This window comes from Flavobacterium sp. B167r (genome assembly GCF_056824315.1).
The window spans coordinates 2,964,005-3,020,677 of record NZ_CP124859.1; the positions used below are offsets into that span (position 1 = coordinate 2,964,005).

At 32.8% G+C, this 56,673-nt stretch carries 61 protein-coding genes (2 of these 61 only partly in view); 16 read left to right on the plus strand and 45 right to left on the minus strand.

Translation table 11 applies throughout. From position 1 onward, the window contains the following. On the minus strand, positions 1-1,286 hold the 5' portion of the coding sequence (gene ftsH, locus QLQ96_RS13225; protein WP_482491096.1) for an ATP-dependent zinc metalloprotease FtsH. The gene continues 640 nt to the left of window position 1, outside the view; the window shows 1,286 of its 1,926 coding nt (coding positions 1-1,286); its start codon is at positions 1,284-1,286; its stop codon lies beyond the left edge, outside the window. Positions 1,287-1,300: 14 nt separating this feature from the next. Further along, complete coding sequence (gene rsfS / locus QLQ96_RS13230; protein WP_482491097.1) at positions 1,301-1,672, minus strand: ribosome silencing factor; 372 nt, start codon at positions 1,670-1,672, stop codon at positions 1,301-1,303. A gap of 92 nt (positions 1,673-1,764) precedes the next feature. Between rsfS and QLQ96_RS13235 the strand changes: the two genes are divergently transcribed. Continuing rightward, entirely contained in the window at positions 1,765-2,493 is a 729-nt protein-coding gene (locus QLQ96_RS13235) for a biotin--[acetyl-CoA-carboxylase] ligase (protein WP_482491098.1), read from the plus strand. A 219-nt stretch (positions 2,494-2,712) separates the two neighbouring features. Here QLQ96_RS13235 and QLQ96_RS13240 read toward each other — a convergent pair whose 3' ends face one another. Both QLQ96_RS13240 and pyrE read right to left on the minus strand, forming a co-directional pair. Beyond that, positions 2,713-3,105 carry an SRPBCC family protein gene (locus tag QLQ96_RS13240; RefSeq protein ID WP_482491099.1) on the minus strand — a complete coding sequence of 131 codons (393 nt, stop codon included), beginning with the start codon at positions 3,103-3,105 and terminating at the stop codon, positions 2,713-2,715. A gap of 160 nt (positions 3,106-3,265) precedes the next feature. Beyond that, on the minus strand, positions 3,266-3,910 hold the full coding sequence (gene pyrE / locus QLQ96_RS13245) for an orotate phosphoribosyltransferase (RefSeq protein ID WP_071637185.1): 645 nt from the start codon (positions 3,908-3,910) through the stop codon (positions 3,266-3,268). 7 nt (positions 3,911-3,917) lie between these two features. On the opposite strand from pyrE, the gene QLQ96_RS13250 reads away from it, so the two are divergent. Next, positions 3,918-4,556 (plus strand): NUDIX hydrolase, encoded by a 639-nt coding sequence (locus QLQ96_RS13250; RefSeq protein ID WP_482491100.1) that lies wholly within the window; start codon positions 3,918-3,920, stop codon positions 4,554-4,556. Between the two features lie 252 nt (positions 4,557-4,808). Next, positions 4,809-5,225, plus strand: a complete 417-nt coding sequence (locus tag QLQ96_RS13255; protein WP_482491101.1) for a helix-turn-helix domain-containing protein — start codon at positions 4,809-4,811, stop codon at positions 5,223-5,225. A 204-nt stretch (positions 5,226-5,429) separates the two neighbouring features. Here the strand turns inward: QLQ96_RS13255 and QLQ96_RS13260 are convergent, their stop codons facing one another. The 3 genes from QLQ96_RS13260 to QLQ96_RS13270 form a co-directional block, all read right to left on the minus strand. Beyond that, positions 5,430-6,227, minus strand: a complete 798-nt coding sequence (locus QLQ96_RS13260) for a hypothetical protein (protein WP_482491102.1) — start codon at positions 6,225-6,227, stop codon at positions 5,430-5,432. Between the two features lie 105 nt (positions 6,228-6,332). Beyond that, on the minus strand, positions 6,333-7,136 hold the full coding sequence (locus QLQ96_RS13265; protein WP_482491103.1) for a DUF6602 domain-containing protein: 804 nt from the start codon (positions 7,134-7,136) through the stop codon (positions 6,333-6,335). 109 nt (positions 7,137-7,245) lie between these two features. Further along, the gene (locus tag QLQ96_RS13270; protein WP_482491104.1) at positions 7,246-8,973 is read right to left on the minus strand and encodes a M14 family metallopeptidase; all 1,728 of its coding nucleotides are present in this window, start codon (positions 8,971-8,973) and stop codon (positions 7,246-7,248) included. Between the two features lie 349 nt (positions 8,974-9,322). Here QLQ96_RS13270 and QLQ96_RS13275 point away from each other — a divergent pair, with 349 nt between their 5' ends. Both QLQ96_RS13275 and QLQ96_RS13280 read left to right on the plus strand, forming a co-directional pair. Further along, positions 9,323-10,684, plus strand: a complete 1,362-nt coding sequence (locus QLQ96_RS13275; protein WP_482491105.1) for a DEAD/DEAH box helicase — start codon at positions 9,323-9,325, stop codon at positions 10,682-10,684. Between the two features lie 172 nt (positions 10,685-10,856). Beyond that, on the plus strand, positions 10,857-11,300 hold the full coding sequence (locus tag QLQ96_RS13280) for a hypothetical protein (RefSeq protein ID WP_482491106.1): 444 nt from the start codon (positions 10,857-10,859) through the stop codon (positions 11,298-11,300). Between the two features lie 205 nt (positions 11,301-11,505). On the opposite strand, the gene QLQ96_RS13285 is transcribed toward QLQ96_RS13280, so the two are convergent. The 5 genes from QLQ96_RS13285 to QLQ96_RS13305 form a co-directional block, all read right to left on the minus strand. After that, positions 11,506-12,084 (minus strand): PhnA domain-containing protein, encoded by a 579-nt coding sequence (locus QLQ96_RS13285; protein ID WP_482491107.1) that lies wholly within the window; start codon positions 12,082-12,084, stop codon positions 11,506-11,508. A gap of 67 nt (positions 12,085-12,151) precedes the next feature. Beyond that, complete coding sequence (locus QLQ96_RS13290; protein WP_482491108.1) at positions 12,152-12,754, minus strand: zinc ribbon domain-containing protein; 603 nt, start codon at positions 12,752-12,754, stop codon at positions 12,152-12,154. 66 nt (positions 12,755-12,820) lie between these two features. Further along, positions 12,821-13,279 (minus strand): pantetheine-phosphate adenylyltransferase, encoded by a 459-nt coding sequence (gene coaD, locus QLQ96_RS13295; protein ID WP_482491109.1) that lies wholly within the window; start codon positions 13,277-13,279, stop codon positions 12,821-12,823. A gap of 85 nt (positions 13,280-13,364) precedes the next feature. After that, complete coding sequence (locus tag QLQ96_RS13300) at positions 13,365-14,057, minus strand: DUF421 domain-containing protein (protein ID WP_482491110.1); 693 nt, start codon at positions 14,055-14,057, stop codon at positions 13,365-13,367. 151 nt (positions 14,058-14,208) lie between these two features. Next, on the minus strand, positions 14,209-15,180 hold the full coding sequence (locus tag QLQ96_RS13305) for a D-alanine--D-alanine ligase (protein WP_482491111.1): 972 nt from the start codon (positions 15,178-15,180) through the stop codon (positions 14,209-14,211). A 387-nt stretch (positions 15,181-15,567) separates the two neighbouring features. Here QLQ96_RS13305 and QLQ96_RS13310 point away from each other — a divergent pair, with 387 nt between their 5' ends. Both QLQ96_RS13310 and QLQ96_RS13315 read left to right on the plus strand, forming a co-directional pair. Then, positions 15,568-16,188 carry a PASTA domain-containing protein gene (locus QLQ96_RS13310; RefSeq protein WP_482491112.1) on the plus strand — a complete coding sequence of 207 codons (621 nt, stop codon included), beginning with the start codon at positions 15,568-15,570 and terminating at the stop codon, positions 16,186-16,188. Continuing rightward, positions 16,178-17,221: an RluA family pseudouridine synthase gene (locus QLQ96_RS13315; protein WP_482496965.1), complete on the plus strand. Its 1,044-nt coding sequence runs from the start codon at positions 16,178-16,180 to the stop codon at positions 17,219-17,221. Before QLQ96_RS13310 ends, QLQ96_RS13315 begins: the two co-directional genes overlap by 11 nt. Before the next feature lie 99 nt (positions 17,222-17,320). Here the strand turns inward: QLQ96_RS13315 and QLQ96_RS13320 are convergent, their stop codons facing one another. The 5 genes from QLQ96_RS13320 to QLQ96_RS13340 all read right to left on the minus strand — a co-directional run bounded on the left by QLQ96_RS13320 (position 17,321) and on the right by QLQ96_RS13340 (position 21,670). After that, positions 17,321-17,929 carry a 3-keto-alpha-glucoside-1,2-lyase-like domain-containing protein gene (locus QLQ96_RS13320; RefSeq protein WP_482491113.1) on the minus strand — a complete coding sequence of 203 codons (609 nt, stop codon included), beginning with the start codon at positions 17,927-17,929 and terminating at the stop codon, positions 17,321-17,323. A gap of 143 nt (positions 17,930-18,072) precedes the next feature. After that, positions 18,073-19,314 (minus strand): ABC transporter ATP-binding protein, encoded by a 1,242-nt coding sequence (locus QLQ96_RS13325; protein WP_482491114.1) that lies wholly within the window; start codon positions 19,312-19,314, stop codon positions 18,073-18,075. A 17-nt stretch (positions 19,315-19,331) separates the two neighbouring features. Beyond that, positions 19,332-20,180 carry a sulfurtransferase gene (locus QLQ96_RS13330; RefSeq protein ID WP_482491115.1) on the minus strand — a complete coding sequence of 283 codons (849 nt, stop codon included), beginning with the start codon at positions 20,178-20,180 and terminating at the stop codon, positions 19,332-19,334. Between the two features lie 4 nt (positions 20,181-20,184). Then, positions 20,185-20,574, minus strand: coding sequence for a DUF1398 domain-containing protein (locus tag QLQ96_RS13335; RefSeq protein WP_482491116.1), 390 nt, complete (start codon positions 20,572-20,574; stop codon positions 20,185-20,187). Between the two features lie 106 nt (positions 20,575-20,680). Continuing rightward, positions 20,681-21,670, minus strand: a complete 990-nt coding sequence (locus tag QLQ96_RS13340; RefSeq protein WP_482491117.1) for an alpha/beta fold hydrolase — start codon at positions 21,668-21,670, stop codon at positions 20,681-20,683. 279 nt (positions 21,671-21,949) lie between these two features. Here QLQ96_RS13340 and QLQ96_RS13345 point away from each other — a divergent pair, with 279 nt between their 5' ends. After that, positions 21,950-22,642: a hypothetical protein gene (locus QLQ96_RS13345; protein WP_482491118.1), complete on the plus strand. Its 693-nt coding sequence runs from the start codon at positions 21,950-21,952 to the stop codon at positions 22,640-22,642. An 88-nt stretch (positions 22,643-22,730) separates the two neighbouring features. Here the strand turns inward: QLQ96_RS13345 and QLQ96_RS13350 are convergent, their stop codons facing one another. The 24 genes from QLQ96_RS13350 to QLQ96_RS13465 all read right to left on the minus strand — a co-directional run bounded on the left by QLQ96_RS13350 (position 22,731) and on the right by QLQ96_RS13465 (position 41,617). Next, the gene (locus tag QLQ96_RS13350; RefSeq protein ID WP_482491119.1) at positions 22,731-23,168 is read right to left on the minus strand and encodes an acyl-CoA thioesterase; all 438 of its coding nucleotides are present in this window, start codon (positions 23,166-23,168) and stop codon (positions 22,731-22,733) included. A gap of 114 nt (positions 23,169-23,282) precedes the next feature. Next, on the minus strand, positions 23,283-23,756 hold the full coding sequence (locus QLQ96_RS13355; protein ID WP_482491120.1) for a DUF1203 domain-containing protein: 474 nt from the start codon (positions 23,754-23,756) through the stop codon (positions 23,283-23,285). A 62-nt stretch (positions 23,757-23,818) separates the two neighbouring features. Then, positions 23,819-24,280 (minus strand): SRPBCC family protein, encoded by a 462-nt coding sequence (locus QLQ96_RS13360; RefSeq protein ID WP_482491121.1) that lies wholly within the window; start codon positions 24,278-24,280, stop codon positions 23,819-23,821. Between the two features lie 82 nt (positions 24,281-24,362). Next, positions 24,363-24,866 carry a hypothetical protein gene (locus tag QLQ96_RS13365; protein ID WP_482491122.1) on the minus strand — a complete coding sequence of 168 codons (504 nt, stop codon included), beginning with the start codon at positions 24,864-24,866 and terminating at the stop codon, positions 24,363-24,365. Between the two features lie 58 nt (positions 24,867-24,924). Then, positions 24,925-25,791 carry a WG repeat-containing protein gene (locus QLQ96_RS13370; RefSeq protein WP_482491123.1) on the minus strand — a complete coding sequence of 289 codons (867 nt, stop codon included), beginning with the start codon at positions 25,789-25,791 and terminating at the stop codon, positions 24,925-24,927. Between the two features lie 213 nt (positions 25,792-26,004). After that, on the minus strand, positions 26,005-26,736 hold the full coding sequence (locus QLQ96_RS13375) for a peptidase associated/transthyretin-like domain-containing protein (RefSeq protein ID WP_482491124.1): 732 nt from the start codon (positions 26,734-26,736) through the stop codon (positions 26,005-26,007). Positions 26,737-26,870: 134 nt separating this feature from the next. Continuing rightward, a complete protein-coding gene (locus QLQ96_RS13380; RefSeq protein WP_482491125.1) occupies positions 26,871-27,806 on the minus strand; it encodes a hypothetical protein in 936 nt (311 codons plus the stop codon). A gap of 151 nt (positions 27,807-27,957) precedes the next feature. Further along, positions 27,958-28,419 carry a DUF6896 domain-containing protein gene (locus QLQ96_RS13385; protein WP_482491126.1) on the minus strand — a complete coding sequence of 154 codons (462 nt, stop codon included), beginning with the start codon at positions 28,417-28,419 and terminating at the stop codon, positions 27,958-27,960. A gap of 143 nt (positions 28,420-28,562) precedes the next feature. After that, a complete protein-coding gene (locus QLQ96_RS13390; RefSeq protein WP_482491127.1) occupies positions 28,563-29,153 on the minus strand; it encodes a hypothetical protein in 591 nt (196 codons plus the stop codon). A gap of 159 nt (positions 29,154-29,312) precedes the next feature. Then, complete coding sequence (locus tag QLQ96_RS13395; protein ID WP_482491128.1) at positions 29,313-30,194, minus strand: leucine-rich repeat domain-containing protein; 882 nt, start codon at positions 30,192-30,194, stop codon at positions 29,313-29,315. Positions 30,195-30,351: 157 nt separating this feature from the next. Further along, positions 30,352-30,558, minus strand: coding sequence for a hypothetical protein (locus QLQ96_RS13400; protein WP_482491129.1), 207 nt, complete (start codon positions 30,556-30,558; stop codon positions 30,352-30,354). Positions 30,559-30,952: 394 nt separating this feature from the next. Beyond that, complete coding sequence (locus QLQ96_RS13405) at positions 30,953-31,558, minus strand: hypothetical protein (protein WP_482491130.1); 606 nt, start codon at positions 31,556-31,558, stop codon at positions 30,953-30,955. Positions 31,559-31,734: 176 nt separating this feature from the next. Further along, positions 31,735-32,502 carry a hypothetical protein gene (locus tag QLQ96_RS13410; protein WP_482491131.1) on the minus strand — a complete coding sequence of 256 codons (768 nt, stop codon included), beginning with the start codon at positions 32,500-32,502 and terminating at the stop codon, positions 31,735-31,737. 209 nt (positions 32,503-32,711) lie between these two features. Beyond that, a complete protein-coding gene (locus QLQ96_RS13415) occupies positions 32,712-33,179 on the minus strand; it encodes a hypothetical protein (RefSeq protein WP_482491132.1) in 468 nt (155 codons plus the stop codon). 185 nt (positions 33,180-33,364) lie between these two features. After that, entirely contained in the window at positions 33,365-33,916 is a 552-nt protein-coding gene (locus QLQ96_RS13420; protein WP_482491133.1) for a hypothetical protein, read from the minus strand. A 329-nt stretch (positions 33,917-34,245) separates the two neighbouring features. Next, complete coding sequence (locus QLQ96_RS13425; RefSeq protein ID WP_482491134.1) at positions 34,246-34,596, minus strand: hypothetical protein; 351 nt, start codon at positions 34,594-34,596, stop codon at positions 34,246-34,248. A 221-nt stretch (positions 34,597-34,817) separates the two neighbouring features. Beyond that, a complete protein-coding gene (locus QLQ96_RS13430; RefSeq protein ID WP_482491135.1) occupies positions 34,818-35,369 on the minus strand; it encodes a hypothetical protein in 552 nt (183 codons plus the stop codon). A 213-nt stretch (positions 35,370-35,582) separates the two neighbouring features. Then, positions 35,583-36,110 (minus strand): hypothetical protein, encoded by a 528-nt coding sequence (locus QLQ96_RS13435; RefSeq protein WP_482491136.1) that lies wholly within the window; start codon positions 36,108-36,110, stop codon positions 35,583-35,585. 178 nt (positions 36,111-36,288) lie between these two features. Continuing rightward, the gene (locus QLQ96_RS13440) at positions 36,289-36,681 is read right to left on the minus strand and encodes a hypothetical protein (RefSeq protein ID WP_482491137.1); all 393 of its coding nucleotides are present in this window, start codon (positions 36,679-36,681) and stop codon (positions 36,289-36,291) included. 181 nt (positions 36,682-36,862) lie between these two features. Then, positions 36,863-37,504 carry a DUF6000 family protein gene (locus QLQ96_RS13445; RefSeq protein WP_482491138.1) on the minus strand — a complete coding sequence of 214 codons (642 nt, stop codon included), beginning with the start codon at positions 37,502-37,504 and terminating at the stop codon, positions 36,863-36,865. A 333-nt stretch (positions 37,505-37,837) separates the two neighbouring features. Beyond that, positions 37,838-38,392, minus strand: a complete 555-nt coding sequence (locus QLQ96_RS13450) for a hypothetical protein (protein ID WP_482491139.1) — start codon at positions 38,390-38,392, stop codon at positions 37,838-37,840. Positions 38,393-38,615: 223 nt separating this feature from the next. Then, on the minus strand, positions 38,616-39,263 hold the full coding sequence (locus QLQ96_RS13455) for a hypothetical protein (protein ID WP_482491140.1): 648 nt from the start codon (positions 39,261-39,263) through the stop codon (positions 38,616-38,618). 613 nt (positions 39,264-39,876) lie between these two features. Further along, complete coding sequence (locus QLQ96_RS13460; RefSeq protein ID WP_482491141.1) at positions 39,877-40,365, minus strand: hypothetical protein; 489 nt, start codon at positions 40,363-40,365, stop codon at positions 39,877-39,879. Positions 40,366-40,564: 199 nt separating this feature from the next. Continuing rightward, complete coding sequence (locus QLQ96_RS13465) at positions 40,565-41,617, minus strand: tyrosine-type recombinase/integrase (RefSeq protein ID WP_482491142.1); 1,053 nt, start codon at positions 41,615-41,617, stop codon at positions 40,565-40,567. Positions 41,618-41,963: 346 nt separating this feature from the next. Here QLQ96_RS13465 and dnaK point away from each other — a divergent pair, with 346 nt between their 5' ends. The 5 genes from dnaK to QLQ96_RS13490 all read left to right on the plus strand — a co-directional run bounded on the left by dnaK (position 41,964) and on the right by QLQ96_RS13490 (position 47,054). Continuing rightward, positions 41,964-43,844 (plus strand): molecular chaperone DnaK, encoded by a 1,881-nt coding sequence (gene dnaK, locus QLQ96_RS13470; protein ID WP_482491143.1) that lies wholly within the window; start codon positions 41,964-41,966, stop codon positions 43,842-43,844. Positions 43,845-44,048: 204 nt separating this feature from the next. After that, positions 44,049-44,603, plus strand: coding sequence for a helix-turn-helix domain-containing protein (locus tag QLQ96_RS13475; protein ID WP_482491144.1), 555 nt, complete (start codon positions 44,049-44,051; stop codon positions 44,601-44,603). Then, on the plus strand, positions 44,600-45,856 hold the full coding sequence (locus tag QLQ96_RS13480) for a tyrosine-type recombinase/integrase (protein WP_482491145.1): 1,257 nt from the start codon (positions 44,600-44,602) through the stop codon (positions 45,854-45,856). The genes QLQ96_RS13475 and QLQ96_RS13480 overlap by 4 nt, the downstream gene beginning before the upstream one ends. Beyond that, entirely contained in the window at positions 45,856-46,605 is a 750-nt protein-coding gene (locus tag QLQ96_RS13485) for a hypothetical protein (RefSeq protein ID WP_320492491.1), read from the plus strand. Before QLQ96_RS13480 ends, QLQ96_RS13485 begins: the two co-directional genes overlap by 1 nt. A 107-nt stretch (positions 46,606-46,712) precedes the next feature. Next, a complete protein-coding gene (locus tag QLQ96_RS13490) occupies positions 46,713-47,054 on the plus strand; it encodes a helix-turn-helix domain-containing protein (protein ID WP_320492492.1) in 342 nt (113 codons plus the stop codon). 491 nt (positions 47,055-47,545) lie between these two features. Here the strand turns inward: QLQ96_RS13490 and QLQ96_RS13495 are convergent, their stop codons facing one another. Both QLQ96_RS13495 and QLQ96_RS13500 read right to left on the minus strand, forming a co-directional pair. Beyond that, on the minus strand, positions 47,546-50,854 hold the full coding sequence (locus QLQ96_RS13495) for an ABC transporter permease/M1 family aminopeptidase (protein WP_482491146.1): 3,309 nt from the start codon (positions 50,852-50,854) through the stop codon (positions 47,546-47,548). Positions 50,855-50,918: 64 nt separating this feature from the next. Beyond that, complete coding sequence (locus QLQ96_RS13500; RefSeq protein ID WP_482491147.1) at positions 50,919-51,806, minus strand: ABC transporter ATP-binding protein; 888 nt, start codon at positions 51,804-51,806, stop codon at positions 50,919-50,921. A 204-nt stretch (positions 51,807-52,010) separates the two neighbouring features. Here QLQ96_RS13500 and QLQ96_RS13505 point away from each other — a divergent pair, with 204 nt between their 5' ends. After that, positions 52,011-52,841 carry a sensor histidine kinase gene (locus QLQ96_RS13505; RefSeq protein WP_482491148.1) on the plus strand — a complete coding sequence of 277 codons (831 nt, stop codon included), beginning with the start codon at positions 52,011-52,013 and terminating at the stop codon, positions 52,839-52,841. Then, positions 52,841-53,545: a LytR/AlgR family response regulator transcription factor gene (locus tag QLQ96_RS13510; protein ID WP_482491149.1), complete on the plus strand. Its 705-nt coding sequence runs from the start codon at positions 52,841-52,843 to the stop codon at positions 53,543-53,545. Before QLQ96_RS13505 ends, QLQ96_RS13510 begins: the two co-directional genes overlap by 1 nt. On the opposite strand, the gene QLQ96_RS13515 is transcribed toward QLQ96_RS13510, so the two are convergent. Next, a complete protein-coding gene (locus QLQ96_RS13515) occupies positions 53,540-54,244 on the minus strand; it encodes a LytR/AlgR family response regulator transcription factor (protein WP_482491150.1) in 705 nt (234 codons plus the stop codon). The two genes, QLQ96_RS13510 and QLQ96_RS13515, sit on opposite strands and share 6 nt — an antisense overlap. Next, positions 54,241-55,359 carry a sensor histidine kinase gene (locus tag QLQ96_RS13520; RefSeq protein WP_482491151.1) on the minus strand — a complete coding sequence of 373 codons (1,119 nt, stop codon included), beginning with the start codon at positions 55,357-55,359 and terminating at the stop codon, positions 54,241-54,243. Before QLQ96_RS13520 ends, QLQ96_RS13515 begins: the two co-directional genes overlap by 4 nt. A gap of 216 nt (positions 55,360-55,575) precedes the next feature. Here QLQ96_RS13520 and QLQ96_RS13525 point away from each other — a divergent pair, with 216 nt between their 5' ends. Beyond that, positions 55,576-56,673 carry the 5' portion of a S41 family peptidase gene (locus QLQ96_RS13525; protein WP_482491152.1) on the plus strand. Its footprint extends 156 nt past the window's final position, so the window shows 1,098 of its 1,254 coding nt (coding positions 1-1,098); it begins with the start codon at positions 55,576-55,578; its stop codon lies off the right edge, out of view.

The window sequence follows — 56,673 nt, forward strand, 5'->3', positions numbered from 1 at the left end:
GCATCAAGGAAATCTTGTCTGTCAACTGCCGCTTTGTTGTTACGAGCAGCAATTAATGCAGCTTCATTACAAACGTTAGCAATATCAGCACCAGAGAATCCTGGAGTTTGTTTAGCTAAGAAGTCTAAATCAAGACCTTCAACTTTTTTAATTGGAGCTAAGTGTACTTTGAAGATTTCAGCTCTTTCGCGAATATCTGGTAAGTCAACAAAAATTTGTCTGTCAAAACGTCCTGCACGCATTAAAGCTTTGTCCAATACATCGGCTCTGTTTGTCGCAGCCAAAACAATCACGTTAGAGTTTGTACCAAAACCGTCCATTTCTGTTAGCAATTGGTTCAAAGTGTTTTCTCTCTCGTCGTTTCCGCCAGACATATTACTTTTTCCCCTTGCTCTACCAACAGCATCAATCTCATCGATGAAAATGATAGCAGGAGATTTTTCTTTTGCTTGTTTAAATAAGTCACGTACACGTGAAGCACCAACTCCCACAAACATTTCTACGAAATCAGAACCTGATAAAGAGAAGAAAGGTACTTGAGCTTCACCAGCAACAGCTTTTGCTAATAAAGTTTTACCGGTTCCCGGAGGCCCTACAAGTAAAGCTCCTTTCGGGATTTTACCTCCAAGATTCGTGTATTTTTCTGGGTTTTTAAGGAATTCAACAATTTCTTGAATTTCTTCTTTAGCACCTTCTAAACCAGCAACATCTTTAAACGTAGTTTTGATATCTGTCTTTTCGTCAAAAAGTTTAGCTTTAGATTTTCCGATATTGAAAATCTGTCCGCCACCTCCAGCACCTCCGCCAGACATTTTACGCATGATGAAAATCCAAACACCAACGATAATGATGATAGGAAGTAAGCTGATTAAAATATCGCTCCAGTTATTTTTTTGAAGAAAGTTGAAATCTTTCAATTTTCCTTCGCTAACTGCTTTTTCTAATTTAGTCTGAAAGATTTGATCATTACCAATTTCCAAAGTGTAATGTGGACCTTTGTTTGGTTGCTTGAAAATATCTTCGGCAACTTTTTTGTTTGCTGCATCTTTAAGAGCGGCAGATGTTAGATATACTTCTGCTTCTGCTTTGTTAAAAACAATAACTTTTTCAATCTGGCCTTTTTCTAAAAGCGTATTGAATTTAGAAGATGTTAATTGAGCAGGTTCGTTTAAGCTTGATCCTCCTGTAGCAAAACTTATGAATAAAAAAACTAAAAGTATTGCGGTGTATATTAACCAAGGACTTATTTTAAATTTATTCGGATTTGGATTATTATCTTTAGCCATTTATGAAAGTTTCTTTAGTATTTGTTCTCGATTGTAGTTATTTTGGCATCTCCCCAAAGGCTTTCGATGTTATAATATTCGCGAATATGTTTCTGGAAAACGTGTACCACAATGTGTACGTAATCCATTAAAACCCATTCTGCGTTATCAGTTCCTTCTACGTGCCAAGGTTTATCTTTTAAGTCTTTTGATACTGTTTTTTGAATTGAGTTTACGATGGCGTTAACTTGAGTGTTTGAAGTACCATTGCAGATGACAAAATAGTCACATACAGCCGTATCTATTTCTCTTAAGTCAAGAATGTCGATATCATTTCCTTTTACTTCCTCAATCCCTTTGATTATGTTCGCCAATAGAACATCATTATTAATAGTCTTTTTCGCCATGAATTATTTTATATGAATTTGTAAAGTTACCAAATTTTGTGATTATTTTTGAACCTTAACAAAATATTAAACTAAGATATTTAAATTATTTAATGAAACTAATCAAACTCGATGCCATAGATTCTACAAATGACTTCTTAAAAGCATTGTCAAGTCAGGATGAACTGGAGAATTTTACTGTGGTAACGGCTGAAAATCAGACAAAAGGGAAGGGGCAAGTAGGAGGCGTATGGAAGTCTGAAGCTGGTAAGAACTTAACAATGAGTGTCTTGGTTAAGGATTTTCTTTTTAATAGTGAAGAGGTTTTTAACCTCAGCCTCTTAGTCTCTTTATCAGTTGCAGAGGTTCTAAAATCGTTAAATATTCCTGATATCTGTATTAAATGGCCAAACGACATTCTGTCATACAATAAGAAATTAGTTGGCATATTAATCGAAAATACCTTAAAAAGTGATGGCAGAATCGTGTCAGTTGCCGGAATCGGAATTAATGTCAATCAAACCGATTTTAGCGAATTGCTCACTGCTTCGTCAATGGCAGTAATTTCAGGAAAATCTTTTGACAAAGAAGAACTGGCAGTTTTAATCGTTCAAAAATTAAAAGAAAAGATTCATTTATGGAAAACCGAATCGCAAAATTTTTGGAACGATTATTTTAATTTTTTATTTAAAAAAGGTATTCCTACAGCATTTAGAGACAATGACAACAAAGATTTCATGGGAATCATTCAAGGTGTTTCTCCTTTTGGAAAATTGCAGGTTTTGCTGGAAGATGATTCTGTTGCGGAATTTGAGATTAAGGAAGTTAAAATGCTTTATTGAGAGGGACAAAGGGACATAGTAACAAAGGCTCAAAGGTTTTCTTTCGTTGTGAATAAAATCGTTCAGTTTGTGATTTCTCGTTCCTTGAAATGACAAAAAAATGCGATTAAAACTTTGCGAACTTTGCGTAATTCCTAGCGTTCTTTGCGGTTAAAGCAAAAAAAATGCCCGACAATAATCGGGCATTTTAATTTATCATTTACAACTTACAATTCACAATTATAATTTGTGCATATTGTTTGCTAAAGTTTCAATAAACTTACCAATTGGGCCTTTAACCATCATCGCCATCATAGCGTTGAATTCGCCTTCAAAGAACAATTGAACAGCACTTTCTGAATCAGAAATTGTATCAATGTTTGAAGTTAGCGTAAACGGAAGTTTATCACTTGCAGCGCCCAAAACGATTTTGTTTGGAGCTACTTTTTCTTTCATTTTTAATTTGATTTCAGGCATCCCTTTCAATCCAAAAATAAAAGCGTCTTCGCCAATCACTTCGAATTTAGCGATATTGTCTGGCATTAATTTTTCGAAATTCTTTACGTCAGTCAGTTGGTCAAATAAATCCTGAGCTGATTTCTGAACTGTAACTTTTGGACTTTCTAAGTTCATATTTGTTTGTTTTTTATTTTTTTTCTTAACCGCAAAGTGCGCAAAGTTTTTTTTAAATATACGAGATTTAAAAAAAAAAAACGCAAAAGGTCGCAAAGCTGGAACTTTAAATAAATTCAAAAAATCTATTCATAAAGAATAGAAATCTAAAATCTGCAATTTATTCCTGTCCCCAAGTCGATGGACTCTCGTTCCATTCCAACAAAGTCGATTGCTGATCTTCTGTGATATATTGTTTTTGAACAGCCAAATCAAGAAGATTTTCGTAGTTGCTTAAAGTGAATAAATCAATATTAGCTTCTTTGAAATTCTCTTCGGCCACACCAAAACCGTATGTGAAGATCGCTGCCATGCCTTTAATATTAGCACCTTCGCTTCTTAAAGCTTCCACAGCCATCAAACTGCTTTTTCCAGTACTAATTAAATCTTCGACAACCACAACATTTTGTCCTTTTTGTAAAAAACCTTCCACTTGGTTTTGTCTACCGTGTTTTTTTGGCTCCGGACGCACATATACGAAAGGAAGACCTAAACTTTCGGCAACCAAAATTCCAACTCCAATGGCTCCAGTGGCAACACCAGCAATCACATCAGGCTTTCCAAATTGTTTTTCGATGTTCTTAGCAAATTCATCACGAACATAGTTTCTGATGCTCGGAAATGAAAGAATTAACCTATTATCGCAATAAATAGGAGATTTCCAACCAGAAGCCCATGTAAAAGGATTTTCGGGATTCAATTTAATTGCATTTATTTGCAAAAGCAATTCGGCTGTTTTTTCGGCAGTATCTTTATTAAAAATCATAGTACAAATGTATAAAGTTTTTGTAAACGACAAACCACTTTTTTTGACAAATGAAATCTCGAAGGAAACAGATTTCCAATTGTTCTTGTTAGAAAGTATTGATATCGAACAGCTTATTATAAAAATTTTTCAAAATAAAATTCAAAAAGCGATTCTATATCATCCCGACGAAAGTGAAATGATGAAAACCCTAAAAGCCAAAATTCCGGTTAATAAAGCGGGCGGAGGCTTTGTCTACAATAAAAAAGGCGAAGTCTTGTTTATCTTTAGAAACGGAAAATGGGATCTGCCAAAAGGCGGAATCGAGAAAGGGGAAGACATCGAAATGACGGCAATGCGTGAGGTAGAGGAGGAGACAGGAGTAAATCAGCTTCGTATTACGAATAAACTTCAAAAAACCTATCATATCTTTAAACGCAATGGAAAATACAAACTCAAAATCACGCATTGGTTCGAAATGCAATCTGATTTTGAAGGAACTCCACACGGACAAATTGAAGAAGGAATTGAAAAAGTAGCCTGGTTAAACCCAGAACAAATCAAAGAAGCACTAACAAATTCTTACGAAAACATTAAATTATTATTCGAAGAAGACAATCAAGCTTCGGTAGATTTAAAAGTAAAAAAGGAAAACTTAGAATCTTAGCGTCTCAGTATCTTAGAATCTCATAATTTGGGCGTGCCACCAATAAAAAAAACACCCAATGAACTTTTGCGTTCATTGGGTGTTTTTTTTATTGCTGTCGGGCTTTCGCCGCTACTTCGGTAGCATGGCTCTATTCCTCACGCGGAACGGCTTCGTTTGTAAGATTTTGTTTATTTTTAAGTAAATTTATATTTTTAATTAATTCATATTTCAAAAATCGTACTTTTGTTAAATAAGTAACACTTTTGATTTATGAGCACACTAACAAAACCAAACCACATAGGAAGAAAAATAAGCCGAATTCGTGAACTTAGAGACATGAAGCAAGAAGCTTTGGCTCAAGCTTTAGGAACAAACCAACAGGCAATTTCTATTTTGGAAAATAGTGAAACCATCGATGATGAAAAGCTTAAAGATATTGCAAAAGCTTTAGGAGTAAGTGTTGAAGCAATTCAAAATTTTTCAGAAGAAAGTGTGATTAATTATTTTAATAATTTCTACGATAATAGTGGTAGTAATGGAGCATTTGCGCATGGACCAGTATTTACTTTCAATCCATTAGATAAATTAATTGAAGCTTACGAAGAAAACAAAAAGCTTTACGAACGTTTAGTTCAAGCCGAAAAAGAAAAAGTAGAGTTTTTAGAAAAAATATTGAAGGATAAATAAGTTTTTTGTTCTTTCTATGATAAAAGAAAAGCCTAATAAAATTCGATGTTTTATTAGGCTTTTTAATTTCAATTTATGTCGCTGGCGCGAGCGTCCCGCTCGTGCCTTTTTTATGTATTTATTTGCATTGATTCCCCGTTCGCACTAGTGGGGGAAGCGGAATAGATAATGATAATTATTTATTTCTGTCTGTAAATTTAATTATTATATTGGACGTACTAGTATTGTCATTAAATCCATGCCTTTATCCGTTACATGCCACTCATTTTTTGAATTCATTCTAAAAATTCCGCCATCAATAAGTGTTTTCTTTAGAGTTTCAGAAAAGTTTTCAAATTTAAAGTTTTTGGAATTGAGACTAGTAATGATTTCTTCTTTATGTCTTTTTTGTAAATCATTAAAAAAGTTAGCTAAACTTCTATTACTACCATCCAGGTAAACCTCTCCATCAATAATTTTATAGCTTCCACGTGTATTTAGCACTTTTTGTACTAGTTCATTGGATTCTTTTAAAGAATTATTCAAGTTTTCTATTGTAAGTTTGTCTGCTGTAATTCTTTGCTCGTAGGATTCTTTCATTGTATCTCTTTCCTTTGTAAGATCGTCAATTTGCTTGTTACCTGATTCAGCATTTTTAAGTTTTGTAATTTCTTCGGCGAGTTTCACTTTTTCTCTGGTAGTAAATATTCTTGATTCGTAAATATTTTCAATCCTTTTTTCTTTTGTTCTTTTAAGCCTAGTATCAATCCAGACCATTAAAATTGGTACCCCAAAAGTATATATTGCAACTATTATTAAAGGTCCTATTACCGACCAAATAGAACAATACCAAGTATTAATTACAATAATGTTGTACTCGATAGATTCTTTAGAAAATAATAATAAAAATATCGGTCTCCAATTGTAAATCAAAAATGAACAAATAAAAGATCCAACAATTGGGGATTTCATTCGTTCTTTCGATGAGTCGATTATACTTTTTATTAAATCTGTTATACTCATAAATGATTAATTGGTTTTTTTATAAAGCAAGTTGTTTTGCTTGTGATTTTTTGCTGTTGATTTAGATTACGATGAAGAGCAGGATGCTCGCGCAATCATGATAAGTCATATTTTTGTCCAACCTTTCGAAAGTTTACCTGCATAATCAAGATATGGTACAGTTTGTCTCCTGTTGTTTTCTCTTTGAACAAAATTTAATATATTCATATAAAAATACAATAGACTTTCAGTGTTATCTTCACTTTCTTTATAAATTGAGTCAGCTAAATTAATGAGACCTTTATTTAAAATGAATACACGATCAATTAATGTTGAGTCTACATTTTCTTCAGTTGCAACTAATTTTATTCTAGCTATTTCTTTTTTTGCCCAATTAGTTTTTGATAAATCTGTATCATATGCAAAAACGGAATGAAAATATCTGCAAGTTACTTTTTCATCTGCTGGTCTTTGTTTTTTTGATATATCTAAGTTTTGTCCAAATGGTTTTAAATTTTTTAATGTATTAACACTTTTGAGAATTTTTAAAGTTTCATCTTTAGTTAATTTTGATTTGATTTCAATACTTGCCAGTAAAGCTTCGGCAGGTAATATATAATGACCACCACTATAGAATGGTATGTTTCTGGAATTGTCATATATCATTAAATCCATTTGTTGACTACTATTGTTTTTTGTATCAACGACTTCCCCTTTTACAACAGAATAAGTATTGGGTAAATTTTCTCTAAAAAAGTCTAATAATGGATCTTCTCTTTCTTCTCCTTTAGTTAATGAATGCTCTATAACTTTGGTTTTAATGAATTTCCCTAAAATGTCATAAATAGCACCTTCAAATTTTGTGTTGAACTTCTCATTAGGTTCGTACCCTCTTTTTTTAAATGAACTTTTGGCAGGAGTCTTACTCATTATTTAATTTTTTTAGTATGATTTTTGTAATATATATAAGATAGTTATTATTTATAAAATACTTTTTTTTGAACATTGGAAAAAGGTATATAATTTTCAACATTTAAAACTACAAAACCCTATAAACAGGATAGTGCATATGCGCCTTTTCATAATAAACAGAATGTTTGTAAATCCAATCTAATTGGGCTTCGGCGCTTTTTGCGAATTCGCGGTCGTTTTGTTTTTTGGTTTCTAATTCTGCTTTTAGAGTTGGATTATCTTTTAAAAGTTGGGCTGCAGTATCTTCAAAAATATATTCTGAGTAATGTTCTTTTTGCTGTAAAATCGCATCGAAAAAATTCCAGTTAAAAAACGAATCAACGCCTTCTGGTTCAAAAGCTTCTAGAAGATATTTCACGCCTTTTTGGTTCGTTGGAACGTAATAATCTCCTTTAGCGAAATTCATTTTTACTTTTTTAGAAGTTACAGTTGTGTTTCGGTGCAGGTAATGTCCTTCGTAAGCAGACGGAACCGTTTTAAAATCGGCAATTCTATAGCTTTCGACCTCAACAACCGTATCGTTTTTAAATTGTCTGAAAGAGATATTATTGTTTTTCAGTAGCTCAATAATATTCCAATAACCTCTTGGAACAACATAAGCCGTCGGAATCACAATTTCTTTAGCCGATTTGAATTCTTTAATATACGGAACGTCTTTTTTGTACGGTTTGCTTCGGGCATAATACAAACGATCTCCTGTTGTCGCTTCGCTTTTTTTGTAACCTGCTTCGTAACCTAAAAAGGTGAATTGGGTTGTTTTTGTGCTGTCCATTTCCCATTTCAAAGTATAGGATTTTTTAGGCTGATATTGTTCTAAATTTTTCACACGAAACTCTTTGATTTTCTGATAATTGGCATCGGTAAAATCCATAGTCGTTTTCATGTATTCGTAAGTCATTTTTACGCGTTCTGCATATTTTTTCAGCATGTGCGTTTCGACCACAAAACCAATCGTATTAAACAAAGAAGTGTAACCCGTAGTATATCGCGGACTGTCAACAAATTGCCCGAAACCTTTATCTGGCGTATCTTTAAAAGAATCGACATAAGGCGTCGTTTCGATTTTCTTTTTCTGAAGATCTTTTACCAAAGCAGGCATCATTTCGTCATTCATAAAATCGCCCAAAACCGTTCCGAGTTTGTTGTGCTGCGTCATAATATACGTCAGTTTGTATTGATAATCAGAACCGTTGCTTACGTGATTGTCGATAAAAACATCAGCGTTTATTTTCTGGAAAATCTCTACAAAACTTTTTGTATTTCGAGTATCCGATTTCATTAAATCACGATTCAAATCATAGTTTCTGGCGTTTCCTCTAAAACCGTAAATCTCTGGTCCGTCTTGATTCGCGCGAGTTGTCGAATTTCGGTTTAAAGCGCCACCAATATTATAGACAGGAATCGTAACCAAAACGGTATTTTTTGGCGCTTTCATTTTTCCAGTTGCTAAATCTCTGTAGAATTGCATTGTTGCATCGATTCCGTCAGGTTCTCCTGCGTGGATTCCGTTATTGACGAACAGAACCGCTTTAGTTTTCTGGATTTTATCAAAATCAAATTCCTTGTCAGGATTAAAAGTAATCATGTGCAAAGGTTCACCAGAATCTGTAAGTCCCATTTCTTTCATTTGAATCGAAGGAAAATCGGCTGCAAGCATTTTAAAATAAGCAATAGTTTCTTGATAATCTGCCGATTGATTTCCGTTTCCTTTCTCAAAAAAAGTATCGTATTTTTTGTTGTTTTGAGCGAAAAGAGAAAGCGTGAAAAGTGAAATGAAAATGGTAAAAAGTTTCATGGTTTTGGTTTTAACTAAGAATCAAATATAGTTTTTTTTGTTTCAAGTTTCAGGTTTCAAGTTTAATATGCTTTGCCTATATTTTTTTGTTTCACGCAGATTTTGCAGATTAGAGCAGATTAATTTTGATTTTTTTGAATCTGCTAAAATCCATTTTAAATCTGCGTGAAATATAATCTTTGCGGTTATTTTTCTCTCGCAGATTTTTCAGATTTCGCGAATTTTTTTATTTAATATTTAAATTTAATCTGCTTGATCTGCAAAATCTGCGAGAGATAAAACCTATGCGGTTAGACAACTTGAAACAAAGAAAACCTGAAACTTGAAACCTTTTAACTACTTTTGCAGCATGAAAAAACACCATTCCAACGATATACTTTCGAATTTAGGGATTAAGAGCCTGAACGAAATGCAGGAAATGGCACATGATGCTATTTTAAACGAAAACAATACTTTATTACTTTCTCCAACAGGATCAGGAAAAACATTAGCTTTCTTGCTTCCGATATTGGAATTGTTACAGCCAGAATTATTGTCTGTTCAGTGTTTGATTTTGGTTCCGTCTCGCGAACTTGGTCTTCAAATTGAACAGGTTTGGAAAAAAATGGGAACGCAATACAAAGTCAATATTTGTTATGGAGGGCATTCAATCGATACTGAAATCAAGAATTTAAGCAATCCACCAGCAGTTTTAATTGGAACGCCAGGAAGAATTGCCGATCATATTGAAAGAGAAACTTTTAGAACAGATAAAATTCAGACTTTGGTTTTAGACGAGTTTGACAAATCGCTGCAATTGGGTTTTCACGAACAAATGTCTTTTATAATTGGAAGATTATCGAAAGTAAACAAACGTGTTTTGGTTTCGGCAACTTCAGATATTGAAATTCCAAAATATACACGAGTTGTAGATCCAGTTGTTTTGGATTTTATTCCAGAGGAAGAAGAAAAGGCTAATCTTTCGATGAGAATGGTGCTTTCGCCATCAAAAGATAAATTACAGAGTTTATTCAATTTGATTTGTTCTTTAAAGTCAGAATCGGCGATTATTTTTTGTAATCATCGCGATGCTGCAGAACGCATTAGCGATACTTTAAACGAAAAAGGAATTTATTCGGTGTATTATCACGGCGGAATGGATCAAGAGGAGCGTGAGCGTGCTTTAATTCAGTTTAGAAACGGAAGTGTCACGTATCTAGTTACAACCGATTTGGCTGCGAGAGGTTTGGATATTCCAGAAATGAAACATGTTATTCATTATCATTTGCCTTTAAAAGAAGATGAATTCACACATAGAAATGGGCGTACAGCGCGTATGCAGGCAACTGGAACGGCGTATGTGATCATTCACGAAAGTGAAAAAGAATTAGATTACATTGATTATGAAATGGAAGTTTTAAATGTTGAAGGAAGCGTTTCGCTGCCACAACCGCCACAATTTCAAACCATATACATTAGTGGAGGAAAGAAAACAAAACTGAATAAATTTGATATTGTTGGATTCTTTTCTCAAAAAGGAAAATTAGAAAAAGACGATTTAGGATTAATTGAAGTAAAAGATTTTGTTTCGTTTGCAGCAGTAAAATATAATAAAGTAAAAGAACTGCTGAAAAACATTAGAGATGAAAAAATGAAAGGCAAGAAGTTTAAAATCGAAGTTGCCCGTAATGTGATCAAGAAAGTAGAAGAGGAGAAGAAAGGTAAGTACTAATTTTGGAATTTGATTTTTAATTTTTTGTAACTTAATAAGTTGTATTTCAGTTGTTTATAATTGAGTGGCTAAGTTTTACAATTTTATGTTAAAAAAATAATGAATTGATAGGTGTTTTTTCAATATTTCTATGTTTTTTTGTGATCGTAAAATTGTAAACCCCAAATACTATATGAAAAAGATTATTACTCTTGCCGCATTGTTTTTTAGTTTTATTTCGTTTGCACAGGTTAAGGTTCTAGAAACGGTTCCTGTAGAAAAATTAGGAAAAGTAAATAACAACTACATTCAGAAAATTGGTGACGAATACACTGTGTATTACACGATCATTCAAAGTGATGATGATTCTACTTTGAGAAAGTTTTCATTCAAAAACATCGATAATGCTTATAACTCTTTATACAACATTATTGTGGGCGGATTTACAGCTTCTCCGTTGTACGATATCAAATTAGAGTTACCTAACAACTACATTTGGTTGCACTACACAGGAAATGTGGTTCCAGATAAAGCTACAGTACAATTTATGGTTTCTGGAAAAGAAAGAGACGCAGCAACAAACAACGTTTCTGAGCCATTCGTAAAAGATCAAATCAGTAAATTATTCCAAAAATAATTCTTTTTGAGATTCAAAGTCTCAAAGGGACAGAGGGACAAAGTTTTTAAACTTTTCTCTTATATCATAAACAAAAAAAGCTGTTCTATTGAACAGCTTTTTTTGTTTTAGGCTACAGATTCAAAGAAACAAAGGTTCAAAGATTTGATTCCAATTAGAAACCTTTGTTACTTTGAACCTTTGTTACTTTGTCCCTAAAAAGAAACTATATTTTCTTCACGTATTGCGTAATAATAACAATTTGCTGGCCATCGACTTTTCCTTCAATGTATTCAGCGTTTTCATGGTCCAAACGGATGTTTCTAACAGCAGTTCCTTGTTTGGCAACCATACTTGATCCTTTTACTTTAAGATCTTTAATTAAAACTACAGAATCTCCGTGTTGTAGGACTACACCGTTACTGTCGCGGTGAACTAATTTGTTTTCGTCATCTTCGCCTTCGCCTGTTGCTTTTGCCCATTCCAAAATATCTTCATCAAGATACATCATATCCAGTAATTCTTGTGGCCATCCTGCAGCGTGTAAACGGCTTAACATTCTCCAAGCCACAACTTGTACTGAAATATTTTCGTTCCACATGCTGTCGTTAAGGCATCTCCAGTGATTCAAATCTACGTTGTCTGGATTTTCAATTTGGTCAATACAAGTGTTACAGGCTAATACAGCTTCATCAATTCCGCCTTTTCTAGTTGGAAGAACTTGATAAACTTTTAAATTTTCTTCATTTCCGCAAAGTTCACATTTAGATCCGCTACGTTTGCTTAATTCTCTCTCGATGCTCATGGTATTATAATTTTTTGGCGAAAATACTGTTAATTAAAGCCTTTTGCAAATTATATTTTTGAAAAACCTAGTGTCTTAAAACTTCGTAGATTTTATTTTCATTAAAAAGACGCTGAATATTACTTTTTGAGATTCTTTCTTTAGTCTTATAATTCTCTTCTTTATCAATTTTCTCAATTTGAGTTTTTTTGTCAATTTCCATTTCATTCATAAACACCTCAACGCTGTCTTTAGAAACTTCATTAACTTTCATTGTAGTATAGAATCCATTTGATTCGTCTACATAGTAAATATCGCCTGCTTTTGGTGCTTGAACGTACGTTTTACTATCAGAAGCTCTTTGTATAGAAGAGTAATAGGCGCTTAAAACTAAAATACCAACAATAAAAAGTCCAGAAAACATCCAGATAGGAGAAGAGACCTTTCCTTTTGCTAAATTGATTTTCTGCTGAATTGCTGATGTAAGTTCGCCAAATTCGAATGTTTTTTTGCACGAATTGCATTCGGCAAAAGTTAATTTCTTGACAGGAAAAAACGGTATCCAATAAATGTGAACATATTTTTCGAAAATGCTGTAATTCATTGATACATTACTGTTGCAATTTGGGCATTCTACATTTATAATGCGGTCGTTCTTAATGTTTTTTGCTCTGGTTCCGTAAAAGATCATTTTTATATAATTAAAATTAGGCGGCTAAATTAAAGATTTAACTTACAAAATAACAAAATATTTTTGTTATTTCTTAACCCTAACCGCATCTGGAACCAGCATTTCATATTCGCCTCCATGACGCAATACATCGCGTACAATGCTCGAACTGATAAATGAAGTACTTGCTGCTGTTAGTAAGAAAACCGTTTCTATTTTAGAGAGTTTTCTGTTTGTGTGTGCAATGGCTTTTTCGAATTCGAAATCGGCTGGGTTGCGTAAACCTCTTAGAATGAAATTGGCATTCAGTTTTTTTGCTAGATCAATAGTTAATCCTTCATACGTAATGACTGAAACTTTTGGCTCATCTTTGAAGGTTTCTTCAATAAAGCGTTTTCTTTCTTCTAATGAAAACATGTATTTTTTTTCGGCATTGACACCAATGGCAATTACGATTTCGTCAAATAAAGGAATTCCTCTTTTGATAATGTCTTCGTGTCCAAGTGTAATTGGATCAAATGACCCTGGGAATATGGCTTTTCGCATTTTTTTCTTTTTAAGGTTCAAAGTTGCAAAGGCACAAAGGCGCAAAGTATTTTAAATTGGCTAAGGCTATGCTTTTGGAATTTATTTATGTTATTCTTTTTGTATTTATAGACACAACCCATTCGTCTTTTTTACAAACTTTACAATTTGCTTTTCCTACTTTTTGTTCTTCGGTGTTTCCGCAGAAACTACAGGAATAAATGCCGTCTGCCGGAATGAATTTATTTTTGGCATAGAATAAAGAGGGCAGAATTGGTAATCCGTAACCAACATCTTTGTCTTCATAATAAAAAACACTTATTTCGCCGCTTGTCTCTATAAAAGCGTGTTTGACTTGTCCTAAATGTTCAATAGATTTGATTCTTAATTCTGCAAAAAATTCGTCTTGCGCCAGAGTTTCTTTTTTGAAAGTAGAAACAGAAAATTTACCATCATTAATTAAACATTCAGTTTTACCTTCTATGAATTCTTCGAACTTTTTGCTTTTTCCTGTCAGCCAAGTTACAGATCGATATAAAATAATTATCGTAGTAAAAACAATCGCTGCAGGAATAATTCCGACATCTTCATAAAACATTGGATCGCCGGCAGCAGAACCTAATGCAATGATAATTACCGTTTCGAAAATAGATAACTGTTTTACGCCTCTTTTTCCTGCTAGTTTAAGAGTCAGTAAAAGAATAATAAACATTACGGTTGAACGAAATATTACTTCAAAAATAAAGCTCTCAGGCAGATTGTTAAAAAGAAGTCTTTCCCACTCGAAAATTTGTTTCATTATTTAAAGGTGCTAAGGTTCTGAGATTCTAAGTTGCTAAGGTACAGAGATACAAAGGTTCAAAAGATTGACATTGGCTTCGGCTCAGTTTAATAATCTAAAAAAATGAGGTGCTAAAACTTAGAGTCTTAGCACCTCAGTATCTTAGCATCTATTTTAAAGCTAACTCAATTGCATTTGTGAATAAATCTTCTAGAGAAATTCCAGCTGCTTTTGCTTGTTGCGGAATCAAACTTTCTGTTGTTAAACCAGGAATTGTATTCATTTCCAACATGTGCGGTTCGTCGTTTACGATGATGAATTCGCTTCTTGAGAAACCTTTCATTTTTAAAACTTCGTAAGCGCGTTTTGCTGTTTCACCCACTTTTCTAGTCATTTCGTCAGAGATTCTCGCAGGCGTAATTTCTTGTGATTTTCCTTCGTATTTTGCTTCGTAATCGAAGAAATCATTTTCTGATACAATTTCTGTGATTGGTAAAACTTTAATTTCCCCTTGGTAATTGATTACTCCAACAGAAACTTCTGTTCCGTCAAGGAAACTTTCGATGATGATTTCGTTATCTTCTTTGTAAGCTACTTCAATTGCGATAGGAAGTTCAGCTTCTGTTTTTACTTTTGAGATTCCGAAACTAGAACCTGCTTTGTTTGGTTTTACGAAACAAGGAAGCCCCACTTTTTTAACGATTTCTGCTGTATTGATTTCGTCTCCTTTATTCAAATAATAAGAAACAGCTGTTTTGATTCCGTATGGTTTTAAAACAGATAATAAATCTCTTTTATTGAATGTTAAAGCCGATTGGTAATAATCGCAAGAAGATTGTGGCAGACCGATTAATTCGAAATAAGCCTGCATTAATCCGTCTTCTCCTGGAGTTCCGTGAATGGCGTTGAAAACACAGTCAAATGTGATTTTTTCTCCATTTACAGTAACTGAAAAATCATTTCTATCAATTGGAAATTCGGCGTCGTTTTGGTCTACATAAACCCATTTTTCTTTGAAAATGTGAATACGAAATCCGTTGTATTTTGTTTTGTCAAGATATTGATAAACGACATTCCCGCTGATTAAAGAAATCTTGTATTCGCTAGAATAGCCGCCCATGATGATGGCAATGTTTTTCATTGTATGTTTTTATTTTTTAATTGTTTACTTCGTCTGTTCGTCTTTCAGCCTCGGGTCAAGTTTAATGTTTCAGGTTTTGCCTAACGTAAATCCTTCACTTCGCTCAGGAGGACAAACTATTATGATGTCTAAAATTCTCTTAAGAATATAAATTGTACTTTTTTCAGATAAAGAACGTTGTTATGAAACTGAGTGCCCTAGCCCCGATAGAGCCGGTATCCTTTTTGACTGCTTTTTCTGCAGGCAAAAAGATATAGGCGAAAGCGGGAATAGCTCCTTCCTTCGACTTCGCTCAGGATGACAAATAGAGGCATTCTTGTTTTAAACAAAATTATCATTTTTTTTGAAACGAAATACTTTATCTTTGTCGCTATTAAAAATAAATTTATGAGTTTACGTCAGTATCTAACAAGCCGAGTTTTTTTCTTGCAATTGCTTGCTTCCGCTGCTATTATTGCGGTTATTGGTTATTTATTTATGCATTGGTTAACTTTTACAACAGATCACGGACACGAAATTGCGGTGCCGAATTTGTCTAAATTGACTGAAGAGCAAGTGGAACAAAAATTGGATGAACTGGATTTAGATTATGTTCTTTTGGACAGTGTTGATTACAGAAGTGAATTCCCAAAATACAGTGTTGTTGAGCAAGATCCGTTGCCAGGAACGATGGTAAAAGTGGGTAGAAAGATTTATATTAAGATTAATGCTTCTGGTTTTTCTTCTGTGAAAATTCCAGATTTAATCGAAAAAACATATCGTGAGGCTGTGCCAACGTTAAAAGCGTTAGGACTTGAGGTTGGAACGATTACGTACATTCCGAACCTTGGAAAAGATATGGTTTTGGAAATGCGTTTGAAAGGAAGAAACATAAAAGTAGGAGATCGTGTGCTTAAAGCTTCTAAAATTGATTTAGTTTTAGGAGATGGAAAAGCAAGTTATGTAGATGATAGTCAGGCAACAGATAGTACTTCAGTGCCTGCAGAAACCCCAAATGATGAACAATAATATTGAAGAAAATTTAGATCTGGAAGACGAATTATTTGAGCACCACAGATTTGAAGTCCCAAAAGGTCAAGCGTTTTTGCGTATTGACAAATATTTAATGTATTTGATTCCGAATGCCACGCGAAATAAAATTCAGAACGCGGCAACGAATGGAAATATTTTTGTGAATGATATTCCAGTAAAATCAAATTACAAAGTAAAACCTTTTGATGTGATAACGGTAATGTTGTCGCATCCTCCGTTTGAAAATCATATTCTTCCTGAAGATATTCCGTTGAATATTGTTTATGAAGACGATGCTCTTTTGTTAATCAATAAAGAGCCTGGAATGGTTGTACACCCTGGTCACGGAAATTATACTGGAACTTTGGTGAATGCTTTGGCGCATCATTTTGATAATTTGCCAATGAATAGCAGCGAACGCCCAGGTTTGGTTCACCGAATTGATAAAGATACTTCTGGACTTTTGGTTGTGGCTAAAACAGAAGCAGCAATGACTCATTTAGCAAAACAGTTTGAAGCAAAAACAACTGAACGTGAGTATATTGCTTTAGTTTGGGGAAATGTTGTGGCAGACAGCGGTACAATTGAAGGAAATCTTGCAAGACATTTGAAAGATCGTATGCAAATGGCAGTTTTTGCTGATCCAGAAATTGGTAAACCTGCTATTACACATTATAAAGTTTTGGAACGTTTTGGTTATGTGACTCTTATTTCTTGTAAATTGGAAACAGGAAGAACTCACCAGATTCGTGCGCACATGAAACATATCGGACATCCTTTATTTAATGATGAGCGCTATGGCGGACATTTGATTTTGAAGGGAACAACTTTTACAAAATACAAACAGTTTATTGAAAATTGTTTTAAAGCTTTACCGCGTCAGGCGCTGCATGCTAAAACCTTGGGATTTGTGCATCCGAATACGGGCGAATTGATGCGTTTTGATACAGAACTTCCTCAAGATTTTAAGGATTGTATCGAGAAATGGCAGAATTATGTGAAATTGCATAACACGGAAGACGAGAATTAATTAGAAAATTTGACAATTAGAAAATTAGGGAATTTGTCAATTAGATAATTTCTTTTCTTTAGATAAAATAGAAAAAGCTCCTTTTGGGAGCTTTTTGTTTTATAGAGATTTGATTTTTAAATCAGTTATTTTGACTTCTCCATTGGTTATGAAACCTAGTTTTCCTTTTTGATTTAGATTGCTTTTTTCTAGAGAGCATTCTACAGTTTTGTCATCTACAGAAAAGAATAATTGACTATTAACGACTTTAATTTTTACCGAATACCATTTATTGTTTTCTAATTCCATTGGTTTTTTAAACAACGTTTTTCCGCCTCTTTTTCCATACGAATCGTCTTTTTTATTATAAATTCCATCGCCAATTACTATGTTTTGATCGATTTGATATAAGTAAGTTCTAATGTACTTTCCTTTATCAAAATTGAGCATGATTTCAAATAAAGATGCGTTGGTCATGTTGACTTTAAAATCAATTTCATAATTCTTTGGAAGCTGCTTTTTTGAAACTAAAACTCCCCAAGGCGAAAGAGAACCATTTCCTGTAATGGTATCATTTTTTAGAATCCATTCTTTAGAATTAATTGTCCAATCTGATTTTAGTTCTTTTGAATTGTTTAAAGTGTATTCTTTTTTTACTGTTGAAATGGTGCTCGAACAAGAAACCAATATTAATTGTAAAATAAGAAATACTGCAAATTTTGTTTTCATTTAATTTAATTCTGAATGATATTTTATTTTTCGATTGATCCCTTTTGTGGATATTCGTTGCGGAGACGCACTGCAGTGCGCCTCTACAGACATGCTTTGTCTTAATAATTGATAATTATCTAATTGCCAAATTATCTAATTAACTAATTCAATTCGGAATGATATTTTATTTTTCCGATTGAACCTGTTTCTGAAGGCAAAAGTTCGAAAACAGAAGTAGGAGCAAGGCCTTGTTCAATTCGGTGTGAAACATAAATAATGCTCACATTTGTTTCTTGTTTTATAGTATTAATCAATTGAATGATTAAATCTACATTTTCGTCATCTAAACCTTCAACAGGTTCATCTAAAATTAATAATGGCGGATGTTTTAAAACGGCGCGAACAATTAACGCAACACGCTGTTGTCCGATAGAAAGATCAATAAAACGCTTTTTTCTTAAATGCGTCATTTCGATTACTTCAAGCCATTGATTTACAATTTGTTTTTGATGTGTTGTTGGTTCTGTGTACAATCCGATTGAATCAAAGAATCCAGATAAAATCATTTGTTCTAAAGTGTGGCCTTTTTGAAATAAATCGGTCATAGAAGTTGTGAAGATTCCGATTTGTTTTTTGATTTCCCAAACACTTTCGCCAGTTCCTTTTTTTCTTCCAAACAAAAATAAATTCTGTCCAAAACCTTTCGGATTATCTCCTGTAATTAAGGATAAAATAGTACTTTTTCCAGAACCATTCGGGCCAATTAACTGCCAAAATTCGCCTTGTTTGATTGTCCAGGAAATATTATTCAGGATTTTCCTTTCTTCGTAGCTTACCGAAACATCGTCTAATTTGATTAATATATTATCTTGAAAAGAGTACGATTCTGTCGCTTTCGGAATTGAAGCTGTATTTAAAGTTTTAAAATGATTCTCTATTTTTACAAAAGGATGCAATTCAAGCGTATTGTCTTTAATTAAAGCTTTATTAGGAACAAAATCCAAAATATCGACAGTACGATTCAATAATTGTATAATTGCAATAGAATCAGTTAATTTCTGAAGAGATTCGGCCAAAACTACTCGAGAAGCCTGATCTAAATGATCAAACGGATTATCAAAAATAATGAAATCAGGTTTTTGATCAATACAGTAACGCAAAAACTCTTTTTTGCGCTCTCCAGAAGAAAAAGTTCGCAATTGTCTATTTGAAGTTGTTGAAGCTTCAACGCTGTCGTATTGAAACTCTTTTTCGATGAATTTCTCGATCGCAATATCAGAGAAAAGAATTCCTTTTTGGTTATTAAAAACGGCTAAATCTCCTTTTGCTTCGCCTGCAAGTAAAGCGTCTATGAAAGCTTTTTTATTTACTTGATTGAACAAAAGTATATCCCAGTGTTGCATTGTATTGTTTTAAATAATTATTTATTCTCTTTTAACGCCATTTCGCGGTCATTTCTTGACCATTCGCTCCAAGATCCGACATATAATTTCGGAATTGGAAGTCCAGCGTAATCCATTGCTAATAATGTGTGGCAAGCTGTAACGCCCGAACCGCAATGAATAATTGTGTTTTCTGATGTTTTATCTCGAATTACTGCTTTGTATTTTTCTGCCAATTCATCAGCCGATTTAAACAATCCGTTTTCATCTAAATTTTCAGTTAACGGAATATTTACAGCTCCAGGAATATGCCCTGCAATTAAATCCAGCGGTTCTGTTAAACCATCATAACGATTCTTGTCACGAACATCGATTACGATATTTTGATCGTTTTTACGGGCTTTTTCGACTTCTTCAATATTCGCTAAAGCCAATTTCCATTCCTGCGAAGGATATGCTGTTTTTTCAAAAGTCTCAATTCCAGAATTTGTTGGAAAATCAGCTTGAATCGCGGTTTGATAGCCGCCATTTAAAACTTGAATTTTCTCATGTCCAATTGAGCGCATCATCCACCAGAATCTTGCGCCGAAATTAGATCCATTTTTATCATCGTAAACCACAACATGATCTGAAGGGGAGATTCCTAAAGCAGAAAGTGTTTTTGCAAATTCTTCAGGAGAAGGCAAAGGATGTCTTCCGCCATTTGCAGGATTTTCTGGAATAGCAGCCAAATCATGATTTAAATCAACAAAACGAGCGCCTTTTAAATGTTCTTTTTGATACTTTTCAAAAGTATTTGCGCCAGCTCGAGCATCAATTAAAATGATTTTTGAAGAATCCAATTCAATTAATTCTTGAGCTGTGATTAGTGGAGAAATTGAAGCCATCTTTTTAGCTAGAAATTTTTTCAATTAAAATTTCATGTTCCGATTTGTCAAAATAGGTGCAAGTCATTTCAATTATATCAACACGCCATTTTGCAATTCCAGCTTGTGCACATTGATTGCAGAAAGTCATATAATCGGTTTCTCCATGCTGATGTTTTACCAAATTTTCTATAAAAAGTTCTTTGTTTGGAAAATCAGACACTTTAATTTCAGCATATTTTTCTTCAGCGGTTGCAGTAAAATTATTTAATCCGTAGTAAACAGTGCTTCCGTCGTGTACATAAGTGTCATATCCTTTTACGCCTAAAATGATTAAATCCTGAATATAATTTGGAAAATCTTCACCACTTTTCACTTTTGCATGCGCTTCTTTTATTTGTTCTATTGTAAACATGTTTTTTAGTTTTAGATTGTTAAAAGTTTTTTCGCTACGAATTCTCGAATTATTTTTTAATTACTTTAAGAATAAAAATTCGTGAATTCGTGGCGAAAAAAAAAAATTATTTCAAAAATACGATTAATGATTTTATAAATGAATCAAAAGATTCGATATGTGGCAAATGTCCAGTATTAGGAATTTCTACGAGTTTTGCATTTGGAATTGCTTTCTGCGTTTTTTTGCCCAGTTCAGCATAATTTCCCATTGTTTTTCTTACTTCCTCAGAAACCAATGGCTTTCCTAAAGCGGTTTTATCTCTAGTTCCGATAATCAATAGGGTCGGGCATTTAATGTTTTTAAATTCGTACAAAACAGGTTGTGTAAAAATCATATCGTATAAAAGAGCCGAATTCCAAGCAACACGATCATAATCTGGAGCAGTTGTCCAGCCAGCACCAAGTTCAGCCCATTTTTGATAATCTGCATTCCATTTTCCGTCATAATAATTAGCCATTTGGTATTTCTTGATGCCCTCGTAATTCTGTTTTAATTCCGATTCATACCACCAGTCAACAGGTTTGTATGGAACAATCAATTTCCAGTCTTCCAAACCAATCGGATTTTCTAAGACTAGTTTTTCTGTAGTTTCAGGATACATCAATGCGAAGCGAGTTGCCAACATTCCGCCCATAGAATGTCCTAAAATGGTCGTTTTTTGAACTCCTAAATGATCTAAAAGTTTTTTGGTGTTTTCGGCTAATTGCTGAAAAGTGTATTGGAAATTGTCTGGTTTTGTAGATTTTCCGAAACCAATCTGATCGGGAACAATCACGCGAAAACCTTCTTTTGTTAAGGCTTTAATGGTAGTTTCCCAATAAGCGCCATTGAAATTTTTTCCATGAAGTAAAACTATGTTTTTCTGATTGTAGTTTTCTGGAATAATATCCATATAACTCATTTTTAAATATTGGCGCTGATTGCTCAATTCGATAAAATGAACAGGGAAAGGATATTCGTAATTACTTAAATTAATATCTAGCGCTTTTATATTTCCCTGTTGTCCAAAACTTAAGAATGGAATTAGTACAAAAAATAGTTTTAGGATTTTCATTTTGGAAGTATTTGTTTTTATGATTTATAAAGTTAAACCGAACCATTTTTAAAACAAAGCTTAAAATCTTAAAGTTATCAGAAAAAAACTTTCAAAATAGTTTCAATGTCATTAGTGCTAATAATCGATGATTTGTTGAATTTTTATCGATTAAAAGAATCTGATTACGCAAATAATGTATTTTGACGAGTAATGCAGCACTTCAAAGATTTTCTTTTATTAGTAGGAAAAATATATGTAATTTAGTACTATAATGTTGTAAGCCAAAAAAATAGTATTATGAAAAAAACAATACTTTTACTCCTGCTCACAGTCCCCACATTTGCCCAAGAACTCAATACATTTGATTTCGCTGTTATAAATTCGACCTTAATTTCTCCAAATATTGATCTCGATAAAGGCCGGAGCGTTGTTGCGGCAAACCAAGACCAATATTCAGCTTATTTTCAGTATGCTCTTACGTTATGTGAAGACGACATAATTTTTGGAGCTGGAATTGATAAGTCTGAAATTGACCGTACCTATGTGGGTTACATCGGAAAAATTTGCGATAAATTTAGAGCTACAATTGGTGTAGGTTATGTAGATTCGAGAAGCGGTTATGAGGGAACTTTCACAGGTTTCAGTATCTCATGGCATTTTTCTGAAAATACTTATATTGGCGGAAACCTAGAAAATTTGCATTCGTCAATTATTGATTATGAAACTGATGAAAGTTTTGATTATTACAAAAAACTGGTTCCCAAAGTTTTTGGAAGTTATGAAGTTTTCCCAAATCTGATTGCATTTGGACAGTTGAGTTCCAGAGTAAATGATATTGCTTTAAAATATCAAGTTCACCGATTTTCGGCTGGAGGATTTTATTCTGGACATTCGGTAGGAGGTATCTTTGGAACTTTAAATGTTGGAAGATTCGGAGTTTCCTGCAGTACAACTTTTGAAAGAGTAAATTTTGGATTAAAGTTTGAATAATGAAATAAGTTTTAGTTGAAAAAAATCCCAGAAACAAGATTTAAATTGTTTTTGGGATTTTTTATAAGTTAAGATAAATATTGTCCGATTATAATCCGACAAAATCATCGCTTTTTGGAAAAATGCTCAACGCTTCAATTGCTATTTCTGGCGTTGGAGAAGCAAGTTTTCTAAGTTTCGTGTCCATCCAAGCACCATCAACCGTGATTGTTGCGCAAAGTGTATCGTCTTCTTTTTTAAACTCATGAATGATTGACCAGCGAGAAGCATCAGCTTTCATTTTTGATGTTTTGGTATGAATGAATATTTTATCTGAAAGTTTTAATTCTTTTCTGAAAACGCATTCTTCTCTAAATAAAACAGGGCCAAAACCTTGCGTTTGCATTACTTTTAAAGTTAAGCCCAATTCTTCTAGAATTTCAATACGATGCTGTGCACCAAAATCGTAATAAGCGCTATGACGAACGTGAAAATTAGGGTCAAGATCTGACCAGCGAAAAGATATTTCTTTTGTAAATGAAGCCATTTTGTAATATTGTATTTTATTAAAAAATCGAAATTACGAATAAAAAATAAGCGAACACCATAAAATTACTATGCATGCATAATTTTTTTGTTTTTCAAGAAAATATTAATTTCATTAAGTTCTTTCAACTAAACAATTAAAACAACCCGGTTTTGCATTGTGAATGTGGATGTAAGCTACTTTTTCGTTTTCAAAAGTTTTAATAATCTGTTCTTTAAGAATGTTTCCTTCTATCACAGATGCTACTTTCATTATACCATTTTCGTCATAACCGCGAAGCGAAAGTAATCTATGATGGAGCATTTTTGGGATCTCGTTATTTTTCAATGTTGGAGTAGCCGTTCTTTTTCGTACAAAAATTGGTCCGCTTGCTTGATAAGGCGAATCCGTTTTGTGATGTTTATAAGGTAACAGAATGATATCTTCGCCTATTTCTGCATCTTCTAAACTTATTCTGCAAGGAAAACCAGGAAACTTATCAACCTTCATTTTGATTGCTCCGATTTTTTCAAGTTCGAAGTCAGTTAATTCGAAAAGACCTAAAAATTCAACATGATTTAGAGGCAAGATTTTAAAATTTGCTTTCATAATTTTTTAAGCAAAAATCATATTTGTTTGAGCATAAAAAAATCCAAATCTTGCTATGTTTTTTACAATTTCATTTTAGATAATTCAACTTCCAGTTTATCAAAGTTTTCTTCATTTTTATTTTCAACATATGGTTTTAATTTCTGGCATTCTGCTTCAGTTTCAAAAAGCATTTTAAAAACTACTTTAGTCTGGTTTTCAGCAATAGTTTCAAAAGTGGTTAAGATTTGAAAAAGCGGTTTCGAATGGCGTTTCCAAGCAATAAGATTCGGTTTGTCTATTTTGATGAATTCGCATTCATTGGCATAATTTCCAACTTCTGGTCCATGCATGATAAAACTCCATTTGCCGCCTTCACAAAAATCAAATTCTTGAAAAGTATTCGTAAAACCTTTTGGTCCCCACCAATTTTTTAAATGCTCGGGCGTGCTCCACGCTTTAAAAACAAGTTCTTGTGGAAAATTCAAAACTCGTTTAGTTACGATTTCTGAATCTGGAGTAGTATTTAGGATATCTGAAGTCATTTTGAGTCTTTTTGTTGAAAATCAATTTACTACAGTAAAGTTAGCGGGTTTAATTTTTAATTTTAGAATTATTTCGACAATTTTATTCTTTGTATTTATAAATTTTCAGCGAACTAATTCTGGTTTTTGGATTTGCTTTTATACTTTTCAATGTAGAATTAGATATAAGTTTATCTTCTACATTTACAGATCCCTTTTCATTTTTTGAGCTTAATTTATTTTGATTATTTGCTGTAAGTTTTAAATCCTTCCAAAAAGATTTTAATTGATTGGGATTCAAATTATCTGTTCCAATATAAAAAGTATGTTCGCCTTCTTTTCCTAAACCATTTTCTATAAATATTTCGAATGGTTTTAGTTTCAAATTTTTTTCAGTCTTTTTTACAAAATCCATTACAGGTTTTTCAGATGGAGTCCCGCAACATATGCTTGAATAACCAATAGCAATGTAATTTTTGTTCGTTTGCGAAAATGTTAAGCAAGGGATAAATGCTAAAGCTAGAAATGTAAATGCGAGTTGTAGTTTGTGTTTTATTGTTGTTTTTTTTTCAAATTTATCGAAATAGCTTTTTAATTTTTTTTCCATGTCTTTCATTTAATAGTAGATTTACGAATTCAGATAAAATGGCATTTTGGTTTTCTTGTTATGGAACATCTTTCAGGTTTTGGAAGTTATTAATGCTTTTGCGTTCAATTAATTTACCAGTGAGGGTATAATAATATTCAAAGTTATTTTTAATGGCTTTTACTTTATTGTCATAAACTTTTAGCGTTTCAAATTCAAAAGGCAAAATCTGATTTAATTTATAATCAAGCAATCCAAATTTTTTATTTTTCTTGGCTTTAATGCATGATTTTTCTAACGTATGTAAATTGACATCTGTGAAAGGAACAATAAATTCATTATTTTGATTGATAACGCCTGTTTTTCCTTTCTTTTCAGCAATAGTAACAAAGTCAGAATTCTTTTCATTAATTATTGGCGTATCAATAAAATCATATTCAAAAGAAATCACAGTTTTGCCTAAATGATTAAGGACTCCGTATTTATTATTTTTTTTTGCCACAATTACATTTTTGTTCTCAATATGTAATACGTCATATTCTATTGGAATTATAATTTTATTTTGATCGTTTAAAGTTCCGTATAAATTGTTCTTTATGATATAAATAATACCTTCTTTGATATAAATTCCATCATAGTCATTTTTAAAGTCAACTATAAATTCTCCCTTACTGTTAAGCAAGCCAAATTTTTCTGTATTTGGTATGTGTCTTTCTTTTCTTCTTCCGTCTTCATAATATTCATGTTTAGCTGTTGATACAATGTAGTAGCCATCAATATTATATGTAGCTGTGCAAAATTGTGGTTTAACTATATTAGTCATGTTTTTAAGATAGTAGCCAAAATAACCAACTTTTCTATCGTTTACCGGAAATAATTCAGGATCATTTTGTGCATTAGTTAATAAATGCACTAACAAGCCAATTAAGCTAAAAGATATTTTCATTTTTTTATATAATTTTTTTCAACCAACGGTAATTTAGCTTCGTACATTTTTAAACTAGGTAATTCGCCTATGATGTATTCTTCATTTTTCTCGACAAAGTTAAAAGTCAAATATGCTCCCATACTTAAAGTTTTATATTTTACTATTTATTTTCAGGCAATGTTTTATCTAAAATTACGCATAATGTTATAGTAGCTGTTTGCGGTAGCTTTTTTATCTGCGTTTCCAAAACTGCCACCATTTTTTTGGTTTATAATAGACGACTTCTCCAAGTAAAACATACGGCTTTACAATTATTAAATTAGTAAGAGGAAGTTCATTTTTATATACAGTTTTTTTCGTTTTACCCTCAAACCCGTGTTCAGCAATGAGCATTAAGGTTATTTCATTATTGGCAAAATTTTCAGGGATTATAAAACTAAAATGACCTAATGAATCCGTTTTTGTTTTTATTTCTGTCCCTTTTATTTCTATCGTAATATTTTGGATTGGTTTTATAGAATCTTCTTCAATTACAATTCCTGATATTTTATTTTTAATGCTATCATTCGGAAACGTGCCATATTTTAATGTTTTTTCAATCTTTTCTTCAGATTTATTTTGTGATTGATATTGATTAGTTAATTCAATGTTTTTTTTTGTTGCATAAACATTAGAAGAGGAAATTAAAACTAAAAAACTTGCAACGATTTGATGCCAATGCTTTATGCCTGATTTTTGATTTAATGATAGAATTCTGTTTAGTTGGGAATAATTTAACTTGGCACAAATGGATTCATTAGAAGTATTCAAAAAAAATATAATTTCTTCGTCCGTCCACGTTGCAAAATCATAAACGTTTTTTGTACAAATAGAACAGTATTTTCCTTTATCAGCATTTTTCATAAGATTCCAATCGCTCTTATGACAAGGCTTTTCAATTGTTAATTTATATGTTGTTTTCATAAAGTTACAGATAACGTTCTGGCACTACAGCTGGTTTGGGATTAAATTAAGCCCATTCTTCGGATTTGCCAAATCATTCAAATACAAAAGCATTTTTCAATTAAGTCGATTGTCCAAATTCGTTGTAGTAGCTGTTAGTGGTTGCCTTTGTTAATCGTATTATTTGTTAACCATTCTTTTTCACTTTCCCATAAAAAATCTTTTTTAGCTTCCAAAAGTTGATAAACTTGATTGATAGATTTGTATTCTGGGAATTTGATTAGAAAATTCATTGCGATTATAAGTTCGGTATAACCATATAAACCTACAATTTCAATATTTCTTTTTTTTGAAATTAATTCTTTAATCCTGTTGATAACATTTGGGATTACTTCATCATTTCCGAAATTAACAACTCCTTCAAGTGCTATGAATTTATTTTTGCCTTTTTTTAGTTGTTCTACGTATAGAGGCAGTTCCTTTTCTTTTGCTATGTTGTGGATTGCTCCCAATGCACTAGCTGATATGTCTTGTTTTGAATGATTAACAAATTTTTTAATTTTTGATAAACTTTTTTGAGAGCCTGATGAAGAAAGTGTTAGAAGCGAATATAATAAATCATAGTGATTAGTGGAATTTTCCAAAATCTCAATTAATTTATTTTCACATTCATTACTATCACAGTTTTTTAATGCACGAATAGCACGATATCGAAGAGTTTTAGATTTATTATTTAGGAACTTAAAAATATTTTCTAGATCAGTTTTTTTTGGTTTATGGAATGATGAAATGATATTAAGTAAATCTTCAATAATGACTTTATTTCTTTCTATTTTAAGTTTCTGTATAAGAAAGTTTAGCGACTCAAAATCATTATTTGGCAGTGCAATTTTGCTAATTATATAATAAGCTTTATCTCTTTTATTTTCATCTAATTCATTGTTTACAATTTCGAAAAGTTTAGGTAATAAATTTTCATCTGTAACTTTGTCAACTTCGCGATAAGCATTATATGCTATAGTTTCAGAATTTGATTTATCAATATTTCTGTCACACATTCGATTAATTAATTCTTCTAAATCAGTTCTCATTTGGTCAATTTTCTGGTAAGGTTACCACTAACGTCCCCGTGCTACGAGCAGTTTGGGACTAAATTAAGCCCATTCTTCGGATTTGCCAAATCATTCAGATACAAAACCATCTTTCCATTAAGCCAATTGCCCAAATCCGTTGTAGTAGCTGTTATGCACCGTATTTTTTATTTAGGATTATAGTTTTCAAAGGCCATTCATCAATATTTATAACAATTTTCTTTTTCTCTAAGTTGGCCAATATTTCATAAATAACATTTTCAGATTTTAGAATTTCAGAAGCATATTTCAAAGAATCAGTCGTTTGCATAAACTTAAAAAGATAAAAATTATCAATTGCTCCGTAATTCGATTCACGATTAATTTTTACGTGCAAGTATTGCTTGGTTTGTAAGTTTTCAAAATCACACGCATCACCGTGAAACCAATAAGTCCAATTTGTGTTCAGGCTACCTTTCCAAAGATTATTTTGCCTTGACATAAGTTTAGCAAAAGGAAAACGTTCACTTAAATCTAACTGATATTCGACTGCTAATAATTTTATCATTTCGTTTGCTGTTTTCTCAAACGATTCAATAGTTTCAATTAGTAATTTTTCTTCAGTCGATTTCATTAATTCTGATTGGTAATATGGTGCATAACGTTCCGGCGCTTGGCGAGGTTGGGGAAATCGGAGAAGAGTATTTTCTGCGAAATGAATATATCATTAATAACGATAATTCCACCAAAGCCCCAATCTCGCTAAATGCCTGTTAGCTACAGTACCAATTTGTTCCAAACATTGTTTTTGATAAGCTCTTTTTTTTCAAGTTTGCTATGATTGAACTTAAAAATATCCATCGCAAGACCCTTACAAAGATTGTCCGACCAATATATTACATCATTCATAATTGACAACACTTCCTCTTGTTCATCTAGTATAAGGTATCGGTTGCCAAAATATGGAAAAATATTTGGTATGGTCTCATTTAAAATTTCTGTTTTGAAATTTTTCTTAACATTTTCAATGTCTTTTTTAATAAAGCCGATACTTTCGGGATATTTATACAATGATATACCATATTCCGCAGGCTGCGAGTAACTATTTATATCAATTTCCAGCTTGTTAAGACCATTCATTGTTTTGTAATAATTCTTCAGGGAAGGAGTAAACACAATACCTATCTTCTTTTGAAAATCTTCAAGCTCATTTTCTGACAAGCCTTTATTCCACTTACTTCCAGATTGTATTTGTAAACCATCGCAAGTTAGCAGTTTTACATTTGCCCAATATCTTTCACTTTCAGCTTTCAAAAACTGAAAACTTTCTATCGAAGCAGTTAATTTGTTGATTTGATGTGTCGTCATTTTTTAGGGTATTGTGGCTAACGTCTTGGCACTACACCAGGTTTGGCACTAAATTAAGCCCATTGTTCGGATTTGCCAAATCGTTCAAAGACAAAAACATCTTTCCATAAAGCCCAATGCCCAAATCCGTTGTAGTGGCTGTTGGCAGTAGTTTTTTTTTTAGTATATGAATGTTGTCTTTGGCATTTTAGTTTCAAAGTCCAAAATTATTTTTTTATCAATTTTGTCACCATCAATTGTAATTGATTTTAATCGTTTCATTTTAAGTAAAATATTGGGAAGATTAGTCAATTCGTTTTCGTATAAGTTTAAATCTTCTAAATTCTCAAGTAATAAAATTTCACTTGGCAGTTCTTTGATATGATTCCCGCCTAAATAGATTGTCTTAAGCCTTTTGCATTTTGAAAGCTCCAAAAGAATATTTTTAATGTCGATTTTCTCTTGGTTGATGTAGCCGAATGTTTCTAAATTATTTAGCTTGTCAAATTTTAGGTTTAAAATCTTAATTTGATTATTACCTAGACGTAGTTGTTTGAGATTTTTAAACCTGTGAATTTTTGGCAGGTTGGTTGGAAAATCAAACTCAAACATACTCGTTAAGTCTAGTTCTTCGATGTTTACATTATTTTCATAAAATACATCTGGAAAAGTTTTAATGTCATTCCACCAAATATCTAACGTTTTAAGTTTTTTAAGTTTAGTGATTTCAATTGGGAACGTTTTAAAATTATTCATTCCAATATTTAAAATTTGGAGGTTTTGTAGTTCTTCTAAATGGTTAAGTTCTGTTAATTTATTTAGAGAAACGTTTAGTTCTTGAAGATTATGAAGTTTGAATATTATTGTTGGAATTGTATTCAGATTGTTTTCTGATAAATCAACACGATAAACCAATTCTAGATTTTTTGGTAAACTATCTAAATTTTTAAATACTTTTTCATTTTGTAATTCACTCAACGAGATTATCTTTTCTTCTTGCTTTTTGTTACAAGAAGTAAGTATAATTAGAAATAAAAATATTGTCGTTATATGTTTTTTCATAAAATTACTGCCAACGTCCCCGCGCTACAGGCGGTTTGGGACTAAATTAAGCCCATTCTTCGGATTTGCCAAATCATTCCAAATACAAGACCATTTTTCCATTAAGCCAAATGCCCAAATCCGTTGTAGTGGCTGTTACCAGCAGTTAATTTAGCAATTATTTGTTTTTTTTCCACATTTTTACAGCCTCAACAGAAAAAGATTGTTTTTCTTTTCCATCTACACAAACTTTGAATGTTTCATTATTAGATTTTGTTACAAGAATGTACGGGCAATAAGTTAATCCAACTTTATAAAAAGGTTCAAGTTTTATAATGTCTTTGTAGTATGTAAATTCTACTTTATTTTTTAAAGTATCTCTCATCAAGCCAATAAGATGCAATTCGTTTATTAGTATAAAAATTACCGGCTATCTTATTTTTAAATTCAGAGTAAAATTGAATGATTTTTTCATCGTTTTCTAATAATTTAATATTCTTTGTAAATCTTCGTTACTTAAAGTTGTATTCGTCTCAATTTTATTTTGACAAGAGGATAGAAGTAAAAGGATTAGAATTGAATTAAAAAATCTTATCATGTGGGTAATCCGTTAGTTTTTTGGTTAATTGCTGGTAACGTTCTGGTACTACAGCGGGTTTGGAACTAAATTAAGCTCATTCTTCGGATTTGCCAAATCATTCAGATACAAAACCATCATTCCATTAAGCCAATTGCCCAAATCCGTTGTAGTAGCTGTTACCAGTAGTTTTTATTACGCATTAATTTTCATTTCTACAATTTCCTAGATAGAACATTGGGCGTGGATATTTTTTTCTGTCAAATGATTTTCCAATTGGATTTAAATAACCGTTTGAAATTAGAATTTTATCGCCAAGTTGTTTAACTTCTTTTCCGTCATATTTGAGTGTCAAAACATTGCCGTTTTTATTCCATTTACCAGTCCACCACTCGTTGTAACCAAAAACACCTGTCCAATTCAATTCGAATGTTTTGTCTTTTCGGAAAAGAATATAAGCTTGGTTTTGAGTTCCTTCGTAACAAGCTCTAAATTCAGCTTCGCTTTCCAGTTTTTCAGAATCAATTCTGTAAGGACAAAATAAAGTATAAAGAAGTGTTATTGTACAAACTATTGTCGGTAAGCAAAAATTAAAATTTCGTCTATTGCGAATAATTTCGATAATTCCTTTAATCTCAAAGACAATTATGGTTACAAATGTTATTGGAATTAGAACTGTCAGAAATATATAAAGAATTCCTGAAAGATTTTTATCGATATGATGATAAAATATTGTCAGCAAAAGATAAATGCAACAGATGATTGTTGTTAAAATCAATGAGCGTTTTGTTTTTGCACTTTCTTTCATAAAATTACTGGTAACGTTCTGGCACTACAGCGGGTTTGGGACTAAATTAAGCCCATTCTTCGGATTTGCCAAATCTTCCAAATACAAAACTATTTTTCCATTAAGCCAAATGCCCAAATCCGTTGTAGTGGCTGTTATGAGCAGTAATTATTTCATCGTTATTGTTTTCCACTCCATTACCAATTCTCCGTTTGCTCGCATATAGATATTTCTAAAAACTTAAATTTGTTTTTAGAAATTTTCTTGTAGAGTTTATGAAAGTCTTTAAAAGCCTCATATTTTCCATTATTATAAAAGAAAGTAAATTTGTCAACAAGCTTCCATTTGTTTTCTTTTAAAGTCCAAATATCAATGTGTTTAAAATTACTTGCACAACTTGAATAATATTCTGCTATTTCATTCCCGCCATCTTCATCAATATCTCCAATGCTAAATACACTTTCAGTATGACAACAATTTGAGTCAGTTAATATTCTTGGAATTTTATTGTCAGTAAAATAATAAGATTGGCCTTCTTCACACCAACCTAAACTAGGTAGAATAAAAACAGAATCGCTATTTCCGTCACCATTCAAGTCTCCCAAATTTTTCAACTCTTTAGTTGAGCTTCTATCTGCTTCGATTGAATATTCATAAAACTCTTCCTTCTCTATTATGGTTGGAAAACATCCTTTTTTTGAATTTTCTAACTCGTACCTTGAAATATCTAATTTAAATTTCCCTTTAACAATAGAATCATTTATGAATTGAATATCGTTAGAAAGTATTGAATTTTTAGGTTTGCTGTTTTTTAGTTTTTCGATTTCTTCCTCGTAAGAAAGCTTTTCACGTGAATTGGGTTTGGAAACTACTTTTTTATCAGCTGTTTTTTTTTCAGTTTTCTCAACTTCATTTTTACAAGCCAATACGCTAAAAAACACAATTAAAAAGATAATATTTTTCACTTAGGTTGTTTTATTATTGCTCATAACGTTCTGGCACTACAGCGGGTTTGGGACTAAATTAAGCCTATTCATCGGATTTGCCTAATCATCCCAAATACAAAACCATCTTTCAATTAAGCCAATTGCCCAAATCCGTTCTAGTGGCTGTTATGTGACGGCTATTTACGTGTTTATTTCCGTTATATTTTCCGCTTCCAATTTTCAACTTTTTAAATTTCAATTCCAATTATTTTACTCAATTTGCTCACTCCAATTTTCGAAATAATTCGAAATCCCAACTCAATAAATACAAATCTCAAGATTAAAATAAAAAATATTGTCGGCAATAAAAGTTCAACAGAGTTTTTAAAACCGTTTTTGAATAATGACGCTAAAAAGCCAAAAATTGGGAATAGAAAAATTGCGAATAAAATGATTTTAAATGTTTTATTTATTCCAATTTCTAAAGTGCCATTTTTCTCATCTAATTGTCCGTTAAAGTCGCAAAAATTACCGTAAAGTCTTTTTGATAAATTTAGTTCAAAATTTGTTTCATTTATTTTTCCGAGGAAAGTTTGTCTGTTCCAATCAGAAACGAATTGTTCGTCAGATAAAGTTTCCTTTTGTAATTCAGATATTGCTTTTGAGCGTCCATTAATTAAAGTAATCGAATAGATTTTAATCGGATAGATTTTCATTTTTTGAATAAGTTGTTAATTTCTCCCATTTTTTTGTAGCTGTCACATAACGTTCCGGCGCTTGGCGAGGTTGCGAGTTTCGGAACCTATTATTTTCTCTTAAAGATAAAATTTCTTGCTAAATGTAAACATGTATTTACTACAAAATTCGCAATCTTGCCAAACGCCTGTTAGTGGCTGGCAATTTATTCATTTTCTATTCTATGCCCAATTTTTATGAAAAAATCTTTCAATTCACCATAAGTTTTTGTATCGGCATCGATGGGTGATTTATTTTCAGTTTCCATGTACTCACAGCTTAAACAAACATTCAAAATTTTCACGATTTCATTTCTAAAGTTATAAAATACAATTGCATCGCGATAAACTGGTGCACACATCCAATCATTTTTATTTACAACTTTTTTACTAAGTATTTTTTTTAATTCTTGTATTCTAATATCTGTTTTTTGTATTGAGCTAATTTTTTCGGCTGAAAAATGAAAATCACCATTTGAATTTGTTAAATATTGAATGTAACCAACATATTGTTCAACTTCTTTATAACGTTTTTCTCCATTAGTATCTAATTTATTCCTTTTTTTTCTCGCAGATAACGTACCAAATTCTTTTCTTAAGGTATTGTATTCAATTTTATATTTTTCACCTCTTAATAATGAATAAGTTTCAATATATTCAAAATCTATGTTGGTTATAAAATCTATTGATTCAATATTTTTAAATTCGGAATTCACCATAAATATTGAGTTTTATTTTTTCTTTGTTTCCTTTTTACGATTCTCGGTTTGCTTGCCACTAACGTCTTGGTACTACAGCGGGTTTGGGACTAAATTAAGCCCCATTTTCGGATTTGCCAAATCATCCCAAATACAAAACCATTTTTCCATTAAGCCTATTGCCCAAATCCGTTGTAGTGGCTGTTATGCGTTCGGTTTTATATTAGTTGCAATTAATTCCAATTCTGCTAGTTTTATTTTTTCAATGATGTTTGAATAATCCAATACTGTTTTATTATCTATAACAGTATTGATGAAATAATAAGAATTGATTTTATCATTTTGTTAGATTAAATTCCAAAAAAATAATTAAAATAACTTTTACTCGGTTCTTTAATTATTTGTTTTCCAACTTCAACATATTTCCCATTTGAGTCTTTTCTCATTACTATAATTTCGCCAATACTTTTTCGAACTACATCACCAACTTGTATTTCTAATCCTTCACAGTTACTATCATAAAAATATTTATCATTTTCATAATATATTTTGTTCCCTCTTCCTTCTGTTATTTTTAGAATTTCTCCACTAAAAGTACTTTTGCTAAATTCTATGCTTTTTTCGTAATATTCCGTTTTTGAGTTATAAACCATAAAGCAGAAAATTGAAATTACTATTATTGTAGGAATTATTTTTCTCATTACATTTTCCTTTTTTCTTTTAGGTTTCTATTGGTCTAAACTGACGCATAATGTTCTGGCACTACAGCGGGTTTGGGACTAAATTAAGCCTATTCTTCGGATTTGCCTAATCATCCCAAATACAAAACCATCTTTCCATTAAGCCAAATGCCCAAATCCGTTGTAGTGGCTGTTATGGGCTGGTTATTTCATTACTGCAAATAGTGTTTTTTTTCATTCCATTAATTAATTATTTCTTCTAAAAGTGTAAAATCGGAATGTAAGGTTTTCTCAATTACTATGTTTTTAGCTCTTAAAAATTCAGGTTTTTCATTTTTTTTAAATAAGTGTTTATACAGTTTTTCACCTTTTTTTTCTAAGTGTAATGATGAGTCAAAACCATCCAAGCTATCTGCTAATTTTTCACTAAAATGTTCAATTTTAACAACAGTATATTCTTTTCGTATCTTCAATTTAGCTATTGAATCTTTTTTTTGATGATAAACATTTGCATAATAATAGAAAAAAATAATTAACGCAACTACAATAGAAATAGTTATAGATACAGGAAGGTTTTGGTACATTTGTTCAGAATAATTTTGTGCCCCTTGATTATATCTTTTTTTTACAAAACTTTTCACAAAGTTCCAAAACTCTCCCGGAACAAACAAAATAAAAACCCAAATTGATAAAACAATAATTGCAGATTTTCGGAATTTCTTTTTTCCTTTACTATAAAGGTTTTCAATTATAATGGTTTCGTTCAAAGTTAAGGGTAAAGTAGTTTTGTTCATTTTATGGATATATCAGTTAAATTCATTTTTTGTTTAGTTATAAGGTTTCTGCTATCGTCATTTTTAACTAGCCCATAACGTTCTGGCACTACGGCGGGTTTGGGACTAAATTAAGCCTATTCTTCGGATTTGCCAATTCATCCAAATACAAGACCATTTTTCCATTAAGCCAAATGCCCAAATCCGTTGTAGTGGCTGTTAGTGGCTGGCTTTTTATTCAATAGTTATTTTTCCTTTACTCAAATCGTCTAAAAATTTTTCAGGATTTTCTATAAATTTAAAGGAGTTTGAGTTTTTTATATAATTTTCAATTTCATTGTATTCAGGTGAGAAGATTTTTCCTTTTCTGTCCATAAGCAACATTTCCTTTTTTTTGGCCAAATCTAACATTCCATTTAAAAATTTCAATTGGGGTTCTCTTAAATCTGCTCTAAACGAAAGATGTTCAATCTTTTTAGTTTCTGTATTTATAGACATTGATGTATCATTATCCAATACATTTGTTTCTGTCTTCCAAATGAAACATTCTTCATCGTTTCCCCAATCCGCTTTCTCTATTAACTTGTCAATTTCAAGTTTAACGTTTTCGAAATTTATTTCAGCCAATTCCCAATATTGTTCAGTATTGGCATCAAAATATCCATCTTCTGTATTTACATTTACTTCTGTTGGAATTACTCCGTGTTTTTTTAGCAAACCGACTTTCGGAATAAATGCTAAATAATATTGATAAATTGCCATTCAGTTTTAGTTGATTTTATTGAAGTTTTTCTCGATTCTGCGGTAAGCTTGCCACTAACGTTCTGGCACTACAGCGGGTTTGGGATTAAATTAAGCCTATTCTTCGGATTTGCCCAATGATTCAAACACAAAACTATCTTTCCATTAAGCCAAATACCCAAATCCGTTGTAGTGGCTGTTATATGACGGCTTTTTTTGATATAGTTCTATTTTTTGAACCATTCCAATTTTGCGTTAAAGTATAGTTTTCAATTTCATCTTTTGGATAATCTGAACCATTCTTATTAAAAATTTCAAGTTGGTAAATTATTCCGTCTTTTACGTGTAGAATCGCGTCAGCTAAAACATTAAGTTCCTCATTTTTTATTTCAACTCCGTCAAAAATCAGGTTCTTATCGACTTTCAGATACTCTTTTTTGAGTTCGTTTTCGAAATTTATAAATAATCCGATTCCTGTATGTTCAATTTCCGTTACAGTTAGAAAACCAATTTGATCACGTAAAAGTTTAGCTTCTTTTTCGTCATCAAGTATTAAGTCTAAAATGTCAATTATAAATTTAGAACTAATCATTTTTTAGGTTTTATTTTCTGCTTTTTTTTCAAAGCTGCCATATAACGTTCTCGCGCTACAAGCAGTTTGGGACTAAATTAAGCCCATTCTTCGGATTTGCCAAATCATTCAGATACAAAACCATCTTTCCATTAAGCAAAATGCCCAAATCCGTTGTAGTGGCTGTTGGCGGTAGTATTTTCTATTTATTGTCTTTGACTTTGTTTATAAACTCAATATAGTTTTCTAAATATTCGGGGTTGATTTCTGCTTTCCAATTTGGTTTATTCTGAATAAACTTTAGCCAATTTGTTCTATGCTTGTCAATTAAGTTACTGTTATTTATTTTGTCGATGTAAGCTAAGGCTTCCATAGCTTCACTTTGGTCAAACCAAAGCTCGCTTTTGGATAAATAATAATCTAAATAATCATCTAAATATTCTGTTGATTTTTTGTCGTTTAAGCTAGCAAACATATAAGCGTAAATTCGTCCAGCGTAACAAACTTCACTTTTTAGGAAGTGTATACCAATAATGTCTATTAAATCTGAATAGTTATTGATTATCGCAAAGAATGCTCCAGTTTGTCTTGTTCTCCAATTAAAATCTCCAAGCAATTTTATAACATCTTCTTTGGTTATTTTCTTTTTTGCATCTAATAATAATTCAAACCATTCTTGATTAGTTTCTTCAAGATTCATATAAAAAGGAACAGCCCACTCTTTAATAAATTCAGGGGTTAATTCTTCTTCGTTTTTGAAAGAAATTAAGTTTTCAAAAGTAGATTTATGTCTTACAGTTGCACCAAGTGAATGAAGTCTTATTTGTTCGTTTAGATTTTTCATTGATTATTTCAATTCTGTTGGATTTTTCATTTGGATATTTTTGGCTAATATTACCGCCAACGTCTTGGCACTACAGCGGGTTTGGGACTAAATTAAGCCCATTCTTCGGATTTGCCTAATCATTCAAACACAAAACCATCATTCCATTAAGCCAATTGCCCAAATCCGTTGTAGTAGCTGTTAGGCGACGTTGTTACACGTGTTATTGGCAAGTAATTAAATTTACAAGGTTCAGATTTAGGTTTCAATGTTATTCTCTTATTTTTAGGGTTTTAAATTTCTATTTGAGATAAATCAAACTAAAATTTAATTGTTGTAATTATCTTGAATGATTTATGGAAATATTATTAATTCAACATAGTCTATTATATCATTATCCGCAATTCCAATACCTAAAACTCTTGGTTCATTTAAACCTTCACATATAAAATCTTTATAGTCTTCTTCTTTGGAATTCTTTATAAAATTATGTAGATAATGAGAGTCATCGTTGTTTAATATCCCAATCCAATGTGTATCGGGAATTAATTCATCGTAATATAAAATTAATCGTTCTTTAAAATCGTTTTTTACTAAGATTTCATTAATACATTTAAAGAATAATAATTGTTCTTTTTCACCGTGACCTACAAGACCTAATGTTTCAGGATTTTTAAATTCTTCCCTACAAGTACCTTTATTCGTTACAATTTCGATTAAATTATTCTGAATGTTTATTGATTCTATTTCAAAAATAGATTCCAATAATTTATTAATAGGCTCTTTCAATTCTTTAAAATTGAAAAAGTCTTCTTCATAAATGCCACTATAAAATTGGACACCTGCTTTTCCTAAGTTTTGCTCAATAAACTCAGTTAAAGAGTTTTTTTTTAAATATTCAAGATTCATTTTTTGTATTTATAAATTGTAAATATGTTTCTCGTTTTTCATAATTAAAATCTTCTTTGCAAATTTTATTTTTGGTTCCGATTTGGGTACAATGTCGCCTAACGTTCTGGCACTACAGCGGGTTTGGGGTTAAATTAAGCCTTATCTTCGGATTTGCCTAATCATCCCAAATACAAAACTATTTTTCCATTAAACCAAATGCCCAAATCCGTTGTAGTGGCTGTTATGAGCCGTTAATATTATCCACAACTTTCCTAAGTTCAACGAATTTATGGAATTTGGTTTTCTCGTGACAGGATAAATTATACCATTCAATACTGGAAATTTTTTTTACAGTGTCATATTCACCAATTAAAGAATCCAATAGTAGAAACACTGCATTCTGCATATTTCCCGAGTTATCATAATTTGAAATGTACAACTTAATATCTAGCTCACTATTCTGATTTATTTCGTACTCGAAGTAGATATCGTCATACCCAATCTTATAATCTAGATATTCCAAGGATAACTCGTCTCCCTGATTACGTTGCCTAAAAGCGATAATATTCCACTTCGGAATTTCTGGCTTGCGTTCGACAAGGTTTATAACAGAAGAAAACGATTCCTCCATACCGTCGGCAGATATAGAAATCTCGGCTTTACCATTAACTTTTTTCGGGGCAATTTCAAATACCAGATTGCTGTCAACTTCCTTTAATTTTTCAGCTAACTCATCGACAATTGGGTCGTTCATGGTCAAGTGTTCCAGATTGTCATAAATTTTATATTCGTTTGCTGAAAACCAATTCCAAAAAACAGTTTCCTTGTCTTCTGAACAAGAAGACAAGGCTGTAATAATTAACAGTGTAAATATGTGTTGTTTTTTCACTGAATTTCTTGATTAATGGCTCATAACGTCCCCGCGCTACAGGCGGTTTGGGACTAAATTAAGCCTATTCTTCGGATTTGCCAAATCATTCAGATACAAAACCATTTTTCCAATTAAGCCTATTGCCCAAATCGCCTGTAGCGTGTGTTATGGTGTGTAGTGACACGATTGTTGAGCACGAACGAAACTCCATTCCGATTGTCGATTCCAATTGCGGAAAGTTTTCCGGCTTCCGATTTCCGTTGCAAATGGTTTCGCTTTTGAGTTTCAAACTTCCGTTAAATTTCAAAAAAAAAAAGCGACAAAAAAATTCCGCTTTCAATTTTCCGAAAAGAGGTTCACGTTTGTTTGTCCGCAACAATTAAGTGTTGAATTTCGGTTCAGATTTCGGTTCAGATTTTGTTTCGGTAGTTTCGATTTTAAAAAAAACTTTTTCGTTTTAATCGCCCAATTAAAATCTGATAAGCAAATTCCAAGGAGCTATACACCATAACGTCCCGGTACTACAGCGGGTTTGGGACTAAATTAAGCCCATTCTTCGGATTTACCAAATCATCCAAATGCAAAACCATTTTTTCATTAAGCCAATTGCCCAAATCCGTTGTAGTAGCTGTTACCTGCTGGCTTTATTTATTGCTTGTTTAATATTCTCAATGGGATTCACTTTTAACCAATTCTCTTTTGTAAAACCATTATCTATCATCCAATTCTCCATAAACTTTAGTTTCTCAATTTGATTGGAATTACTCTTATTAATGAAAAAACTAAAATATGAAATATCTAATCTGTGGTTAATATCATTTAATGAAATAAATATGTCAAGTAAAAAGTTTCCGGCATTGGAAATTGATTTTTTATCTAAACTTGGAGTAAACATTCCATCAAAACCGAAAGCGATTGATTGTATGACGATGTCCACATAGTCACTATTCCATTTAATAATTTCTATTTTAAAATCATTCCAATCTTCATCAAGAAATGTGTTTAGTATATTCTGAATTTCATTACTTCCACCGCCTAATGACCAATAATCACTATCGACAGATTCATTCTTTAGGATGAAATTAAAGATTGATTTAACTTTATGATTTTCATTTTGCATTATTTCTTGGTTCTGTTTGAAGGTAACGTTCTTTTAAGCTTGCAGGTAACTCATAAATATACGCAACTTTTAAAGCTATGTAATTTTGTAAGTCGCTTATTTTTAGTTTTTTAATTTCGGCAACATAAAAAAACGCAATGCACTTTTTTATGTTGCCGATATGTATTTTATTTGAGCTTCAAACGTAAGAAAAATTACATCATAAATTATCCAAGGGACTAATTATTTTTCGAATATTTTTATCATTCACATGAGTGTAGATCAAAGTCGTCTTGATGTTATTATGGCCCAGAAGTTCTTGTATAAATCTAATGTCGGTACCTTGTTCTAATAAATGAGTTGCAAAACTGTGTCTTAGACTATGAATACTTACCTTTTTGTTGATTTTGGCTTTCTGTATTGCGTTTTTAAAAACTTGTTGCGCACTTCGGATACTATACTGCCCGCCAAATTGCCCCTCAAATAAATATAGTTTGGGTCGGTATTCGATAAAATAGGCGCGTAGTTGTTCTAGTAGGCTCTTGGGTAAATTTGCATAACGGTCTTTTTTACCTTTGGCTCTTTCTATAAAAACCTGCATAGATTGACTGTCAATATCGGTGATTTTTAGATTTACAATTTCCGAAACCCTTAATCCAAGACCGTAACAAAGTTTTAGCATCGTGTTGTGTTTTAAATTTGGAGTAGCTTCAAAAAGTTTTTTTATGTCAGTAGGAGCAATTACCTTGGGTAATTTTAATGGCATTTTAGGACGTGGTATTTCCAATAAAAACCGTTCTTTTCTTAATACTTGCTCATAATAGAATTTGATTGCATTAATACGGCTGTGTATTCTGGCTTCAGAAAGCTTTAGTTCATTGATGCAGTACAAAACATAGTTTCGGACATCTTCGACCTTGCATATGTTGGCTGGAGTTTCTTTTAGGTAATTCAAAAATATTCCAAATTCGTTTCTGTAGGTTTTTAAGGTCGCAATACTGTAGCCTTTTAATTGAATTTCTTCAATGAATCGTTTTAAAATTAATTGATTACTTTCGTGAATATATGATAATGCCGATTTTCCTTCGGATTGAGGTATTTTAAATCGTATTCTGTTTTCGACTGTATCAGGCAAATGCCAAACGACTAATGATTGACTCCATCGGGAACCTTCTAATTGTTTGATTCGAGCTATTAAATCGATGTTTTTTTCAAAATAAACCGTTATTCGGCTTTCTCCACGATGTTTGGTTAATTGTGCTTTCCACTTCATAAAACACATAATAATTTCGCTAAAGATATTTATTTTGTAAGAATAATGCCTTTTTTTTGCTTTAAAATTGCAAGCAAAAATACTTTAGCCTTAATAAAAATGTAATTCCGTTGTCCTGAAGTAAGAAACGTAGATTGCGGCTGCACGACTTAGCTCCTTACAATTTTATAATGACACGAGCGACAGTATTTTAGGATCTGTCAGTCGATAAAAATGTCATGTTGTCAGATAATTATTGGCGTATCAAAAGCAAAACTGACAATTTACTTTAGTTTTTTATATTGGCACAAAGATTGACTTATGCCACATGAGTTTAAAATTAAATCAAAAATTAAATATATAAAAAATGGGTAAAATAATCGGAATTGACTTAGGTACGACGAACTCTTGTGTTTCTGTAATGGAAGGTAACGAAGCAGTTGTTATCCCTAACGCAGAGGGAAAAAGAACTACACCATCTATCATCGCTTTTGTTGAAGGTGGAGAAATTAAAGTAGGTGATCCTGCAAAAAGACAAGCAGTAACGAATCCTACAAAAACGATTGCTTCTATTAAACGTTTTATGGGACATACATTTGCTGAAACTACTGAAGAGGCAAAAAGAGTTCCTTACAGTGTTGTAAAAGGTGACAACAATACTCCACGTGTGGATATTGACGGTCGTTTATACACTGCTCAAGAATTGTCTGCTATGACACTTCAAAAAATGAAAAAAACTGCTGAAGACTATTTAGGTCAAACTGTAACTGAAGCGGTTATTACTGTTCCTGCTTACTTTAACGATGCACAACGTCAGGCTACAAAAGAAGCTGGTGAAATTGCAGGTCTTAAAGTTATGCGTATCATCAACGAGCCAACTGCTGCTGCACTTGCTTACGGATTAGATAAAAAAGGAACTGATCAAAAAATTGCTGTTTACGATTTAGGTGGAGGTACTTTTGATATCTCTGTTCTTGAATTAGGAGACGGTGTATTCGAAGTATTGTCTACAAACGGTGATACTCACTTAGGTGGTGATGATTTTGACCAAGTTATTATTGACTGGTTAGCTGACGAATTCAAATCTGAAGAAGGTATTGACTTACGTTTAGACCCAATGTCATTACAACGTTTGAAAGAAGCTGCTGAGAAAGCTAAGATTGAATTATCATCTTCTGCTGAAACAGAAATCAACTTACCTTACGTAACTGCTACTGCTTCTGGACCAAAACACTTAGTGAAAAAATTATCTAGAGCTAAATTTGAGCAATTATCTGATACTTTAGTAAAACGTTCTATGGAGCCAGTTGCTAAAGCATTAAAAGATGCAGGTTTATCTACATCTGATATCGACGAAGTTATCCTTGTTGGAGGATCTACTCGTATGCCAAGAATCGCTGACGAAGTTGAAAAATTCTTCGGTAAAAAAGCATCTAAAGGTGTTAACCCTGATGAGGTTGTTGCTATTGGAGCTGCTATTCAAGGTGGAGTTTTATCTGGAGATGTAAAAGATGTATTGTTACTTGACGTTACGCCTCTTTCTTTAGGTATCGAAACTATGGGTGGTGTATTGACTAAATTAATCGAGTCTAACACAACTATTCCAACTAAAAAATCTCAAGTATTCTCTACTGCTGCTGATTCTCAACCATCTGTTGAAATCCACGTATTACAAGGAGAAAGAGCAATGGCTGCTGATAACAAAACTATCGGTCGTTTCCACTTAGATGGTATTCCACCAGCACCAAGAGGAGTTCCTCAAATCGAAGTAACTTTCGATATCGATGCTAATGGTATCATCAAAGTTTCTGCAACTGACAAAGGAACAGGAAAATCTCACGATATCCGTATCGAAGCTTCTTCTGGATTAACAGCTGAAGAAATCGAAAAAATGAAAAAAGATGCTGAAGCTAACGCTGATGCTGACAGAATTGCAAAAGAAAGAGCTGAGAAATTAAACGAAGCTGACAGTACTATCTTCCAAACTGAATCTCAATTGAAAGAGTTAGGTGATAAATTGACAGACGAGCAAAAAACAGCTATCGAATACGCTTTAACTGAATTGAGAATGGCTCACCAATCTCAAGATCTCGACGCAATCCAAAAAGGATTAGACAATGTAAATGCAGCTTGGAAAACAGCTACAGAAGCAATGTACGCTCAAGGTGGTGAAGGTCAACAAGCTGCTCCACAACAAGAGCAATCTGGAGACAATGTTGAAGACGTTGAATTCGAAGAAGTCAAATAAGTACTGATTAACATCAGTTAATAATAGTTATTAAACCGCTGTAAACGAAATGTTTACAGCGGTTTTTCTTTTTTGTTCTTTTTCGTTTATGCTGTTTTTTAGTCGTTTTTTATCATATATTTGTACCATATTTGTACCGGCACTTAAAAGGCGATAATGTGGCACTTATGTATACTTATGGCACTTAAATTGGGGATAAAGGCGATGAAAAGAATAAACAAACAATGTCTTGTATGCGGGGAAGTGTTTCTGCCCAAGACCGTAACTTCTGTCTACTGCTCGCCAAAATGCAGTAAAAAAGCATACAAGCAGAAGGTGAAGCAGCTTAAAAATGAAGCTGATATCAAAGCGATGATAGAGAAAATACCGCAGGATAGGGCATTTCTTTCCGTCTCTGAGGCTGGCATGCTTTTTGGAATTGCCAAAAGAACCCTCTACAGGCTTGTGGGGCAGGGAAAAATTCCGTCAGTTAATCTTGGAACCCGCCTTGTAAGGATCGACCGCAGAGTAATGGAAGGGATGTTCGGCCCTGCCCGCAGCCTGCCGCAGGTTGAAAGCCAACCGAAGAAAAAATTATACAGCCTTGAAAAAGAAGACTGCTATTCCATCGGTGAAATAGCTGAAAGATTTCAGATATCTGAAGGTTCTGTCTACAGCCATATCAGGAAATATTCAATACCTACCAGGCAGATCGGAAAGCATGTATATGCTCCAAAAAGCGAAATTGATAACTTGTATAACGGAAATGATTTTATATGAAACAATTAGCAAAAACCAAGGTGACTGTGCGTCTTCGAAAAGCAGAAGACCGAGAGGAATGGTATGTCTACATAGAAAGCTATCCTGTTGAGGTTTCTGGAAAGAAAACGCCACAGAGAATCCGTGAATACTTAAACAGAACCGTAAAAACCGTGGAGTGGGACAAGCAGAGAACCGCCCGTACAGATGCGCAGGGCATAAAATCCTATAAGCCCAGACGCAGCGATAACGGAATAATAATCACCAGAAGCGAAACCGACCGTGAAATTATGCTCTATGCCGACGGAGTGCGTAAAATCAGGCAGAAAGAATATGATAATACAGATCTGTACAGTGATGCTGAGAACCTATTGGCTGAACAGAAAGAAAAAGCAAAAGAGGATTTTATCAAATACATTGCCTCTGTGGCAGCAAAAAGGCATGCCCGAAGCTCAAAATCCATTATGATCAATTGGGAGCGGACCATAGAGTTTTTAAAAAGCTATTCCAAAGGCAGGCTGGTGTTTTCCCAGATTGACAGCAGAATGGCGGAAGATTTTAAGCTGTTTCTGCTGGCTGCGCCGCTCGGAGGAGGCAAAAAAGGAATACTTTCCCGCAACACTGCAGCAAGGTATTTTTCCATATTTAAAGCGGCTTTAAAACAGGCCTTTATCGACGGATATCTAACCGTTGATTTGTCTTCAAAAATAAAAGGCATACCTGAGCAGGAATCAAGACGCGAATATCTTACCATTAAAGAATTGAACGTGCTGGCTGAAACGCCCTGCGAAAAAGATGTCCTTAAAAGAGCCGCGCTTTTCTCAGCGCTTACCGGCCTGCGGCATTCCGACATTCAGAAACTCCGCTGGAAAGAGATAAGCTTGGAAGACGGCATGGCCAAACTGCATTTCACCCAGAAAAAAACAAGGGGTGTCGAATATATGCCTATTTCTGAGCAGGCTTTGCAGCTCTGTGGAGAGCCAAGGCTTCCCGGGCAGCTTGTTTTTGAGGATCTGCCGGACCCGTCGTGGATTTCAAGACCTCTGAAAAAATGGGTTGAATCTGCCGGCATTAAAAAAAACATTACCTTCCACTGCTTCCGCCATACGTTTGCAACACTGCAGCTGTCCAGCGGGACAGACATCTATACGGTCAGCAAAATGCTGGGGCATACCAACGTAAAAACTACTCAAATCTACGCCAAAGTAATAGATGAGAAGAAAAACAGAGCTTCGCAGGCAATACAATTGGAATCTTTAAAGAAAAGAGCGTAATGAAAATAAAGTACTTCGAATATATTACAGTTTACCTGTCTGTTTTTTTAGTCTGTTTTTTTGTCGGTGCAATCGGAAGACTGGTGCTCTTGGAAAAAGGTGCGGATGAATATACGGCCGGTGTTTTTTTTTGGATCAGCACTGGATTTGGAGTTTTAATGTTTGCAATTCTAAGCCTGTTTCTAAACGAATTGGCTGCAGGAATACTGAATCGTTTTTTGAAGGCTGAAAAAAAGCAATCGCCTGAAAGCCTCATTACAAGTGAGGACCTTGTAAAAATAGAAGAAGGGCTTCAGAATGGTTTAATTAAGCCCGAAATGCCTGAAAATAAAAATTCAGCCCTTGATATTGAGAAGATAAGGGAGGAGCGTCAAAATGCAGTCAGAAATCAAAAACAGGAAAGGATTGATACAGCCATCCGTTATGCAAAGCGGGAGTTTGCGCTGTACGTTTCGGATGAAGATCTGGAACAATTGGGAAGGAATATAATCATATATGCTGAAGGCATAAATTTCGAAAATATTAAGCCGGTAAAAGTAAAAGATCTGTCCAATCTGGATCTTTATCATTTTGGCTGGAATATCTGGAATTGTTTTAAAGCCAGCAGGCAGGACAGAGCCGCACAATTTTTAAAATTGACTTTTGCCGACGCTTTAAAAGATGTTGAGCAGAAAAGCATTAAAACGCATCTGAAAGATGATGAACAGAAAGGTCTTTTAAAGATTGTTGAAGATCTTACATATTTTTAAATGCCGATACTTGTAAATCACTGTGTTTTTCAGGTGTTTCTCCTGTGAAGAAGGACACAGCAGAAACACTTTTTTCATTTGCAACATAACTATTAAAAACGACAGTTATGGACACAAACGAAATCTCTTTTGAGAACCTGCCCAAAGCAGTAGCGCACTTAGTGAAAGAAATTGCCGAGATCAAAGTTCTGATTCAGAATGTGCAGGTATATGAATCTAAAGAAAAAAGCATTCCAATCGGCATTCATGAAGCAAGCCGGCTGATAGGGAAAGCGAAGCCTACAATTTACGCTCTTGTGCAGCAGAGAAAAATTCCCTGCTATAAATATGGCAAAAAGCTGTATTTTTTTGAAGAAGAGCTTTTAGAATGGATTTCTAAAGGGAAAAGGAAAACCGTAGAGGAAATCGAAACAGAAGCGATGAAATTGAATCATAACCGGAAGAAATAGCCGGCAGGAATACCTTTGCCGCTCGATTACATCCTCAAAAAGAAAAATACAGCTTCTTTTTAGTATTTTGTGCTTTAACACGATTTGAACCGTTCCAAGAGCAGGATTGAACCTTAAGCCCGAAACCGCTTTCAATGCAGCTTCTGTTTAACGTTAACTAACTGATTAACGGTGGTATGTTTTTGTTAGAAATTTATTAAAAATACTGGATTCTAAACTAAATTAACCCAGCTTTTAAAATCCCCATTAACATTGATCCAAATTTCATGAAGCAGGAAATGAGTTGCATTTCATGCCAAAATTTGTAATGATTGATTTCTGCTGGCTGCAGACTTAACTTTTAGCCACAAAAAAAGTATTAGCTCTACCTTTAATTTTCAAAATACTTGCCCGAAAATGCACAGGCAAGTATTGTTATGAAAATAATTCCAGCATAAATTTTAGCCATTATTATTTTATTTTTTTACTGCGAATAATTAATAAAATAGGAATCATTTATCGCTAAAAATAATATTGCTATCGAATTCCGTTTTTTCAAACAAACTATACACTTTATGACGCAAAGAAACAGGGGTGACTTCAATAAAATAAGTCAGCAGTTCTTTTGATGTTGGATAATTAGGAGTTTTTGATTTCAATTTTCCGTTAGAATTGTTCCAATCACGAATAAACCTTTTTAAAGCAAGATTAACCTTTTCTTCCCCAATATAATTCTGAAGAGCGTACATAACTAAAATTCCTTTTGCATTGAATATATAATCTTGTTTTTCAACTAATTCTAATGGTGCTTCTTGATTAGTATATCTCTTTTTTGCCTGTAGATAGACTTCTTGTTCTTTTTGCAGAAGCTGCTCTATTTTTTCTTTGGAGTATTTCTTTTTCATCACCACTAAGGCAGCATATTGGGCCAGGGTCTCCAAAATCATATTTTTTCCTTGAACATTAGCCGCCTGCAGCTGCATTCCCCACCATTGGTGTGCTAATTCATGCGCTGTTCTGTAGAGAATAATATCCACATCTGATTGGTCATCAATATTGAGCATAAACTCATTGGATTCCGAAAATGTCACTGCACCGGAGAACGACTCTGCTTGCTGGGTGTAAGCAGGAGTTTCTATGATTCGAATATTGCTGTGCTGATAAGGGCCGTAATTTGCAGAAAAATAATCAAAAGATAATTTGAAAGCCTGGATCATTCTCTCCACGTTATATTGATGTCCTTTTTGATAATAGATTTCCAAATCTACGGGGACTGCCGAACTATTATTTTTAGGGTGCCATCTGCTTTTGGAAACTTCATAATCTGCCGATATTATCGCATACTGATTTACTATGGGGTTATCTGTTTTATAATGGAAATAGGAACGACTGCCTAATGTCCATCTCTTTTGTAAAGTGCCTGAGGAAATTGCCTTTTGCCTTTTTTCTGTCCCGATAGTAACTTCAAAATTGATTAAATCAGCGCTGCCTCCGGTACCTGCATAAGTTAATTCCGTTTTATCGTTTCTTTTGGCCATTCCTTTTGCAGCCGGAAGTTCAAATTCTGCCCTGATTCTAGTATCATCAAGCTCATATTCTCTGCTGTAGCCCAGAGTTGGCAACGCTTTATTTGTCAGGTATGTACCATTTTGAAGGACACTGCTATTAACATCATTTTCTTTGAAACCTTCAGTTGTATACCTCTGCTTAAATTTCATTTTAACAGCTTCACCTGCCTGCAATGGTTTTTTTAAGGTGTAGATATAAAAGCCGTATTGTTTATATTGTTTACCAGCAAAAGCTTCTCGCTCAAAACTTACTTCTTCTAGATTTATTTCTGATGCTATCGGTTTTTGCAAATAGATTTTATAAATAGGCTCTTTCAAAGTATTAGTAAGGATGTAATAGCCTTGAGCGGTATAATCTCTGGTTTTTGGATACAGCTCAACTTGCAGCTTAACATCGGTAATTTTAGGCTGCGGCAGATATTCAAACCTTTTGAGTTCTTTTTCATAATCTGCTTTAAATTTTAATCCATCAGCAGTGTTTTGATATTGGTTAAGAATATTGGTATTGAAGAAAATATAACTTCCCAGCAGAGCAAATGCCAGTAACACTGACAATACCAATCGGAGCATGGGTTTTGTAAATCGCTGCATACCCAGCTTGATACGTTTTTTTAAACTGGTTTCCGTCCCCCTGACAGAGAGAATCGAAGCGAGGATTAGCAGGACAATGCCAAATGCAATCCAATATGCCTTAATCCATAAATAGGGTTCTAGAAAGTGGCCATAGCCATTCATGTCTGAATAGGAACCCAAACCGCTCCCGCCAAATTTGTAAAGATCGTGCTCCAATCCAAAGAATTCCGAAACAGTATTTAGTATAGCAAAAACCATTACTAAAATAAAGCCTGTGAATTTATTATTTGCCACCGCCTGAAAGAAAAAAGATATAAAGGTGTACAAAACCAGAAAAGGAAAAAACTCAATAAAAAAGCCGTAGAAATAAACATCCAGTTCATAGTGATACCAGCCGTTTGCCGTTTGAAAGGTAATCCCAAATATAATCAGTGAGAGTATCAATACGATGTAAATCAATAATAGACCCAGGAATTTGCCCAGCAGGCTTATAATACCTGATATGGGTGCTGCATCATAGATTAAATCCAGCTTAATTTCTCTTTCTTTCCAAATGAGCTCGCCAGAATAGAAAATCAGTATTAATGCAAAAAAATACAGCGATAATTCTTTTAATTCTTTTATAACAAGATAGGTTTTAGGATAACTTGCAACATCATATGCAATATTCATATTAATAGAGTTTATTAAAATGATAATCAATGCACAGACGATAATAGCCCAGAACGATACCTGTCTGCAGATGGATATAAAATAAAACCATGTAAGTTGTAATAGCTGAATACATTGTGATTTAAAATTATACTGTATTAATACTAACGGTATTTTGAGATTCTTGTCAGCGGCAGTATCCAAGTAATGGATAGTATTAATTTTTTTCTCTTTAGTTTTTTTGTTTTTTGCTGTACTAAAATTAAACTTGAAGTACCCTACTATTAAAATAAGCATCCCTAGAAAAACCCAGAATAATTTATTGTATAGAAGCACACCACTAAAAGGAACAAGCGTTGAATTGCGTTCTGCCGTTGTAAACAAGGCATTCATATCGGTGAGCGTTGTCAGGGAAAATGGGTCTAAAAGAGCTTGCAGGAAATCATTCTTTATAGATTTTGTCAATAGAAAAGGAACAAAAAGAAGCACTCCCTGTGTATAGACTACCATTAAGTTTCTGCTTAAAGCGCCACTAACAAAAAACAATGCCGATCCAAAAAAAAGCATGGGCAGCACTACAATTATAAAGGGCTGCAGATAAGCTAAAAAGTTAAAAGGCATTAAATTTTCCGGATAACGCCAAGGCATAAATTCCCCAAGTGTAAATCCTAATAAAAGCCCTGAAAATACAAACAATAATACTGCAAAAGAGCCTAGAAACCGGCCTGTTAAATAATCCCGCTTTTGGATTGGATTAACAAATAATAGAGATTCTATATTGTATTGATAGTCCCGCAATACTGAAACACCCATAATCAAAGAAGTTACCATCATTAAAATTGCGGTAACAGCAGCCATTGCTTTTGCTATAACTATAGGCGCATTTGTTTTTACGGAACCCATATCAATCCCTTGAAAGACAAAGTCCACACCCGCAAGGGAAAAGAAGAATATAAAAATAAAAAAGATATAGGTGTCAGGGCGTTTTATTCTGTATTGGATTTCGAATTTAAAGATGTCGTACCACATGGTTAATCGTTAATTTTAAGAGATTAGAATAGAAAATTTTACTTGATTAAGTATTTCAGGAGAATTAAAGTTTTTTTTTAGAACTGGCAAGAATCTGCGAAAAGTACACATCTTCTAAACCAGCATTTACTGAGATAAAACCATTTTCCGGATTGTTATCGCTTATGACATGAATTATAGGTTTTCCAAGAAATAATTTTTCTGCAATTACTTTGTATTCTTTCTTATACTCTTCCAATTCATTTTTATGAATTGTTTTTTGATATATTTTGCCTTCTGTCTGATTTATTAGTTCTAAAGGATTCCCTTTAAGAAGCACTTCTCCCTTATTGATGATGGCCATGCTGGTGCACAATTCCTTTACATCATCTACGATATGTGTGGATAATATCACCACTGTGTTTTCACTAAGCTCGCTTAAGATGTTATAAAACCGGTTTCTTTCAACAGGATCAAGTCCGGCAGTGGGCTCATCAACAATAAGTAATTTTGGGTTATTGAGTAATGCCTGCGCAATGCCAAAACGCTGTTTCATTCCGCCTGAAAATCCGCTGAGGTTTTGGTTTTTTACATCATATAGATTAGTCTTATGCAAGAGCGCATCCACTATTTCGCGGCGTTCTTTTTGCTTAGTAATTCCTTTTAAGACCGCTAAGTGGTGCAGGAGAACTTCAGCAGAAATTTTAGGGTACAAACCAAATTGCTGGGGCAGGTATCCCAATACTTTTCTTAGTTCATGCTGCTGCGTAAGGGCATCTATATCTCCGAGTTTCACGCTGCCGGAGTCTGCCTCTTGTAATGTGGCGATTGTTCTCATTAAAGTTGATTTTCCTGCACCATTGGGGCCCAAAAGACCAAACATGCCTACCGGAATATCCAGCGTTATGTTTTGCAGTGCTTTTACACCATTAGAATAGGTTTTTGAGAGATTGGAAATACTAAGACTGTTCATTTGTTTGAATTTAAATTTTAAACAAACATATTTTCTTAGCTGATATCAATAAAGTAAATGTGATGAACCAGTCTGTTTTGTGACACAAATATACTTGGTGCCCATAAAGTGTTTTCATCACTTATTTCTGGCCGTTGAAAGGGCTGTATGGATTGTTTGTCAACTTATTTTATCAATAATTTTTATTAATTTACATTTGTGATTATGATTTTAACAACTAACAATAACAAGAGGAATATCATCGGGGCAATTGCTTTAGTTTTAGCAGCAGTCCCAATAGTGGTAATATTTTTTATAGTAATTACCTCGAATAAGGATTCTGTAGTGCTTTTTGAGAACTATAGTCCAAAAGTCAGCATTCCGATTATCAGTTTTTATTTCCTGCTCTATCTGGCATTATTTTGCTTTGGTATTTATTGGCTGGTAAAACAAATTTTGTTTATTATTAAATTAAAAAACGAAAACGGGAAAATGGAACTGCTGCATCTGCAGAATCAGATAAATCCCCATTTCTTTTTTAATATGCTCAATAATTTGTACGGCTGGGTGGCAAAGGATCAAAAAAAAGCACAGGAATTAATTTTGAAACTTTCTGATATGATGCGTTATAGTATTTATGAAGGCCAGAAAGATTTTGTTACGATAGGAGAGGAAATGGCCTATTTAAAAAACTACATCGACTTGCATACTTTACGTTATCACAAAAAGATAAACGTAAATTTTGAAACTACTGTGGAGGATGATCAGCTTAAAATAATTCCTTTACTTTATATAATGCTTTTGGAGAATGCATTTAAACATGGTGTCGAAAATTTAAGAGAAAATGCATTTGTTACTATTAAACTTAGTTCAAATAATAATACTATATCTTTTAAAGTAGAGAATAACTATGATACTGATTTAGTAAGTCAGTCCTCTGGTATCGGTATTAAGAATTTGAAAAGAAGATTAGAATTGGCTTATCCAAAAAAGCATGAGTTTTTAGTTTCAAAAAATAATACTACATACAAAGCACTTTTAATTTTAAAATTATAATGATCAGGTATTTAATTATAGATGATGAACACATAGCGCATGCTATTATTGAGGAGTATTGTAATATGCTTCCCAATATGCAGTTAAAAAAGAATTGTTATGATGCCTTAGAGGCTCTGGATTATTTAAGAGATCATACGGTAGATTTAATTTTCTTAGATCTAAATATGCCCAAATTAAAAGGATTTGACTTTTTAAAAACACTAGCATCTCCTCCCAAAATTATTGTTACGACAGCTTACCAGGAGTACGCAATTGAAGGTTATGAACTAAATATTATTGACTACCTCTTAAAACCATTTGGTTTTGAACGTTTTTTAAAAGCGATAAACAAAATTTCCAGTTTGACTTCTAAAGTAAGTATCAATCCTGGGCAGGATGAATATTCAAGAAGCATTTTTTTACGTGCAGATAAAAAACACATACAGATTTTTATCGGTATGATCTTATTTGTTGAAGCATCAGGAAACTACGTTAAAGTAATTACCAAAAATGATAATGCAATACTTGTTAGAGAAAAATTCTCTGATTTAATGGAACTGCTGCCTAAGAATGATTTTATGCAGGTACATAAATCTTTTGCTGTTGCCATTAAGCACATTAAAAGTGTGGAAGGAAATAGGATCATATTGAGCGATTTTAAAATTCCTATTGGTAAATTATATAAAATGAATGTAAATGGGTTATTAAATTCAAAATTATAAAAGCAAGATAATGTTTTCTTTATAAGTTTGTCCAATAGGTACTTTGTATTTATCAATTAATATCCTGTTGCCTTCAATCTGTTTAATTTTATTTTTAGCAACAATAAAAGATTTATGGGTTCTTATAAAATAAGGTTTCGGAAGCAGCTGTTCAAAGGCGGAAATTTTTTGAGGACTGACAATCATCTCATTCTTTAAATATACTTTAGTATAATGCCCATAAGCTTCTATAAACAATAAATCTTGAAAATGAATTTGATGGTGCTTTTTATCACCTCTTAAAAAAAAGCTATTTATATTTGGTTCTATTTCGTTTGGCGGCAATGCAGCACTACTTTTTTTATTTTGAGCATTATCAATTGTTTTGTTAATTGCTTTTATGAAACGCTCAAAACCAAATGGTTTCAGCAGATAATCAGAGACATTAAGTTCATAACCCTCTAAGGCAAATTCTTTATAGGCTGAGGTTACTATTATTTTAGGTGGATTGGGTAATGTTTTTAAAAAATCGAAGCCGGATAATTTAGGCATATTGATGTCTAAAAATAACAAGTCGACTGAATTTTCATTTAAGAATTCTATAGCTTCAAAGGCATTATAGCAATTTCCTTTCTTTTCCAAATGCATCAAGTTTTCGCAATAGTTTTCAATAATACGATGTGCAATAGGTTCATCATCTATAATTAAATAGTATATCATGTCATTTCTATTTTTAGTTGTAATTTATAAATAGAATCTGTAATGTCAATTTTCATTTGGTGTTTATTAGGATATAATAGTTTCAAACGCTGTTTTAAATTGTTTAATCCAATACCGGGAGTTTGAGATTCCCGCGCTTCAAAGTTATTCTCAATGTCAAAACAGATTAGGTCATTATCAGTTTTTATATTAATGTGAATATAAGCATATTCCGTTAAACGCTCTACTCCATGTTTAAAGGCATTTTCTAAGGGAATAATAAAAAGTAAAGGCGCAATTTTATAATCAGCCTGCCCATCATGACTAAAAGTAATATCGACCCTTTTTTGATATCTTATTTTATGCAGCTCAATGTAATTCCTTAAATATTCTATTTCATCCTTTAATGGTATGATATCTTCTTTTCCCATATAAATGGTATAGCGCATTATTTCAGATAATTTTAAAACAACATTTGGAGCATCCTCAGATTTCTCTATTATTAAACCATATAAATTATTTAAAGTATTGAAAAAAAAGTGCGGATTGATTTGGCTTTTGAGTAACGATAACTCTGCTTTGGCTTTTTTTGACTCAATTGTTTTGAGCCATTTCCATTGCTGATAGAACCAAATTAAAAGTAACACGAAAAAGGGAGCAGTCAGGATAATTTTAATCTCTTTTTCCTGCTGAAAATAATTATTAAAATTAGTATGAACCCTTATATAGTAGAAGTAGCCTAAGGCCAGAACATAAAAACCGAGTAAAATCAATGCATGCTTCTTAAAATAGGAAGGCGCTATAATGGAAAAAAAAGATAATCCAATACCAACTAATCCTATAAATGTTACTGGATTATCAATTATTTTGGAATTCATGTCGTTTATAATGATTGCCCAAAAAAAGGCAATCAAGATAAGCAGCTTTAAGCTAGTGGCTTTATGCTGTTTTAAAAATGAATAATAATGAATAGGCAGTGAGATTATCAGCCAGCTAAAAATGAAACTCAGTGTGTTGGACAATAGGGCGGTATTATCAATGTAAATAAAATGAAAATATAACAAAACAACCACTATTATCCTTTGGATCACCAATCCATATATAAAAGCTTTGTACTTTTTAAGAAATTCAGCCATGAGTCAAAATTAACAAAAATTGACTTTTTTTCTCTACAATGAGCATCAATTCACTAAAATGAGACATAAACACTACTATTTTCGACTTCAACTAGATTTGATTATACAAATTAATTGTATGTGCTAACTATTTAAAGGTTCATGAAAAAAGTTTTAAACCATTGTAGTCTGCAGATAGGTTTGCTGTAAATTATAAATATTTAAAAATAAAACATTATGAAAAACTATTTTAAAATGATGCTGCTAATGCTGCTTTTAATTGTACAAAACACAATGGCACAAGACAGTAAACGGCTTTTGGATACAAAAGACAGAAAGGCCATTGTATCGGCAGTGAAAGCTCATATTGAAAAATCTTATATCAATTTAGATTTGTCAAAAAGAATGATAATTGAACTGGATAAAAATTTAAAATCTAATAAGTATCAGAAAATTACAAGTCCTATTGAATTCTCTGAAATAGTAACCGAAGATTTACAAAGTATTAGCAAAGATCTGCATCTAAAAGTTCGATTTGAACCCGAGCATATTGCCAGGGAAAAGAATGTTATTTCTCAGCAAGCGCAATTAGAAATGGAGAAAAGAATGGCTTTTCAAATGGCCGAAATTAATTACGGATTTAAAGAGGTGAAAATATTGGACGGAAATATCGGCTATTTAAGCCTAAACCAGTTTGCCGATACAAAATATGCAGAAGAAACTGTTGCAGCTGCAATGAATTTCTTAAGCAATACCAGCGCAATTATTATCGACCTGCGCGCAAATGGCGGTGGCGTTCCAAGTATGATGCAGTTATTATCGAGTTACTTCTTTGATGAAAAACCTGTTTTATTAAGTGATTTTTATGAACGGGAAACCAATGAAAAAACGCAGCTATATTCGTTTGAAAATGTAAATGGAAAACGAAGTGCAGACAAACCTCTTTATATTTTAACCAGTAAACGCACTTTTTCAGCTGCAGAAGCATTTACTTACACATTAAAACATTTGGACAGGGCAACAGTAGTAGGAGAAACCACAAAAGGCGGTGCTAATAGAACAAAACGAATTAATATAGATAACGGATTCACAATATCATTGCCTTACCTGCAGCCGATAAATCCGGTGACAAAAACGAACTGGGAAGCAAAAGGGGTTCAGCCAGACATAGAAACGAGTGAAAAAGATGCATTTGTATATGCGTATATAGATGCTGTTAAAAAAACAATGAAAAAAAATACGAGTAATGTATTGAACAAAATTGGCTATGCATTTATGCAGGACAAACAAATGGATAACGCACTGATTGTATTTCAGGAGAATGTAGAATTATTT

What these genes read in the sequence shown, in the direction of transcription:
- rsfS (WP_482491097.1), bottom strand. Translation starts at nt 1,672, where the DNA reads ATGGCGAAAAAGACTATTAATAATGATGTTCTATTGGCGAACATAATC.
- QLQ96_RS13235 (WP_482491098.1), top strand. Translation starts at nt 1,765, where the DNA reads ATGAAACTAATCAAACTCGATGCCATAGATTCTACAAATGACTTCTTA.
- QLQ96_RS13240 (WP_482491099.1), bottom strand. Translation starts at nt 3,105, where the DNA reads ATGAACTTAGAAAGTCCAAAAGTTACAGTTCAGAAATCAGCTCAGGAT.
- pyrE (WP_071637185.1), bottom strand. Translation starts at nt 3,910, where the DNA reads ATGATTTTTAATAAAGATACTGCCGAAAAAACAGCCGAATTGCTTTTG.
- QLQ96_RS13250 (WP_482491100.1), top strand. Translation starts at nt 3,918, where the DNA reads ATGTATAAAGTTTTTGTAAACGACAAACCACTTTTTTTGACAAATGAA.
- QLQ96_RS13255 (WP_482491101.1), top strand. Translation starts at nt 4,809, where the DNA reads ATGAGCACACTAACAAAACCAAACCACATAGGAAGAAAAATAAGCCGA.
- QLQ96_RS13260 (WP_482491102.1), bottom strand. Translation starts at nt 6,227, where the DNA reads ATGAGTATAACAGATTTAATAAAAAGTATAATCGACTCATCGAAAGAA.
- QLQ96_RS13265 (WP_482491103.1), bottom strand. Translation starts at nt 7,136, where the DNA reads ATGAGTAAGACTCCTGCCAAAAGTTCATTTAAAAAAAGAGGGTACGAA.
- QLQ96_RS13270 (WP_482491104.1), bottom strand. Translation starts at nt 8,973, where the DNA reads ATGAAACTTTTTACCATTTTCATTTCACTTTTCACGCTTTCTCTTTTC.
- QLQ96_RS13275 (WP_482491105.1), top strand. Translation starts at nt 9,323, where the DNA reads ATGAAAAAACACCATTCCAACGATATACTTTCGAATTTAGGGATTAAG.
- QLQ96_RS13280 (WP_482491106.1), top strand. Translation starts at nt 10,857, where the DNA reads ATGAAAAAGATTATTACTCTTGCCGCATTGTTTTTTAGTTTTATTTCG.
- QLQ96_RS13285 (WP_482491107.1), bottom strand. Translation starts at nt 12,084, where the DNA reads ATGAGCATCGAGAGAGAATTAAGCAAACGTAGCGGATCTAAATGTGAA.
- QLQ96_RS13290 (WP_482491108.1), bottom strand. Translation starts at nt 12,754, where the DNA reads ATGATCTTTTACGGAACCAGAGCAAAAAACATTAAGAACGACCGCATT.
- coaD (WP_482491109.1), bottom strand. Translation starts at nt 13,279, where the DNA reads ATGCGAAAAGCCATATTCCCAGGGTCATTTGATCCAATTACACTTGGA.
- QLQ96_RS13300 (WP_482491110.1), bottom strand. Translation starts at nt 14,057, where the DNA reads ATGAAACAAATTTTCGAGTGGGAAAGACTTCTTTTTAACAATCTGCCT.
- QLQ96_RS13305 (WP_482491111.1), bottom strand. Translation starts at nt 15,180, where the DNA reads ATGAAAAACATTGCCATCATCATGGGCGGCTATTCTAGCGAATACAAG.
- QLQ96_RS13310 (WP_482491112.1), top strand. Translation starts at nt 15,568, where the DNA reads ATGAGTTTACGTCAGTATCTAACAAGCCGAGTTTTTTTCTTGCAATTG.
- QLQ96_RS13315 (WP_482496965.1), top strand. Translation starts at nt 16,178, where the DNA reads ATGAACAATAATATTGAAGAAAATTTAGATCTGGAAGACGAATTATTT.
- QLQ96_RS13320 (WP_482491113.1), bottom strand. Translation starts at nt 17,929, where the DNA reads ATGAAAACAAAATTTGCAGTATTTCTTATTTTACAATTAATATTGGTT.
- QLQ96_RS13325 (WP_482491114.1), bottom strand. Translation starts at nt 19,314, where the DNA reads ATGCAACACTGGGATATACTTTTGTTCAATCAAGTAAATAAAAAAGCT.
- QLQ96_RS13330 (WP_482491115.1), bottom strand. Translation starts at nt 20,180, where the DNA reads ATGGCTTCAATTTCTCCACTAATCACAGCTCAAGAATTAATTGAATTG.
- QLQ96_RS13335 (WP_482491116.1), bottom strand. Translation starts at nt 20,574, where the DNA reads ATGTTTACAATAGAACAAATAAAAGAAGCGCATGCAAAAGTGAAAAGT.
- QLQ96_RS13340 (WP_482491117.1), bottom strand. Translation starts at nt 21,670, where the DNA reads ATGAAAATCCTAAAACTATTTTTTGTACTAATTCCATTCTTAAGTTTT.
- QLQ96_RS13345 (WP_482491118.1), top strand. Translation starts at nt 21,950, where the DNA reads ATGAAAAAAACAATACTTTTACTCCTGCTCACAGTCCCCACATTTGCC.
- QLQ96_RS13350 (WP_482491119.1), bottom strand. Translation starts at nt 23,168, where the DNA reads ATGGCTTCATTTACAAAAGAAATATCTTTTCGCTGGTCAGATCTTGAC.
- QLQ96_RS13355 (WP_482491120.1), bottom strand. Translation starts at nt 23,756, where the DNA reads ATGAAAGCAAATTTTAAAATCTTGCCTCTAAATCATGTTGAATTTTTA.
- QLQ96_RS13360 (WP_482491121.1), bottom strand. Translation starts at nt 24,280, where the DNA reads ATGACTTCAGATATCCTAAATACTACTCCAGATTCAGAAATCGTAACT.
- QLQ96_RS13365 (WP_482491122.1), bottom strand. Translation starts at nt 24,866, where the DNA reads ATGGAAAAAAAATTAAAAAGCTATTTCGATAAATTTGAAAAAAAAACA.
- QLQ96_RS13370 (WP_482491123.1), bottom strand. Translation starts at nt 25,791, where the DNA reads ATGAAAATATCTTTTAGCTTAATTGGCTTGTTAGTGCATTTATTAACT.
- QLQ96_RS13375 (WP_482491124.1), bottom strand. Translation starts at nt 26,736, where the DNA reads ATGAAAACAACATATAAATTAACAATTGAAAAGCCTTGTCATAAGAGC.
- QLQ96_RS13380 (WP_482491125.1), bottom strand. Translation starts at nt 27,806, where the DNA reads ATGAGAACTGATTTAGAAGAATTAATTAATCGAATGTGTGACAGAAAT.
- QLQ96_RS13385 (WP_482491126.1), bottom strand. Translation starts at nt 28,419, where the DNA reads ATGAAATCGACTGAAGAAAAATTACTAATTGAAACTATTGAATCGTTT.
- QLQ96_RS13390 (WP_482491127.1), bottom strand. Translation starts at nt 29,153, where the DNA reads ATGACGACACATCAAATCAACAAATTAACTGCTTCGATAGAAAGTTTT.
- QLQ96_RS13395 (WP_482491128.1), bottom strand. Translation starts at nt 30,194, where the DNA reads ATGAAAAAACATATAACGACAATATTTTTATTTCTAATTATACTTACT.
- QLQ96_RS13400 (WP_482491129.1), bottom strand. Translation starts at nt 30,558, where the DNA reads ATGAGAGATACTTTAAAAAATAAAGTAGAATTTACATACTACAAAGAC.
- QLQ96_RS13405 (WP_482491130.1), bottom strand. Translation starts at nt 31,558, where the DNA reads ATGAAAGAAAGTGCAAAAACAAAACGCTCATTGATTTTAACAACAATC.
- QLQ96_RS13415 (WP_482491132.1), bottom strand. Translation starts at nt 33,179, where the DNA reads ATGAAAATCTATCCGATTAAAATCTATTCGATTACTTTAATTAATGGA.
- QLQ96_RS13420 (WP_482491133.1), bottom strand. Translation starts at nt 33,916, where the DNA reads ATGGTGAATTCCGAATTTAAAAATATTGAATCAATAGATTTTATAACC.
- QLQ96_RS13425 (WP_482491134.1), bottom strand. Translation starts at nt 34,596, where the DNA reads ATGAGAAAAATAATTCCTACAATAATAGTAATTTCAATTTTCTGCTTT.
- QLQ96_RS13430 (WP_482491135.1), bottom strand. Translation starts at nt 35,369, where the DNA reads ATGAACAAAACTACTTTACCCTTAACTTTGAACGAAACCATTATAATT.
- QLQ96_RS13435 (WP_482491136.1), bottom strand. Translation starts at nt 36,110, where the DNA reads ATGGCAATTTATCAATATTATTTAGCATTTATTCCGAAAGTCGGTTTG.
- QLQ96_RS13440 (WP_482491137.1), bottom strand. Translation starts at nt 36,681, where the DNA reads ATGATTAGTTCTAAATTTATAATTGACATTTTAGACTTAATACTTGAT.
- QLQ96_RS13445 (WP_482491138.1), bottom strand. Translation starts at nt 37,504, where the DNA reads ATGAAAAATCTAAACGAACAAATAAGACTTCATTCACTTGGTGCAACT.
- QLQ96_RS13450 (WP_482491139.1), bottom strand. Translation starts at nt 38,392, where the DNA reads ATGAATCTTGAATATTTAAAAAAAAACTCTTTAACTGAGTTTATTGAG.
- QLQ96_RS13460 (WP_482491141.1), bottom strand. Translation starts at nt 40,365, where the DNA reads ATGCAAAATGAAAATCATAAAGTTAAATCAATCTTTAATTTCATCCTA.
- QLQ96_RS13465 (WP_482491142.1), bottom strand. Translation starts at nt 41,617, where the DNA reads ATGAAGTGGAAAGCACAATTAACCAAACATCGTGGAGAAAGCCGAATA.
- dnaK (WP_482491143.1), top strand. Translation starts at nt 41,964, where the DNA reads ATGGGTAAAATAATCGGAATTGACTTAGGTACGACGAACTCTTGTGTT.
- QLQ96_RS13475 (WP_482491144.1), top strand. Translation starts at nt 44,049, where the DNA reads ATGAAAAGAATAAACAAACAATGTCTTGTATGCGGGGAAGTGTTTCTG.
- QLQ96_RS13480 (WP_482491145.1), top strand. Translation starts at nt 44,600, where the DNA reads ATGAAACAATTAGCAAAAACCAAGGTGACTGTGCGTCTTCGAAAAGCA.
- QLQ96_RS13485 (WP_320492491.1), top strand. Translation starts at nt 45,856, where the DNA reads ATGAAAATAAAGTACTTCGAATATATTACAGTTTACCTGTCTGTTTTT.
- QLQ96_RS13490 (WP_320492492.1), top strand. Translation starts at nt 46,713, where the DNA reads ATGGACACAAACGAAATCTCTTTTGAGAACCTGCCCAAAGCAGTAGCG.
- QLQ96_RS13495 (WP_482491146.1), bottom strand. Translation starts at nt 50,854, where the DNA reads ATGTGGTACGACATCTTTAAATTCGAAATCCAATACAGAATAAAACGC.
- QLQ96_RS13500 (WP_482491147.1), bottom strand. Translation starts at nt 51,806, where the DNA reads ATGAACAGTCTTAGTATTTCCAATCTCTCAAAAACCTATTCTAATGGT.
- QLQ96_RS13505 (WP_482491148.1), top strand. Translation starts at nt 52,011, where the DNA reads ATGATTTTAACAACTAACAATAACAAGAGGAATATCATCGGGGCAATT.
- QLQ96_RS13510 (WP_482491149.1), top strand. Translation starts at nt 52,841, where the DNA reads ATGATCAGGTATTTAATTATAGATGATGAACACATAGCGCATGCTATT.
- QLQ96_RS13515 (WP_482491150.1), bottom strand. Translation starts at nt 54,244, where the DNA reads ATGATATACTATTTAATTATAGATGATGAACCTATTGCACATCGTATT.
- QLQ96_RS13520 (WP_482491151.1), bottom strand. Translation starts at nt 55,359, where the DNA reads ATGGCTGAATTTCTTAAAAAGTACAAAGCTTTTATATATGGATTGGTG.